This is a genomic window from Streptomyces sp. NPDC089919 (assembly GCF_040684615.1).
Lineage (GTDB): Bacteria > Actinomycetota > Actinomycetes > Streptomycetales > Streptomycetaceae > Streptomyces.
The window spans coordinates 1-57514 of the sequence record NZ_JBFBGK010000042.1 but is presented as its reverse complement, the minus strand read 5'-3'; the positions used below and the strand labels follow the sequence as shown (position 1 = coordinate 57514).

The following is a 57514-nucleotide window of genomic DNA, read 5'->3' as shown; positions in this document are numbered from 1 at the left end:
GGCCCTGGTGACCGCCGCCCGCACCCCGGTACAGGTGCCCTAGCTGCTCGCCTGAGACGCCCCCGGTTGCCTGTGGCGTGTGGGGCAGCCGCACACCACAGGCAACCGGCCTACCTGCTGCCGTCGTACCGCTCCGCGACAGCCCTCAGGACGCCCCCCGAGTCAACGACAACAGATCCCGAGCCGGCCCCGCCGGCCGGGCGCCGGCCGGCCAGACCGCGCGCAGCGAGCGCCGCAGCGCGGTGCCCGCCACCTCGACGGCCACCAGCCGGCGCCCCGCCAGCTCCTCCCCCAAGGACAGCTCCGAGAGGACGCACGGCCCGGCCCCGCTGACCGCCGCGGCCTTGACCGCGGTGGTGGATGCCAGTTCCAGCAGCGGGGCGGCCAGCCCGCCGTGCGCGACCAGGGCCGCGTCGAGCACCTGCCGGGTACCGGAGCCCTGCTCGCGCAGGATCAGCGGGGTGGCGGCCAGTTCGGCGGCCGGTACCGGGGCGCTGCGACGGGCCCACGGGTGCCCGGGCGCCACCGCCACCACCAGCCGGTCCTGGGCCACCACCGCGCAGTCCAGCCCCTCGGGCACGGTCAGCCCCTCCACGAACCCGAGGTCCGCCTCGTGGGCCAGCACCCGCTCGGCGACCGCGACGGAGTTCCCGGCCGAGAGCGAGACCGCGGTGTCCGGCCGCCCGGTGCGCAGGGCGATCAGCCAGCCGGGCATCAGGTACTCGGCGATGGTGAGGCTGGCGGCGACCCGCAGCCGGGAGTCCCGCCGGCCCCGCAGCGCCTGCGCCCCCGCGTCGAAGGCCTCGGCGGCGGCCAGCACGGGCCGGGCCCAGTCGGTGACCAGCGCGCCCTGTTCGGTGAGCCGGGAGCCGCGCGGCGAGCGCTCCACCAGGGGCACTCCGAGGCGGGTCTCCATGGCCCGGATCCGGCTGCTGGCGGCGGGCTGGGTGATGCCCAGCTCGCGGGCCGCCGCGCCGAGGCTGCCGAGCCGGGCCACGGCGAGCAGCAGTTCCAGGGAGCCGAGGTCGGGCACCCGGTGCGCGAGCGGACCGCCCGGGCCGGGGGCGGTCGCGGCGGCGGACGGTATCTCACTCATAAATGCAGTTTATGACCTCATAGGAAGGCCACGGCTACCGGGCGTCCGCCGGCGGGCGGACAGTGGAGCCATGGCCACCACCGCACATTCCACACCCCTCACCCGCATCGCCGAGGAGCAGCAGGTCCAGCTCGAGACGCAGCGCCGCCTCCCCGCCCTGCGCCACCTCGGCCCGAACTGGTACGCCTCCGTCATGGGCACGGCCATCATCGCCAACGCGGGCGCCTCCCTGCCGTACCAGTTCCCCGGGCTGCGGGTGGCCTGCCAGGTCATGTGGGCGCTGTCCTTCGCCGCCCTGGCCGTCCTGCTCGTGGCCCGCGCCGGGCACTGGATCCACCACCGGGACCAGGCCCGGGCCCACCTGCTCGACCCCGCCGTGGCCCCCTTCTACGGCTGCCTCTCGATGGCCCTGCTGGCCGTCGGCGGCGGCACCCTGATCGTCGGCAAGGACCTGATCGGCCAGAGCGCGGCGGTGGCCGTCGACACGGTGCTCTTCACCGCCGGGACCCTGATCGGCCTGGTCGCCGCGGTGGCGGTGCCGTACCTGATGGTCGCCCGGCACAAGGTCGAGGCGGGCTCGGCCAGTCCCGTCTGGCTGCTGCCGATCGTCGCCCCGATGGTCTCGGCCGCCCTGGGGCCCCTGCTGATCCCCCACCTGCCCGCCGGGCAGGCCCGCGAGGCCATGCTGCTGGGCTGCTACGCGATGTTCGGCATCAGCCTGCTGGCCACGCTGGTCATGCTGCCCCTGGTCTTCGGGCGGCTGATCGTCTCCGGTCCCCTGCCGCTGGCGCTGACCCCCACCCTGTTCCTGGCGCTCGGCCCCCTGGGCCAGTCGACCACCGCCGTCAACCAGCTCGCCGACCAGGCCGGCAGCTCGATCTCGGCGCCCTACGCGGACGGGCTGAGCGCCTTCGCGGTGATCTACGGGGTGCCGGTGATGGGCTTCGCGCTGATGTGGCTGGCGCTGGCCGCCGCGCTGGTGGTGCGGGCCGCACGGCGCGGCATGGGCTTCGCGATGACCTGGTGGGCCTTCACCTTCCCCGTCGGCACCTGTGTGACCGGATTCGAGGGCCTGGCCCGGCACACCGGCCTGGACGCCCTGTCCTGGCTGGCCACCGCCCTCTACGCCTTCCTCGTCCTGGCCTGGCTGGCCGCTGCCGCCCACACCCTGCGGGGCCTGGTCAGCGGAAAGCTGCTCGCAGGGCCCCGCTGAGCACCGCCGGGGCCGCCACGAGCGAGGGCCCGTACCAGGTGAGGTGCCGGCCGTCGACGAGGGCGGCCGGCATCCCCGGGAAGGCCTCCGGACCGTCGCCGGCACCGAAGGCGTACGGCTCGTCGGGGAGCACGACCAGATCGCTGCCGGAGCCCACCAGCTCCGGCAGCGGCGTCTTCGGGTACCGCTCCGGGTGGTCGGCGTAGACGTTGGTCACGCCGAGTCGGGCCAGCAGGTCCCCTGCGAAGGTGTCCCGCCCCAGCACCATCCACGGCCGCCGCCAGATCGGGATCACCGCCCGGTACCGGCCGACCGGTACGACCCCGGCCCAGGCCTCCTCGGCCGCGTCCAGCCAGGCGGGACGGGCCAGACCGCAGCCTGCGACGAGCACCCGGTCCAGCTCCCGGAAAGCGCCGGACAGCTCCCGCACCTCGGTGACCAGCACGTGCAGGCCGGCCGCGCGCAGCGCGTCGAGGTCCGGGGCGCGGTTCTCCTCCTCGTTGGCGATGACCAGGTCGGGCCGCAGCCCGATGACGGCGGCCACGTCCGGGTTCTTGGTGCCGCCGATCCGGCGGACGGCGAGCCCGGCGGGGTGGCTGCACCAGTCGGTGGCGCCCACCAGCAGCTCCGGTGCCGTGGCGGCCACGGCCTCGGTCAGCGAGGGCACCAGCGAGACCACCCGCGGCGCGGTCACCGGCCCGGAGGTTCCGAGACCGCGTCGATGTGGTCGCCGACGGCGACGACCAGGAGGCGGGTGGACTCGCCGGTGGCCCGCCACCGGTGCCGCACCCCGCCCGAGAGGAAGAGCGAGTCCCCGGCCTCCAGCCGGTACGCCCGCCCCTCCGCCTCGACCTGGCAGGAGCCCTCGACCACGTACATGAGCTCGTCGTTGCGGTGCTGGTACTCGCGCCCCGCGTCCTGGTCACCGGTGAACTCCAGCGCGTGCAGCTGGTGGTGCCCCCGGACCAGCGGCCGCACCCCGGGGACCGGCGCGGGCCCGGAGTCGTCCCCGGCCCGGACCAGGTCCACCGTGCGGGCGCTGTCCGAGGCGGCCAGCAGCTCCACGGCGGTGGTCTCCAGGGCGTCCGCCACCCGTTCCAGCGACCGCATGCTGGGCCGGGCGCGTTCGTTCTCTATCTGGCTGAGGAAGGGCACCGAGAGTCCGCTGCGCGCCGCGACCGCGGCCAGCGTGAGCTGGAGCTGCCGGCGCCGCTTGCGCACGGCGGCGCCCACCCGCCGCGGTTCCTTGGCGTCCTTCTCCTTGTCCTCCCGGTCCACGCCGTCCTGCCGTCGGGTGCCGACCTGCGGGCCGTCGTGCCGGTGCGCCTGCGGTGCCTTGTCCTTGTGGTCCATGGCCGGGGCTGCCCTCCCCTTGTCTGGTCGCACATGGATGTGCTGTAAGCACCTTACGCAGCTTCCGCCCCCGGTTTCGCGCGCACCGGGGAAGCCCGGTACGCCGCCGGTGAACTCCGCGCCCGCCCGGTCACCGTGGGTGGGGTGCGGCATGATCGGGGCGTGACCCGACGCCTGATGCTCCTCGACACCGCTTCCCTCTATTTCCGCGCCTACTTCGGGGTCCCGGACTCCGTGCGGGCCCCCGACGGCACGCCCGTCAACGCCGTGCGCGGACTGCTCGACTTCATCGGCCGGCTCGTCCAGGACCACCACCCGGACGATCTGGTGGCGTGCATGGACGCCGACTGGCGGCCGCACTGGCGGGTGGAGCTGATCCCCTCGTACAAGGCGCACCGGGTGGCCGCCGAGACGGCCACCGGACCGGACGAGGAGGAGATCCCGGACACCCTCTCCCCGCAGGTGCCGGTGATCGAGGCCATGCTGGACGCCTTCGGCATCGCCCGGGTGGGCGTGCCCGGCTACGAGGCCGACGACGTGATCGGCACGCTGACCGCGCAGGCGAAGGGCCCGGTGGACATCGTCACCGGCGACCGGGACCTCTACCAGCTGGTGAGCGACGCCCGGCAGACCCGCGTGCTGTACCCCCTCAAGGGCGTCGGCACGCTCCAGATCACCGACGAGGCGGTGCTGCGCGAGAAGTACGGGGTGGACGGCCCCGGCTACGCGGACCTGGCGCTGCTGCGCGGGGACCCGAGCGACGGCCTGCCGGGGGTGCCCGGAGTGGGCGAGAAGACCGCCGCCAAGCTGCTGGACGCGTACGGCGACCTGGCCGGGATCATGGCGGCGGTCGAGGACCCGCGCTCGAAGCTGACCCCGACCCAGCGCAGGCGGCTGGACGAGGCGCGGCCGTACCTCGCGGTGGCGCCGAAGGTGGTGCGGGTGGCCCTTGACGTGCCGATTCACCCGTTCGACCCCACTCTTCCCACCCGTCCCGCACACCCCGAAACCGTCGCTGAGCTGGCGAAACGCTGGGGTCTGGGCGGAGCCGTGTCGCGTCTGATCTCCACACTTGGCGCTTAAGGTGCTAGGTTAGGCAAACCTAAGTGGTACGTCAGGGGAAACAGGGGAAGCACCGTGGCAGAGGGACCCGCCCGTTCGCGCAAGCTCGGCACCGCACACGTCATCCGCTCCGAGCGGCTGACGCCGCACATGGTGCGGGTCGTGCTGGGTGGTGAAGGGCTCCAGGGCTTCGGCGCGGGGGCCTTCACCGACCACTACGTCAAGCTCATGTTCCCCGCGGAGGGCGTCAGCTACCCCGAGCCCTGGGACCTGGACCGGATCCGCGCGGTCTACCCCCGGGAGCTGTGGCCCCGGCAGCGCGCCTACACGGTCCGCGCCTGGGACCCGGCCCTCCTGGAGCTGACCATCGACTTCGTCGTCCACGGCGACGAGGGCCTGGCCGGCCCCTGGGCCGCCCGCGTACAGCCCGGCGAGCGGGTCTACTTCCTCGGCCCGGGCGGCGCGTACGCCCCGGACCCGGCCGCCGACTGGCACCTGCTGGTGGGCGACGAGAGCGCCCTGCCGGCCATCGCCGCCGCCCTGGAGCGGATGCCGGCCGGCGCCGTGGTGCGCGCCTTCATCGAGGTCGAGAGCGCGGCGGACGAGCAGGAGATCGCCGCCCCCGCCGGCGTCCGGCCGGTCTGGCTGCACCGCGGCGACCGCCCGGTGGGCGAGGCGCTGCTGGAGGCCGTCACCTCCCTGCGCTTCCCGGCCGGAAGCGTGCACGCCTTCGTCCACGGCGAGGCCGCCTTCGTCAAGGAGCTCCGCCGCCACCTGCGGCTGGAGCGCGGCATCCAGCGCGAGCGGCTGTCGATCTCCGGCTACTGGCGCCAGGGCCACACCGACGAGGCCTGGCGGGCCGCCAAGCGCGACTGGAACGCCGCCGTCGAGGCCGAGCAGGACCTGGCCGCGTAGGCCTCCCGCCCCGGCGCGCGCCCCGCCCGCCGTCGGCGTTCAATGGAGAGATGCGGTACGCACGCAGGCGCAGGGGGTTGGCCATGGCCGCCGGACTCGTCCTGGCGGCCGGAACGGCGGGCACCGTCACGGGAGTTCCCGTAGCCGCGGCCGCCCCGACGCCGAGCCCCTCGGCCTCCGACGGGATCGACGACCAGAGCGTCGAGAAGGCGCTCGGCCTGCTCGACGACCAGATCAAGGACGTCATGGACCGCACCGGCATCCCCGGTGCCGCCGTCGCCGTGGTGCACGGCGACGACGTGGTCTACCTCAAGGGCTTCGGCGTCCGCAGCACCGGGCAGACCGGGCAGGTCGACCCGGACACGGTCTTCCAGATCGCCTCCGTCTCCAAGCCCGTCTCCGCCACGGTCCTCGCCCAGGTGCTCGGCGCCGACGGGTGGGACAAGCCGCTGACCGGGATCACGCTCAAGGACCCCTGGGTCAGCGAGCACGTCACCGCCGCGGACCTGTTCTCCCACCGCTCGGGCCTGCCGGACCACGCCGGCGACATGCTGGAAGACCTCGGCTTCGACCAGTCGTACATCCTGTCCCACCTGAAGTACGAGCCGCTGGGACCGTTCCGGGCCAGCTACGCCTACACCAACTTCGGCCTCACCGCCGCGGCCGAGGCCGTAGCGCGGGACCAGAAGACGACCTGGGACAAGCTCGCCGCCGACACGCTCTACAAGCCGGCCGGCATGGAGCACACGAGCAACCTGTTCAGCGACTACGAGCACGCCACCGACCGCGCCCTGACCCACGTCAAACAGGCCGACGGCAGCTGGAAGCCCGAGTTCGTCCGGCAGCCGGACCTCCAGTCGCCGGCCGGCGGGGTGAGCTCCACCGCCCGCGACATGGCCCGCTTCCTGCGCCTGCAACTGGGCCTCGGCGAGCTGGACGGCAAGCGCATCATCAACGCCGAGGGCCTGGCGACCACGTACGTCCCGCACGCCATCTCCCAGCCGCCCGCCACCCCGGACTCCTCCCCCGGCTTCTACGGCCTGGGCTGGAACGTCAAGTACGACGACCAGGGCCGGTTGCGGCTGAGCCACTCCGGCGCCTTCGAACTGGGCACCAACAGCTCCCTGACGATGCTGCCGGCCGAGAAGCTGGGCATCGTGGTGCTCACCAACGCGGCGCCGATCGGCGCGGCCGACACCGTGGCCGTCAACTTCCTCGACTCCGTCGAACACGGCTCGCCCACCCGCGACTGGCTGCCGGTGATCGCGAAGGCGTACGACGAGGCCCTGAGCACCGCCAAGTCCAAGACGGACTACGCCAAGCCGCCGGCGAACCCCAAGCCCGCCAAGGCCGACGACACGTACACCGGCACCTACGACAACCCGTACTTCGGCCCGCTGACCGTCACCAAGACCACCGGCGGGGGCCTGACCCTCCAGCTCGGCCCCAAGAAGATGAGCTTCCCGCTCACCCACTACGACGGTGACGTCTTCAGCCTCCGCACCACCGGCGAGATGGCCGTCGGCCTGACCGGGGTGACCTTCAAGGACGACACGGTCCGCGTCGAGTCCCTGGACTACAGCGGGCTCGGCACCTTCACCCGCGCCTCCTGACCGGGCGGCACCCCCGCCGGCGCGCCCCGTAGCCTGGGGCCACGATGAGACGTTCCGCCACACCGCCCTCGCCCCTCCCCCAACGCGCCGGGATCGACCCGGTGCGGCTGCGACTGCCCCCGGGCGACTGGCCGGACCTGCGCGGCTACCTGCTGCACCGGTACGCGGGCGGGGCCGGGGCGGCGGCGATCGCGGGCCTGCTGGAGCGGCGCGAGGTGTACGGGGCGAACGGCGCGCCGGTGGACCCGGCGGGGCCCTACCTCCCCGGCACCTACCTGTGGTTCCACCGGGAGCTGCCGGCCGAGCCGGTGGTGCCCTTCCCCGTGGAGGTCGTCTACCGGGACGACCACCTGCTGGTGGCGGACAAGCCGCACTTCCTCGCCACCACCCCGCGCGGCAGCCACGTCACCCAGACCGCGCTGGCGCTGCTGCGCGAGCGGCTGGACCTGCCCGCCCTCAGCCCGGCGCACCGGCTGGACCGGCTGACCGCGGGGCTGGTGATGTTCAGCGTCCGGCCCCCGGACCGGGGCGCCTACCAGACGCTCTTCGCGGACCGCCGGGTGCACAAGGAGTACGAGGCGGTCGCCGGCCACGAGCCGGCCCTGGCCCTGCCCCGCACGGTCCGCAGCCGGATCGAGAAGACCCGCGGGGTGCTGGCGGCCGTGGAGCTGCCGGGCGAGCCCAATGCGGAGAGCCGGATCGAGCTGCTGGCGCACCGGGACGGGCGGGGCCGCTACCGGCTGACCCCGGCCACCGGCCGCACCCACCAGCTGCGGGTGCACATGAACGCGCTCGGCCTGCCGATCCTGGGCGACCCGGTCTATCCGCAGGTCACCGACCCGGCCCCGACGGACTACCGGCGTCCGCTGCAACTCCTGGCCCGGGTCCTGGAGTTCACCGACCCGGTGACGGGGCTGGCGCACCGCTTCGAGTCCGCCCGCACCCTCGAGGCCTGGCAGGACTACCCGGCCTGGGCCGGCGCCGGGCCCGCGCGGTAGGCACAGGCCCGGCGGGCCGAGGGGCCTCAGCCCAGCGAGCTGTAGGCCACCACGCCGCGCAGCAGGGCGTCCACGGCCTTGCGGGCGTTCTTGGCGACCGTGCTGTCCTCCTTCGGTGCGGCGGCCGCGATCTGCCCCAGCACGTCGATGACCTGCTTGCACCAGCGCACGAAGTCGCCCGCGGGCATCTCCGCCTCGCGCAGCACCTCGTCCAGGCTCTTGTCCGAGGCCCACTGGTAGGCGGCCCAGGCGAAGCCCAGATCGGGCTCCCGCTGGCCCACGCCGCCCTCGGCCTGGTTGATCCGGTGCTCCTCCTCCAGGGCGTCCAGCCGGCCCCAGATCCGCACCATCTCGCCCAGCGCGGCCTTGGCCGCGCCGCCCGGGACCTTCGGCGCCACCGCGTCGTCGGACTGCCGCGCCTCGAAGACCAGCGCCGAGACGCAGGCCGCCAGCTCGGCCGGGGTCAGGCCCTCCCAGACCTTGGCCCGCAGGCACTCGGAGGCCAGCAGGTCCAGTTCGCCGTAGAGCCGCGCCAGCCGCCGGCCGTGCTCGGTGACCTCGTCCTCGCGCAGGTAGTCCAGCTCCGTCAGCAGGGCGTGGATGCGGTCGAAGGTCCGCGCGATGGTGTTGGTGCGCCCCTCGATCCGCCGCTCCAGCTGCTTGGTGTCGCGCTGCAGCCGGTGGAAGCGCTCCGCCCAGCGGGCGTGGTCCTCCCGCTCGTCGCAGCCGTGGCAGGGGTGCGCCCGCAGCTCGGCGCGCAGCCGCGCGATCTCGCGGTCGTCGGCCGCCGCCGCCCGGCCGCGCTGGTGCCGGTCCGGGACCAGGTGCCCGGCCTTGGTGCGCAGCGCCGAGGCCAGGTCCCGGCGGGACTGCGGGGAGCGGGCGTTGAAGGTCTTGGGGATCCGCATCCGGTCCAGCGCCTCCACCGGCACCGGGAAGTCGATCGCCGCCAGCCGCTTGACCTGCCGCTCGGCCGTCAGCACCAGCGGGCGGGGGCCCTCCTGGTACTCGTACCCGCGGTGGCCGTTGGAACGGCCGCCGGGCACGCCCGGGTCCAGCACCAGCGCCAGCCCGGCGAACTTGCCGGTGGGGACGTGGATGACGTCGCCCGGCTTCAGCTTCTCCAGCGAGGCGGCGGCCTGCGCCCGGCGCTGCGCCGCGCCCTGCTTGGCCAGCTCCGTCTCGCGGTCCTTGAGGTCCCGGCGCAGCTGGGCGTACTGCGCGAAGTCGCCGAGGTGGCAGGTCATGCCCTCCCGGTAGCCCTCCAGGCCTTCCTCGTTGCGCTGGACCTGCCGGGAGATGCCGACCACCGAGCGGTCCGCCTGGAACTGCGCGAAGGAGGTCTCCAGCAGCTCGCGCGAGCGGTGCCGGCCGAACTGCTGGACCAGGTTGACGGCCATGTTGTACGAGGGCTTGAAGCTGGAGCGCAGCGGGTACGTGCGGGTGCCCGCCAGGCCCGCGAGGGCGCCCGGGTCCATACCGCGCTGCCACAGGACCACCGCGTGGCCCTCGACGTCGATGCCGCGGCGGCCGGCCCGGCCGGTGAGCTGGGTGTACTCGCCGGGGGTGATGTCGGCGTGCTGTTCGCCGTTCCACTTGACCAGCTTCTCGAGGATCACCGTGCGGGCGGGCATGTTGATGCCCAGCGCCAGGGTCTCGGTGGCGAACACGGCCTTGACCAGGCCGCGGACGAACAGCTCCTCCACGACCTCCTTGAAGGTCGGCAGCATGCCGGCGTGGTGCGCGGCGATGCCCCGCTCCAGGCCCTCCAGCCACTCGTAGTACCCGAGGACGTGCAGGTCCTCCGGCGGGATGGAGGCGGTCCGCTGCTCGACGATCTCGCGGACCTTGAGGCGGCCCTCTTCGTCGTTGAGCCGCAGGCCGGCGTACAGGCACTGCTGGACGGCGGCCTCGCAGCCGGCCCGGCTGAAGATGAAGGTGATGGCGGGCAGCAGGCCTTCATTGTCCAGGCGCTCGATCACCTCGGGGCGGCCCGGGGTCCAGATCCGGTTGCGGGAGCGGCGCTCGCGCTCGCGGTCGGCCTCCCGGACCATCTTGCCGCGCCGGCGGTCCTTCGGGTTGTACGTGCGGCTGTTCTCCATGCGGGCCATGCGCAGCAGGTCCGGGTTGACCTCGCGGCGGGCGGAGCCGCGGCCGCCGTGGTCGCTCTCCTCCTCGAAGAGGTCGTAGATCCGGCGCCCGGCCATGACGTGCTGCCACAGCGGGACCGGCCGCTCCTCGGAGACGATCACCTCGGTGTCGCCGCGGACGGTGTCCAGCCAGTCGCCGAACTCCTCCGCGTTGGAGACCGTGGCGGAGAGCGAGACCAGGGTCACCGACTCGGGCAGGTGGATGATCACCTCTTCCCAGACGGCGCCGCGGAACCGGTCGGAGAGGTAGTGCACCTCGTCCATCACGACGTAGCCCAGGCCCAGCAGCGACTGCGAGCCGGCGTAGAGCATGTTCCGCAGCACCTCGGTGGTCATGACCACGATGGGCGCGTCGGAGTTGACGCTGTTGTCGCCGGTGAGCAGGCCGACCTTGTCGGCGCCGTAGCGCTTGACCAGGTCGGCGTACTTCTGGTTCGAGAGCGCCTTGATGGGCGTGGTGTAGAAGCACTTGCGGCCCTGGCGGAGGGCGAGGTGCACGGCGAACTCGCCGACGATCGTCTTGCCGGAGCCGGTGGGCGCGGCCACCAGTACGCCCTTGCCGGCCTCCAGGGCCCGGCAGGCCTCGATCTGGAAGGGGTCCAGCCCGAACTCGTACAGCTCGCGGAAGGGGGCCAGCGCAGTGGCCTCCTCGGCGGCGCGGATCCGGGCAGCGGCGTACCGCTCGGCGGGTGAGAGGTCCTCTGTCATCTTGCCTCCGAGCCTACCCGGCAGGTCTGACACCAGTCGCGATCTTTATCGAAAGCGGAATGGAACGCCGAAGCGGCCGGTGCGCGTGCTGCGCTCCGGCCGCCGTGCTACCCGGTCAGGTGGCGTCGTCGTAGCCGTTCAGCCGGTGCCGGCCGCCGTCGGACTGCTCCGGCAGGGCCGCAACCGGAACCACCGGCTCGATCGCCTCCGGGGTCAGGTCCAGGTCGGAGGCCTCGTCGTCGCCGGGCCCCTCGGCCGCGCGCTTGGCCTTGCGCCGGTCGTTGAGGAGCGCGACGCCGGTGGCGACGAAGTAGAGCACCCAGATCGGCGCCGACAGCGCCAGCATGCTGATCGGCTCGGTGCTGGGGGTGGCCACCGCCGCGAAGACGGTGATGCCGAGGATCATGCCCCGCCACCAGCCGAGCATCCGCTTGCCGGTGAGCACGCCGCCGAAGTTCAGCAGCACCAGCAGCAGCGGCATCTCGAAGGAGAGGCCGAAGACCACGACCATGCGCGTGATCAGGTCCAGCAGGTCGTCCAGCGGCAGCTGGTTGTCCAGGTCCGCGGGCGACAGGCTGATCATGGCCTTCGCCATGGTCGGCAGCGTCTTGTACGCGAAGAAGCCGCCGGCCAGGAACAGCGGGAAGCCCGCCGCCACGAAGGACAGCGCGTACTTCTTCTCCGAGCGGTGCAGGCCCGGGGCGACGAAGGCCCACAGCTGGTACAGCCAGATCGGCGAGGCCAGGCTCACACCGGCCATCAGGGAGACCTTCAGCGCCAGGGTGAAGGGCGTGAGCAGGCCGTTGAGCACGATCCGGGCGCAGGTGCCGTCCCGCTGGTGGGCCAGCTCGGAGAAGGTCGACTCGCACCCGACGGCCTTGAGGATCGGGTTCGTGAAGAACTCGATGATCCCCCGGTAGTAGAAGGCCGCGACGACGGTGACGACGACGATCGCCAGCAGCGCCTTGGCCAGCCGGTTCCGGAGCTCACGCAGGTGCTCGACGAGGGGCATCCGCCCCTCGGGGTCCTTCTCCTGCTTGCGGGCAGACTTGAGCAACCCACGTCCTCATCTCGTGCGGCAGTACGTCTCCGGTGCGACGCCTGCGTATGGCCCGGTCCGGCGCTGCGGTGAGCGCCGGGAAAGTGTCAGCGCTGGGTGGAGTCGGTCGGCTCGGCGACCGGACGCGCGCTGCTGACGTCGCCGGGCGCGGCCTGGATGGTGCGCGGGGCGGCCGGCTGGTCCTGCGGCTCGGGGGCCGGGCCGGTGGGCGCGGTCGGCTGGCCCTCGGACTTCATCGCCTTGGCCTCGCTCTTGAGGATGCGGGCGGACTTGCCCAGGGACCGAGCCATGTCCGGAAGCTTCTTCGCGCCAAACAGCAGGATGATGACGACGAGGATGAGGACGATCTCGGGTGCGCCGAGCCTTCCAAACATAAGCGGTACCTTCTCACGGAGGCGGCGGGTCGGGCTGTCTCTACCGGTCGGACGGGTGTCCGACCTGCTGGCTGGCAGTGATCGTAACCGCCGAGTGCGAACGCGGTGCAACGCCCGCGCGTACTCCCGGTGGCGCCCCTGCCGGTGCTTGGGGGTCCCTCCGGACGGAGTCTGGAGGAGGGCCGCAGCCTCCGACAATACCCCGGTCTCCTCAAAGGGAGGAGACCGCGGTGCCGCTACGAAATCCGGCCGCCCGCGCGGGCGAGTCCGGTCGCCGCCTGCTCCAGCTCCCCCGCGGCCCCGGAGATGCGCCGGCTCGCGTCCTCGACCTGGACGGCGAGCCGCCTGACCTCCACGTACACGCGCAGGGCGAGGACGGCCAGCACCGTCAGTCCGAGGAATCCCAGGGCAATCGCGAGCATCGGCCACACCATGCCGTGAGCCTAGCCGCTGCCCGGCACACCCCGACCACGCCCCGACCGGGTGCCGAGGACACCGGGGCGGCCCTCAGACGCTGCGCAGGGTCCGCACCCCGCCGCCGGTCAGCAGCTCCACGATCCGCTCCCCGGCGGGCTTGCGCACCGCGACCCCGCACTCGGGGCAGGTGAACGAGTAGAAGGTGCTGCGCCGGCTGCCGCCGATGGCCAGCCGCAGCTCCCCCGGCGCCAGCTCGAAGCGGGCCCGGCAGTCCGGGCAGGCGGCCTTGAACTGGACCGGCGGGCCGTCCGTGAACGGCCCGGCCGCCATCGTCGTCCCCGTCATCCCCGGTGTCATGCGCGGCTCCCCCTCGCTCTGGTCCCTCGTCCGCTCAGTGCTGCGCCTCGTACGCCGCCAGCGCCTCGCGGGCCGCCTGCCGGGCGCTGTCGGCCAGCTCCCCGGGCGCCACGATCCGGCCGTCCCGGCCCAGCCGCAGCCCCAGTCGGCGCAGCGAGGCCGGGTCCGGGGTGCGCAGGGTGATCCGCAGCCCGCCCTCGGGCAGCTCCTGCGCGCTGTCGTGCGGGTAGTACTCCGCGACCCATCGCCCGCCGGGGCCCACCTCGACCACCACCTCCGGGTCCCCGGCCGAGGGCTGCACCAGCCCCTCGGACAGGTCCCGGGGCTCGATCGCCGGCGGCTCGGCCCGCTCGTCGAGCAGCCGGATCTCGGCCACCCGGTCCAGCCGGAAGGTCCGGCGGGCCTCCGACAGGTGGCACCAGCCCTCCAGGTAGGTGTGCCCCACCGCGAACAGCCGGATCGGGTCCACCTCGCGCTCGGTCAGCTCGTCCCGGGCCGGGGAGTAGTACCGCAGCCACAGCCGGCGCCGCTCCGAGATCGCCCGGTCGACGTCCGCGAAGACCCCGCCCTCGGACTCGAAGGTGACCGACAGCCGGGCGCTGGCGCCGGCCGCCTCACCGGCCGCGGCCTCCAGCTTCGCGGTGGCGCGCAGCAGCGCGTCGCGGTCGCTCTCCCGCAGCCCCGGCAGGGTCGCCACCGCGCGGGCGGCCACCAGCAGGGCGGTGGCCTCGTCGGCGGCCAGCCGCAGCGGCTCGGCGGTGGACTCCCCCGACGCGTCGGGGTTGCGCCACCAGATGCGCTCCCCGTCGGTGTCGATGTCCAGCAGGTCCCCGCCCCGGAAGCTGGTGCCGCACATGGGCAGCACGTCCAGGTCGGAGATCAGCTCGTCCTCGCTGATGCCGAAGGCCCGCGCGACGTCCGCGATCCGCGCCCCCGGGCGCTCGCGCAGGTACGTGACGAGCGACAGCATGCGGCGCGTCTGGTCGATGGCGTTGGCGGCCATGTCGTACGTATCCCCCTCAGCCCTTGGCCACGGCGCGCAGCCGGTCCACCACGTCGGCCCGCAGGTCCGCGGGCTCCAGCACGATCACGTCCGGCCCGAACTCCACCAGCCAGGCGTCCAGACCGTGTCCGTACGGGATCTCCAGCTCGTCCCAGCCGGCCTCGCCCTCGCGGACGGCGGTCGCCCGGGCCCGCAGCGGGTACCCAGCGCCCTGGCGCAGCCGGATCCGCGCCGAGCGGTCCGCGGTCTCCCCGGCCCAGCCGGCGACCGTCTCGCGCACCGTCACCACGTCCGGCACCTCGGCGGTGTAGGCGCCCGCCCGCGAGCGGACCTTGCCGGTGATCCGGGAGAGCCGGAAGACCCGCTCCGCGCCCCGCTCCCGGTCCCAGCCGGCCAGGTACCACTGGCCGCGCCAGCACTCCAGCGCCCAGGGCTCCACCTGGCGCGGCTCGGGGCGCACGGCGTTGGACTTGCGGTAGTCGAAGGTGACCGGCCGCCGGTCGCGGCAGGCCAGCATCAGCGGCTCGAAGGCCGCCTCGTGCACCGGGATGCGCGGTTCGATCGCGCTGTGCTGGCCCTCGTCGGGCTCGCCGGCCTCGGGCATCCCGCCGGCTCGCAGCTTCTGCAGGGCGCCGCTGGCCGCCCCGGCGAGCCGGGCCTGCTGCCAGACCTTCGCCGCGAGCCCGAGGGCCGCGGCCTCCTCGGCGTCCAGCGCGACCGGCGGCAGCCGGTTGCGGTCCCGGCGGGCCAGGTAGCCGGTCTCGCCGTCCAGGGCCTCGACCGTCTCGATCACCAGGCCGAGTTCGCGCAGGTCGTCCTTGTCGCGCTCGAACATCCGGTTGAAGGAGTCGTCGTTGCCCGCCTCCATGTAAGCCTCGATGGAGCCGCGCAGTTCCCGCTTGCTCAACGGCCGGCGGGTGCCGAGCAGACACAGTGCCAGATTCATCAGCCGCTCGGCCTTGGCAATCGCCACGACGCCCCTCGCCCCTCTCATCGTGCTTGTGACCGTGACCGTACCGCCCCGGCGGTCCCGGACAAAAGCGAGGGACCCCCGCCGTCCGGCAGGGGTCCCCGACTGATCGCGTTCGGACGGATCAGACGCCCATCAGGTCGCAGACGAAGATCAGCGTCTCGCCCGGGGCGATGGCGCTGCCCGCACCGCGGTCGCCGTACGCCAGGTGCGCCGGGATGGTCAGCTTGCGCCGGCCGCCGACCTTCATGCCCTGGACGCCCTGGTCCCAGCCGGAGATGACCTGGCCGACGCCGAGCTGGAAGCGCAGCGGGGCGCCCCGGCCGTAGGACGAGTCGAACTCCTCGCCGGTGGAGAAGGCCACGCCCACGTAGTGGACGGCGACCATGGCGCCCTTGGTGGCCTCCGCGCCGTCACCGACGACGATGTCCTCGATGACGAGGTCGGTCGGGGCCGGGCCCTCGGGGAAGTCGATCTCGGGCTTCTCGATGCTCACTGCAATTGCTCCTCAAACTTACGAACTGGGCAACCGGGACAGTCTTACATCCCCGGGCCGGTCTCACATGACGGTGAGGATGTCCAGGCTGAAGACGAGGGTGGAGTTCGCCGGAATGCCGTTCGACTCCTTGTCGCCCAGACCCTGGTCCGGCGGGATGACCAGCAGGATGCGGCTGCCGGCCTTCTTGCCCACGATGCCGTCCTTGAGGCCCTTGAGCGTCAGCTGGCCCAGCGGGAAGGTGGCGGTCTTGCCCGCGGTGTAGGTGCTGTCGAACGGCTTGCCGTCCTTCCACAGCTTGCCCACGTAGCTCACCACGACGGTGTCGGTCGCCTTCACCACCGGGCCGGTGCCCTCGATGACGTAGTTCGACACGAGCTTCTTCGGCGCGTCGCCCTTGGGCACGTCCAGCGTCGGGGCCTTGCCGTCGGTGTTGGTGCCGACCTGCGGGAGCGCCTTGTCGTCCTGCGCCACGGTCTTGCCGGTGGCCGAGGCCGGGATGGACTTGCCCTTGACCACGTCCACCACGAACACGAGCGTGGCGTTCGGCTTGATGTCGCCCTGGCCCTGCGCGCCGTAACCGAGGTCCGGCGGGATCACCAGCTCGACGCGGCTGCCGACCTTCTGGCCCTCCAGGCCCTGGTCCCAGCCCTTGATGACGCTGCCGGCGCCCAGGGTCAGCTGGAAGGTCTGGCCCCGGTCGAAGCTGTTGTCGAAGGGCTTGTCGCCGTCCCAGGCCTGACCGAGGTAGTTCACATCGGCCGCGTCGCCCTTCTTCAGCGCCGGACCCTTGCCCTCGCTGAGGACGACCACCTTGAGGGACTTGGGCGGCTCGCCCACACCCTTGGCGAGGGTCGGCTTCTCTCCGAACTTGGCACCGGCGGTGATGGCCGGCACCCCGTTCTTCGACTGGACGGAGTCGGAGCCCTTGTCGTCGTCCCCGCACGCCGCTGTGGACAGCAGCAGGAGCGGGACGACCAGCAGGCCGGCAAGTCGGCGCACGTGTTCCTCAGATCTCTAACGGCACATCGGTCGCCGCCACTCTAAGGCGTGGAAGGGGCCCCGTACGAGAACGTACGGGGCCCCGCCTCACGTCACACCGCTGCACCGCCCGGATCACATACCGGCGATGAGCTTCTCCACCCGGTCGTCCACCGACCGGAACGGGTCCTTGCACAGCACGGTCCGCTGCGCCTGGTCGTTGAGCTTGAGGTGCACCCAGTCGACGGTGAAGTCCCGCCGCTGCTCCTGCGCCCGGCGGATGAAGTCGCCGCGCAGCCGGGCCCGAGTGGTCTGCGGGGGCACCGACTTGCCCTCGAAGATCTTCAGGTCGTTGCAGATGCGCGCCGCCTGGCCCTTGCGCTCCAGCAGGTAGTACAGGCCCCTGCGCCGGTGGATGTCGTGGTAGGCGAGGTCTATCTGGGCGACCCGCGGGTTCGACATCGTCATGTTGTGCTTGGCGCGGTACCGCTCGATCAGCTGGTACTTCATGACCCAGTCGATCTCGGTGCCGATCCGGTCCAGGTCCTGCGCCTCGATGGCGTCCAGGGTCCGGCCCCACAGCTCCAGCACCTGCTCGACGGTGCCGGTGCGGATGCCCCGGCGCTCGACGAAGTCCACGGCCTTGTCGTAGTACTCGCGCTGGATCTCCAGCGCCGAGGCCTCCCGGCCGCTGGCGAGGCGGACCTTGCGCTGGCCGGTGATGTCGTGGCTGACCTCGCGGATGGCCCGGATCGGGTTCTCCAGGGTCAGGTCCCGCATCACCGTGCCGGCCTCGATCATCCGCAGCACCAGGTCGGTGGCCCCGACCTTCAGCAGCATCGTGGTCTCGGACATGTTCGAGTCGCCCACGATGACGTGCAGCCGGCGGTACCGCTCGGCGTCCGCGTGCGGCTCGTCGCGCGTGTTGATGATCGGACGCGAGCGGGTGGTCGCCGAGCTGACGCCCTCCCAGATGTGCTCCGCCCGCTGGCTGACGCAGTACACGGCGCCCCGCGGGGTCTGGAGGACCTTGCCCGCGCCGCAGATCAGCTGCCGCGTCACCAGGAACGGAATCAGAATGTCCGCCAGCCGGGAGAATTCGCCGTGCCGGGCCACCAGATAGTTCTCGTGGCAGCCGTACGAGTTCCCGGCGGAGTCGGTGTTGTTCTTGAAGAGATAGACGTCGCCCGCGATTCCCTCCTCGTGCAGGCGGCGCTCGGCGTCCACCAGCAGACCCTCGAGAATGCGCTCGCCGGCCTTGTCGTGGGTGACCAGTTCGGTCACGTTGTCGCATTCGGGAGTTGCGTATTCCGGATGCGAACCCACGTCGAGATACAGGCGGGCGCCGTTCCGCAGGAAGACATTGCTACTGCGGCCCCATGACACGACACGGCGGAAGAGGTAGCGCGCCACTTCGTCAGGAGACAGTCGGCGCTGTCCCCTGAACGTGCACGTGACGCCGTACTCGTTCTCCAGCCCGAAAATGCGGCGGTCCATGACTGAACATTACGCCTTCTGCCCTGCTCGCAAACCGGGTTCGACGTCGCCGTTTCGATCATTTTCGGATGAGCCCGCCACCGGGACGCTGCGACCGGCCCCTTCCAGCACCCTCTGAGTGCCCGTCAGCACCGCCAGGGCAAGCGCCCCGCCGGCCGCCGCCACCGCGAAACTCGCCGCCGTGCCCCACTGCTCCACCACCGGCCCGGCCGCCGCCGTGCCGATCGCGGCGCCCACGCCGAAGAAGGTCACCAGCCACGAGAACGCCTCGGTCACCGTGCCCACCGGGGCGTGCCGGTCCACCACCACGAAGGCACAGGCCAGACACGGCGCCAGGAACACGCCCGCCAGCGCCGCCAGCGCGTACATGACCACCGGACCGGGGGTCAGCAGCAGCGGCAGGTAGCACAGCGCCAGCAGCGCCACCAGCGCGCGCAGCCGCCGCTCGGGGGTGCCCGCCCACTGCCGGGCCCCGTAGAACACGCCGCCTATCAGGGCGCCCAGCCCCAGGGCCGCCATCAGCCAGCCGTACACCGACTGGTCGCCGTGGTCGTCCGCGTACGCCACCCCGGCCACGCTGATCGAACCGAGCGCCGAGCCCACGAAGAAGAACGCCGCCAGCAGGGCCAGCAGCCCCTTCGAGCGCAGCGCGCCCAGCCAGTGCGCCTCCCGCGGTTCGGACCGCCAGCGCCGGGCCGGCTCCGAGGTCACCACGGCCAGCGCGCCCAGCACGCCCAGCAGGTTGATCACCATCAGGGCGGCGGCCGGCGACCAGAGCGCCACCAGCACCGTCACCAGCAGCGGACCGACCGTGTACATGATCTCCTGGGCCACCGCGTCCATCGCGTAGGCCGCGTGCACCTGCTCCTGGCGGCCGCCCAGCACGCTCGGCCACAGGGCCCGCAGCCCGCCCTCCAGCGGGGGCGTGAACAGACCCGCCACCACCGCCGCGGCGTACGACAGCACCAGCGAACCGGTCCCGCTCAGCGCGAGCACGCACATCGCCAGCGCCGAGACCAGCGCCGCCGGCAGCTGGATCCGCGGCTGGCCGTACAGGTCCACCGCCCGGCCCAGCAGCGGCTGGCCCGCCGCGGTGGCCAGGCCGTACACCGCCGCCAGGGCACCCGCCAGCGTGTAGCTGCCGCCCTCGGCCCGGATGAACAGGACGATCGCGATGTTCGCGGTGGCGGTGGGCAGCCGGCCCACCAGCGTGCCCGTCAGCAGCCGCGCCGCGTGCCGGGTCCTGAGCAACTGCGCGTACCCCGCGCCTGCCGCCGCCATGATCCGTCCCTTCCGCCCGGCGCCCCCGGGGTTTTACGTATAACTTCGACAGTCATACGTACCATGGCCACAGCCGCGGGTCCACTCCGCACACCACCCGACCAGGCATTTCGGAGGCTGAACGTGACGAGGCCCACCAGCCGGGACGTGGCGCGCGCCGCCGGCGTCTCCCAGGCCACCGTCTCCCTCGTACTCGGCGACAAATGGACCGGCCGCGTCTCCGAGCGCACCGCCGACCTCGTCCGCGCCGCCGCCCAGGACCTCGGCTACCGCCCCAACCTCGCCGCCCGCAGCCTGCGCACCGGTTCCACCCGCACGGCCCTCCTGGTCGTCCCCGCCCTCACCAACGAGTTCTTCGCCCGCGTCTACACCGGCGCCGCCCGCGTCTCCGCCGCCCACGACTTCGGCGTCGTCCTCTACCCCTCCCCCGACGGCACCGGCCCCGCCCGGGACCCCTTCCCCTCCGCCCGCGCAGCCCTGGACGGGGTCATCGCCTCCTCCATGGCCGCCGACGCACTCGAAGGCATCAAGGGCGCCGACCTCCCCCTCGTCATGATCGACAGCGACCCCGCCGCCGAGGGCGCCGCCGCCCACGTCAACCTCGCCATCGCCGACGGCACCCGCACCGCCGCCCACCACCTGCTCGGCCTCGGCCACCGGCGCTTCCTGCACCTCGCCTCGGCCATCGACTCCTGGACCTTCGAGGTCCGCGCCCGCACCCTCGCCGCCACCCTCGCCGCGCACGGGGGCACCACCCTGCGCAGGACCACCGCACCCCTCACCGTCGCCGCCGGGCTGACCGCCGCCGAAGCCGCCCTCGCCGACCCCGCCGACCGGCCCACCGCCATCGTCTGCGACGACGACATCCTCGCCGCCGGCGCCTGCAAGGCCGCCCGCCGCCTGGGGCTGCGCGTCCCCGACGACCTCTCCGTCACCGGCTTCGACGACCTCTCGCTGGCCACCGCCGTGGAACCGGAGCTCACCACCGTCCGGCTGCCCGCCGAGCAGGTCGGCGAAGACGGCATGAACGCCCTCCTCGCCGTCCTCGACGGCCGCACCTGGACCGGCCCCGAACTCCCCGTGGAACTCGTGGTCCGCGGCTCCACCGCCCCCGCACCCTGACACGACGGTGCCCCCGGCCGTGGACCACGGCCGGGGGCACCACCTCACGCTCCGGGGACTACGCGCCGTCCTCCGGGTCCTCGTCCTTCGACACCGCGTCCGCCTGCGCCTCGGCGGGCACCACCGGCTCCAGCAGCCGCTCCAGCTGCCGGCCCCGGATCCGCTTGAACTTCCGCTGCTGGGTCCGCGTCCGGTCCAGCACCGCGACCTCCAGCCGGTCCGCGGGGATCTCCCGGTCCGCGCCGTTGGCCTGGTTCGACAGCGCCTGCACCGCCAGCTTCAGCGCCTCCGGGAGGGTCATCCCGTCCTGGTGCCGCTGGTCCAGGTAGGTGCTGATCTGCTCGGCGTTGCCGCCGACCGCGACCGAGCCGTGCTCGTCCACGATCGAACCGTCGTGCGGCAGCCGGTAGATCTGGTCGCCCGCGGCCGTCGCACCGACCTCGGCGACCACCAGCTCGACCTCGTAGGGCTTCTCCGCGGCACTCGAGAAGATCGTGCCGAGGGTCTGCGCGTAGACGTTCGCCAGCCCACGGGCCGTCACGTCGTCGCGGTCGTACGTGTACCCGCGGAGGTCGGCGTACCGGACGCCGCCGATCCGGAGGTTCTCGTACTCGTTGTACTTGCCGGCGGCCGCGAAGCCGATCCGGTCGTAGATCTCGCTGAACTTGTGCAGCGCACGGGACGGGTTCTCACCGACGAACACAATGCCGTCGGCGTACTGCAGCACGACAAGGCTGCGGCCGCGGGCGATGCCCTTGCGGGCGTACTCCGCCCGGTCGGCCATGGCCTGCTGGGGTGACACATAGAACGGCGTCGACACCGGCTATCCGTCCCTTCCTTCTCTGTGACGCATAACAGTGACGAGTGATCAGAGCAGCGCGGCGCGCGGCCCGTCGGGCTGTTCCAGCCGCTTGTCGGTGATCTTGCGGGCGAGCGCCGAGGACTCGTCGTCGGTGAGCCGGCGGAAGCCCTCGTCCGTGATGACGGTCACGATCGGGTAGATGTGGCGGTACAGGTCCGGGCCGCCGGTGGCGGAGTCGTCGTCGGCCGCGTCGTACAGCGCCTGCACGACGAGGGTGGTGGCCTGTTCCTCCGTCAGGTCGTTGCGGTAGAGCTTCTTCATCGAGCCGCGGGCGAAGATCGAGCCGGAGCCGGTGGCGGCGTAGCCGTGCTCCTCGGAGCGGCCGCCGGTGACGTCGTACGAGAAGATCCGGCCCTTCTCCTTGCCCTCGTCCCAGCCGGCGAAGAGCGGCACCACGGCCAGGCCCTGCATGGCCATGCCGAGGTTGGAGCGGATCATCGTGGACAGGCGGTTGGCCTTGCCCTCGAGGGAGAGGGTGGCGCCCTCCACCTTCTCGAAGTGCTCCAGCTCCAGCTGGAAGAGCTTGACCATCTCGACGGCCAGGCCGGCCGTACCCGCGATGCCCACCGCGGAGTACTCGTCGGCCGGGAAGACCTTCTCGATGTCGCGCTGGGCGATCATGTTGCCCATGGTGGCGCGCCGGTCACCGGCGAGCACCACCCCGTCGGGGAAGGTCGCGGCCACGATGGTCGTGCCGTGCGGCGCCTCGACGACCCCCTCCGGCAGCTTCCGGTTCCCCGGCAGCAGCTCGGGCGAATGGCTCCCCAGGAAGTCGTAGAACGACGACGACCCCGGCGTCAGGAAGGCCGCCGGTAGACGCCCTGTGCTTCGAGTGTTGGCTTCCACAGGTTTCCTTCCAGTAAGCGGCTGCACGCCTTGTGACGTCCGGCCGTTCCGTGAACCGATCCCGGCCGGTGCGGCAGGCGGAGCCCGGTACGTCTCGGACCCTACCCCTGCCGCGCCCGTGATCCACATGCTCCGGGGGAACCGTCCGCGGGCGGTTCCTGAGCCCGGTGGGCGGGTGCGGCCGGACGGCACGGATCGCCTCGCCCGTGCCGCCCGAAACCCGCCCTGGACCTTCGATCCGAAGGTCGAACCGGTCTACTGACCGCCCTTTTGCACGAAGCTCCGCACGAAGTCCTCGGCGTTCTCCTCGAGCACGTCGTCGATCTCGTCGAGGACGGAGTCGACGTCGTCGGAGAGCTTCTCCTGGCGCTCCTTGAGGTCGGAGCTGGTCTCGGCCGCGGTCTCCTCGACCTCCTCGGTCGAATGCGTGGCCTTCTGCTGTCCGCCGCCGGTGTCCTTGGTCGCCATGTCTACCTCACCCCGCTACTCGGTTCGAGATCTCAAGATCAGACCTTATGCCGGACCCTACAAGGAGGGTCGGCATTCGTCCTCGCACTTTCTCAACGTCCGGGTACTGATTCCATGATTCCCGGACGAGGGGTACTTCAGCCGCCCGAGAGGACCCGGACCAGATCCTCCGCCGTACGGCAGCGGTCCAGGAGTTCCTTGACGTGGTTGCGGGTACCCCGGAGGGGTTCCAGGGTGGGGACCCGCTGGAGGGAGTCCCGGCCGGGCAGGTCGAAGATCACCGAGTCCCAGGAGGCGGCCGCGACGTCGTCCGCGTACTGCTCCAGGCAGCGGCCCCGGAAATAGGCCCTGGTGTCCTCCGGAGGCTTCGCCTCGGCGCGTTCCACCGCCTCCTCGGTCAGGAGCCGCTGCATCTTCCCGCGGGCCACCAGACGGTTGTACAGGCCCTTGTCGGGCCGTACGTCGGAGTACTGGAGGTCGACCAGGTGCAGCCGGGCCGCGTCCCACTCGAGCCCGTCCCGCCGCCGGTAGCCCTCCAGGATCTCCCGCTTGGCGATCCAGTCCAGCTCTCCCGAGAGGCTCATCGGGTCGCTCTCCAGCCGCCCCAGCACGTCCTCCCAGCGGGACAGGACGTCCTTGGTCTGCTCGTCCGCATCGGAACCGAAGCGTTCCTCGACGTACTTGCGGGCGAGTTCGTAGTACTCCATCTGCAGTTGGACCGCGGTGAGCGTGCGCCCGCTGCGGAGCGTGATGAGGTGCTGCAGGTCGGGGTCGTGGGAGACCTGGTGCAGGGTGCGCACCGGCTGGTCCACGGCCAGGTCCACGGAGATGTAGTTGTCCTCGATCATGGACAGCACCAGCGCGGTGGTGCCCAGCTTGAGGTAGGTGGAGATCTCGGAGAGGTTGGCGTCCCCGATGATCACGTGCAGCCGGCGGTACTTCTCGGCGTCGGCGTGCGGTTCGTCGCGGGTGTTGATGATGGGGCGCTTGAGGGTGGTCTCGAGGCCCACCTCGACCTCGAAGTAGTCCGCGCGCTGGCTGATCTGGAAGCCGTGCTCGCGGCCGTCCTGGCCGATGCCGACCCGGCCGGCGCCGGTGACCACCTGGCGGCTGACGAAGAAGGGCGTCAGGTGGCGCACGATGTCCGAGAAGGCGGTCTCCCGCTTCATCAGGTAGTTCTCGTGCGTGCCGTAGGAGGCGCCCTTGTTGTCGGTGTTGTTCTTGTAGAGGTGGATCGGCTGGGCGCCGGGGAGCTGTGCGGCCCGCTCGGCGGCCTCGGCCATGATCCGCTCGCCGGCCTTGTCCCAGAGGACGGCGTCGCGCGGGTTGGTGATCTCCGGCGAGCTGTACTCGGGGTGGGCGTGGTCGACGTAGAGCCGGGCGCCGTTGGTGAGGATGACATTGGCCAGGCCGATGTCCTCGTCGGTGAGCTGGCTGCTGTCGGCGGCCTCGCGGGCGAGGTCGAAGCCTCGTGCGTCCCGCAGCGGGTTCTCCTCCTCGAAGTCCCAGCGGGCGCGTCGCGCCCGGTGCATCGCCGCCGCGTACGCGTTGACGATCTGGGACGAGGTGAGCATGGCATTGGCGTTCGGGTGGCCGGGGACGGAGATCCCGTACTCCGTCTCGATCCCCATTACTCGCCGTACGGTCATGCGGCCCTCCTTGCCCGGCGGCGCTCCCCTTCCGGGAGCGGCGCTCAAGTACCGCTGGTGCTCCGGTGCGTGTGCGGTGCCCGTCCCCGCACTGCGCGACCGGCGGTACCGATGAGCCTAGAACGGCTCCGCGCTGGTGGGGAGATCATTTCAGTCATTGCCGGTGGCCGGGTTCTCGGCGGGCGAGCGAACGGCCGGAAAGCAGTCGGCTGCGGGTGCCCCCGGAAGGGCTCCCGCAGCCGCCCTGTTTTTCAGAGGTACTGACCGGTGTTGGCCACCGTGTCGATGGAGCGTCCGGTGTCCGCGCCCTGCTTTCCGGTGACGAGCGTGCGGATGAACACGATCCGCTCGCCCTTCTTTCCGGAGATCCGGGCCCAGTCGTCCGGGTTGGTGGTGTTGGGCAGGTCTTCGTTCTCCTTGAACTCGTCCACGCAAGCCTGGAGGAGGTGGGAGACCCGGAGGCCCTTTTGGTTGTGGTCGAGGAAGTTCTTGATCGCCATCTTCTTGGCCCGGTCCACGATGTTCTGGATCATGGCGCCGGAGTTGAAGTCCTTGAAGTACAGGACTTCCTTGTCGCCGTTGGCGTACGTGACTTCGAGGAAGCGGTTCTCCTCGGACTCGGCGTACATCTGCTCGACGACGGTCTGGATCATGCTGGCGACCGCGACCTGGGGCGAGCCCTGGTGTTCGGCGAGGTCGTCGGTGTGCAGCGGCAGCGAGGCCTTGAGGTACTTGGCGAAGATGTCCTTCGCCGCCTCGGCGTCGGGGCGCTCGATCTTGATCTTCACGTCGAGCCGGCCGGGGCGCAGGATGGCCGGGTCGATCATGTCCTCGCGGTTGGAGGCGCCGATGACGATGACGTTCTCCAGGCCCTCCACACCGTCGATCTCGGCGAGCAGCTGGGGGACGATGGTGTTCTCCACGTCCGAGCTGACGCCGGATCCGCGGGTGCGGAAGAGGGATTCCATCTCGTCGAAGAAGACGATGACGGGGGTGCCCTCGCTGGCCTTCTCCCTCGCACGCTGGAAGACGAGGCGGATGTGCCGCTCGGTCTCGCCGACGTACTTGTTGAGGAGTTCGGGGCCCTTGATGTTCAGGAAGTACGACTTCCCGGCGGCCTTTCCGGTCGCCTCGGCGACCTTCTTGGCAAGGGAGTTGGCGACGGCCTTGGCGATGAGCGTCTTGCCGCAGCCGGGCGGGCCGTAGAGCAGGATGCCCTTCGGCGGCCGCAGTTCGTGCTCCTTGAAGAGGTCGGGGTAGAGGTACGGGAGCTCGACCGCGTCGCGGATCAGCTCGATCTGGTCGCCCAGACCGCCGATCTTGTCGTAGTCGATGTCGGGGACCTCTTCGAGGACGAGCTCTTCGACCTCGCTCTTGGGGACCACTTCGTAGACGTAGCCGGAGCGCGGTTCGAGCAGCAGGGCGTCGCCGGGGCGGATGGTGATGTCCAGGAGCGGCTCGGCGAGCCTCACCACCCTCTCCTCGTCGGTGTGCCCGACCACCAGGGCGCGCTCGCCGTCCTCGAGGATCTCCTTGAGGGTGACGATGTCCCCGGCCCGCTCGAATTCCATGGCCTCGACCACGTTGAGCGCTTCGTTGAGCATGACCTCCTGGCCGCGCCTGAGGTCTTCAGGGTCGACGCTGGGGCTGACGTTCACCCGGAGCTTGCGGCCCCCGGTGAAGATGTCGACGGTGCCGTCCTCGTTGGCCTGCAGGAAGACACCGAAGCCGGCCGGCGGCTGCGCGAGCCGGTCGACTTCCTCCTTGAGGGCGACGATCTGGTCGCGGGCCTCACGGAGCGTATTCGCCAGTCGTTCGTTCTGAGCGGAAACGCCGGCCAGGTTCGTCTGCAGCTCGACGATCCGCTCTTCGAGAATCCTCGTGTGTCGCGGAGAGTCGGCGAGCTTTCGTCGCAGGACGGCGATTTCCTGCTCGAGATAGGCAACCTGACCGGCGGGGTCATCGGACCCCCGCCCCGGCCGGATGCCGCGGTTGATGTCGTCGTCGTGGGCTGCCACGGTCCTCACCTCCTCCAAGGGGAGCTGGACGCTTCCTGACCCTACCTGGGCTGGTGGTGATTGAAACCCCTAGATCACAAAGACGGTAGGGGTGTGTCCGATCTTCACCCTTGCGTAGTCCCTCACGCCAAGGAAATACCCACCCATCAACATCGGAAAGCAGCCGGTTGTAAGGTCGAACTGTTCAACACCCATCAAGGCTGGCGCGACTTGCGCCAGGTTGGAACACAGCGCGCAGGGAAGTGCAGGAGATATGACCGTGCAGCACGAGCTCGCCACCGGGAGCACCGGGGAGAATCCCGAGGCTCTGGAGGTCTGGATCGACCAGGACCTCTGCACCGGGGACGGGATCTGCGTCCAGTACGCCCCCGAGGTGTTCGAGCTGGACATCGACGGTCTGGCGTACGTGAAGAGCCTGGAGGACGAGCTGCTGCAGGACGCGGGGGCGACGGCTCCGGTTCCGCTGCCGCTGCTGCAGGACGTGGTGGACTCGGCCAAGGAGTGCCCGGGCGACTGCATCCACGTAAGGCGCGTTTCGGACGGCGTCGAGGTCTACGGCCCCGACGCGGCGTGACGGATCACACACGCTCCGGCGTGGCCGGATCCGGCCGGTCGGTCTCGAGGAAGTTCCGTCCGGTCCAGCGCCACTTGGTGTCGCTGTGGGTGTCCGGGCAGCAGGACGGGACGTCCGGGCCGGAGTAGCCGCGCAGCTCGGCGGCGACGGCGCCGCCGGTGACGGCGAGGGTGATGACGCTCTCGCGGCGGGCCGGGCTCAGCAGGGTGGCGACCACCCGCGCGCGGCCGGTTCCGCCGCCGGTCAGGACGTAGAGGCCGTGCGGCGGGGTGCCGGAGCCGGCCTGGCAGCGGACGGCGGCCACGGTCTCGGGGCGGCCGTCGCCGTCGAGGTCGCCCTGGGCGCGGGCGGTGATCTGTTCGGGGTCGCCGTGGCAGTCGAGGGGGAAGTCCACGCCGGTGGGGTCCGGGGCGGTGGCGGCGGGCAGTTCCCGGCCGGCCGGCCCGGCCGCGGCGTGCGGGGTGCCGGCGGCCCGGTCGGGCTGGAGGAGGCCCGCGCCGGCGACGACCGCCGCCATGGCGGCGGCGGTGGCGACCCAGTGCAGGGGCCGGGTGCGGGTGTGCGCCAGTTCCAGGACGGCGGGGGTCTGCACGCGGGGTGTCTCCTGTGCGAGGGCTCTGCTGCGGGCGGGTGGCCGGTCCGGGGCCGGATCTGAGGGGGAGCCAGCATCGTGCCACACCTCACACGGGGGCGGAACGCCCGGGTCCAGCGCGGCGGCCGGAAGCCGTGCGCGCGGGCGGCGGCGGGCGGGGCGCCCGGGCCGGGACCCGAGCGGCGGCCGAGTCGGTCCCGAGGGGTCCGCGGGCCGCTCCCCGGTGGCGGTCGGGCCGTTTCCGGGCGGGGCTCAGGTGGTGCTCGGCCGGTGCTCGGACCGGGTGCGGTCGCGGGCAACGAAACGGCGCCGTGGCGCAGTTCCCCCGGTCGTGCGGGGAACTGCGCCACGGCGCCTGTGCGTTGGGGGCGACCCGGGCGGGGTCAGCCGCGGCCGGAGCCGCCGCTCTGGCTGCCGGGGCCCTCGTAGTCCTCGCCGTACGCGCCCTTGGCGGGGCGGCGGCGGCGCAGCGGGGGCTCGACTCCGTCGGCGAGCCGCCGGGCGGTGACGAGGAAGCCGGTGTGGCCGATCATCCGGTGGTCCGGGCGGACGGCGAGGCCTTCGACGTGCCAGTTGCGGATCATCGATTCCCACGGCTGGGGCTCGGCGAAGCAGCCGGCCTCGCGGATGGACTCGACGGTCTTCGACAGCTGGGTGGTGGTGGCCACGTAGCAGCAGAGGATGCCGCCGGGCACCAGCGCCTTGGAGACGGCCTCCAGGCACTCCCAGGGCGCGAGCATGTCGAGGATGACCCGGTCGACGTCGGTGTCCGAGAGGTTGTCCTGGAGGTCGCCGACGGTGAGCTGCCAGGCGGGGTGGGGTCCCCCGAAGTAGCGCTCGACGTTCTGGGTGGCGATCTCGGCGAAGTCCGCGCGGCGCTCGTAGCTGTGCAGCATGCCCTGGTCGCCGATGGCGCGCAGGAGGAAGCTGCTGAGCGATCCGGAGCCCACTCCCGCCTCCACGACGCGGGCGCCGGGGAAGATGTCGGCGAAGGCCAGGATCTGGCCCGCGTCCTTGGGGTAGACCACGGCGGCGCCGCGGGGCATGGACAGGACGTAGTCGGGGAGCAGCGGGCGCAGCGCGAGGTACGCGACGTTCCCGGTGGTACGGACAACACTGCCCTCGGGAGCGCCGATCAGCTCGTCGTGCGGGAAGGAACCCTTGTGGGTGTGGAAATTCTTCCCGGCTTCGAGCGTGAACGTGTAGTGGCGTCCCTTGGGGTCGGTGAGCTGGACCTGGTCCCCGACCTTGAAGGGCCCGCGACGGCGGGCGGCACCGGTCGGTTCGGACATGTGACCAGAGTACCGGGGTTATGCGGACGGCCGCGCCATGGCCTGGACGAACGCCTTCTCGACGTCCGTGGTGGAGAGCACGCCGTAGATCTCGCCGGTGTCCTCGAGGACGAGGTATTCGGTGGCGGGGGTGGCGCGCAGGACGTCGAGGAGCGCTTCGCCGGTCAGTTCCGCTGAAACCTTCATGCCGTCGGTGAGGTCCTGGGCGACCGTGGAGACGGCGACCCAGGGGCGGCGGTGTTCGGGGACGGCGGCGACGGCGGTCTCGCGGACCAGGGCGGTGGGGGTGCCGTGCGGGTCGACGACGACCAGGGCGCGGGCGCCGGCTTCGTTGGCCCGGCGCAGGGCTTCGGAGAGGGGGGTGGCGGCTTCGACGGGGGCGGCCCGGCGGGTGAGGGTGCGGGCGCGCAGGCTGGGCAGCTTCTCGCGCAGGCGGGCCATCCGGAGGCTGTTGCCGGCGCCGGTCCAGATGATGCCCGCCAGGATCGCGGCGAGCAGGGCGTCCATGACGGTGTCCATGCCGACGGTGTCTTCGGCGTCGGTGCCCAGGACGCCGGTGTGGGTGAGCAGCGGCAGGCCGATGAGGACGCCGACGGCCAGGCCCCGGCCGACCCAGGCGGCGGCGATGGTGCCGGTCATGGGCTTGCCGGTGAGGGCCCAGACGACGGCGCGCAGCATCCGGCCGCCGTCGAGGGGCAGGCCGGGCAGGAGGTTGAAGGCGGCGACCAGGAGATTGGAGATCATCAGCCCGGCGAGCAGCACGCCGGGGACGGTGTCGGGCTCGACGGCCTGCATGCCGGCGTAGAAGAGGCCGGCCAGGACGAGCGAGAGGAGGGGGCCGACGAAGGCGAGGACGAACTCGCGGCCGGCGGACTCGGACTCCTTCTCGATCTCGGAGACGCCGCCGAAGAACTGCAGCTGGATGCGGCGGACCGGGAGTTTGAAGCGCAGGGCGGCGACGGTGTGGGCGAGCTCGTGGATGAGCACGGAGCCGTAGAAGGCGATGGCGAAGAAGAGCGCGACGAGGTACCGGAGCAGGCCGAGGTCGGGCAGGATCCGGTCGAGCTGGCCGCCGAAGACCCAGGTGATGAGGGCTGCGACCAGGAACCAGCTGGGGGCGACGTAGACGGGCACGCCGAAGGGGCGGCCCATCTGGAGGCCGCCGCCCGGGCCGGGGTGGCGGCGGGTGCCCTGCTCCTTGTCCCCGGTGGTGTCGGTGTCGGCCACGGTTGCCCTTCTGTCGGAACGTGATGCCTCGATCATGCAGTGTGAGGGGGGTCGGCGTCGATGGTATGCCCCGCTGTCGGTCGGTGCCCGTAGGGTTTGTTGTCATGACGAGTCCGCAGACCCCCGCCACCGATGCCGCGCGGCCCTCGTCGCTCTCTCCTTCGCGGGCGAGCGACTTCATGCAGTGCCCGCTGCTGTACCGGTTCCGGGTGATCGACCGGCTGCCGGAGAAGCCCAGTGAGGCGGCTACCCGCGGGACGCTGGTGCATGCCGTGCTGGAGCGGCTTTTCGATCATCCGGCGGAGGAGCGGACGGCGCCGCGGGCGAAGTCGTTGGTGCCGGGCCAGTGGGACCGGCTGCTGGAGTCGAAGCCGGAGCTGGGCGAGCTGTTCGCGCAGGACGCGGACGGGGAGCGGCTGGGGCGCTGGCTGCTGGAGGCCGAGGCGCTGGTGGAGCGCTGGTTCACGCTGGAGGACCCGACGCGGCTGGAGCCGGTGGAGCGGGAGTTCTTCGTGGAGACGGAGCTGGAGTCGGGGCTGCGGCTGCGCGGGATCATCGACCGGGTGGACGTGGCGCCGACGGGCGAGGTGCGGATCGTCGACTACAAGACGGGCAAGGCCCCGCGGGCGGAGTACGCCGACGGCCCGCTGTTCCAGATGAAGTTCTACGCGCTGGTGGTGTGGCGGCTCAAGCAGGTGGTGCCGCGGCGGCTGCAGCTGGTGTACCTGGGCAGCGGGGACGTGCTGACGTACGACCCGGTGATCGGGGACCTGGAGCGGGTGGAGCGCAAGCTGCTGGCCCTGTGGGAGTCGATCAAGGAGGCGACGGACTCCGGTGAGTGGCGGCCGCGGCCGACGAAGCTGTGCGGCTGGTGCGACCACCAGGCGGTGTGTCCGGAGTTCGGCGGGACCCCGCCGCCGTACCCGCTGCAGATCGTGCCGCGTCAGGGCGGGGAGCCGGCGGCCGGATCCTGACCGGCCGAAAGGCGGCGGGTGCGGCAGGGCAGAATGATCCGGGCCCAGCGAATGCACCGAGACGAAGAGGTACTCCGTGGCGATCCGTGTCCTGTTGGTGGACGACCAGCCGCTGCTGCGCACCGGCTTCCGGATGATCCTGGAGGCGGAGGGCGACCTGGCGGTGGTGGGTGAGGCCGGCGACGGCCTGCAGGCCCTGGACCAGGTGCGGGCGCTGCAGCCCGACGTGGTGTTGATGGACATCCGGATGCCCCGCATGGACGGGGTGGAGGCGACCCGGCAGATCACCGGTCCGGACCGGTCGGGTCCGGCGAAGGTGCTGGTGCTGACCACCTTCGACCTGGACGAGTACGTGGTCGAGGCGCTGCGGGCGGGGGCCAGCGGCTTCCTGCTGAAGGACGCGCCGGCCACGGAGCTGGTGCAGGCGATCCGGGTGGTGGCGGCCGGCGAGGCGATGCTGGCGCCGAGCATCACCCGGCGGCTGCTGGACAAGTACGCGGGGCACCTGCCGTCGGGCGAGGAGCCGGTGCCGCACTCCCTCGGCACGCTCACGGAGCGGGAGGTCGAGGTGCTGAAGCTGGTGGCGCGGGGCCTGTCGAACGCCGAGATCGCGGCGGACCTGTTCGTGAGCGAGACCACCGTCAAGACCCATGTGGGGCACGTCCTGACGAAGCTGGGGCTGCGGGACCGGGTGCAGGCCGCGGTGTACGCCTACGAGAGCGGGCTGGTGCGGCCGGGCGCCCAGTAGCCGCAGGTCGTGCGGGCTCCCCGGCGGGGTCCGGTACGGAAAAGGGCCGGGCCCGGCGCGTGCGCGCCGGGCCCGGCCTTCTTCCCTGCCCTGGCGGGGGCGGGTCGGCGGGTCAGCCCTTGCTGATCTCCCAGAAGCGGAAGACCGTGGAGGCGTCGAGCGACCACTGGAGCCCGGTGACGTTCTCGCGGGCGACGGCGTACTGCTTGCCCTGCCACAGCGGGAGCATCGGGACGTCCTCGGCCACCATCTCCTGGAGGCGGCCGAAGTCGGCCTCGGTGGCGGTGCGGTCGGCGGTGGCGGAGGTCTTGGGGATGATGGTCCCGGTGATGGTGTCGTTCTTGTAGTGGTTGCCGAGGACGTTGCCCTCGCCGAAGAACGGCTGGGTGAAGTTGTCGGGGTCCGGGTAGTCGGGCACCCAGCCCTTGACGTAGACCCCGTACTTGCCGGCCTTGATGTCCTTCTCGTACTGCTCGAACCCGACGGACTTCATCTCGGCGTCGAACAGCCCGCTGGCGTTGAGCTGCTCGGCGATGGCGCTCATCTCCTGGTCGGTGGCCGGGCCGTAGCGCGACGGGGTGGACCAGAGGGTGAGCTTGACCTTGTCGGTGATGCCGGCCTTGCGCAGGACCTGCTTGGCCTTGGCGGGCTGCGGGCTGCCGCCGTAGAGGTCGAAGAAGGGCGTGCTGTGGGCGCCGATGCCGGAGGGCACGATCGAGTAGAGCGGGGTGGCGGTGCCGGCGAAGACGTCGCGGACCAGCGCCTCGCGGTCGACGAGGTAGGCGATGGCCTTGCGGACGGCCTTCTGGCCGGCGACCTTGTCGTCCAGGTTGAAGACGAGGTGTTCGACCTCGGCCCCGGCGCCCTGGATGACGTCGACGCTCTGGTCGGTGCCGCTGTTCGACTCGAGGCCGGCGATGTCCTTGGCGGCCAGGCCGCGGAAGGCGAAGTCCACGTCGCCGGACTGGAGGGCCGTCTTGAGGGCGGTCTGGTCGTTGTGGAAGAACTTCATCGACATGCCGTCGTTCTTCGCCTTGGCCTCGCCCGAGTAGGCCTTGTTGACGGCGAACTTGGCACCCTTGTCGTCGAAGGACTCCAGGGTGTAGACGCCGGAGCCGACGGCCTTGCCGTCCTTGCGGAGCTTGTCGGCGGGGTACTCGCGGTGGTCGACGATCGACCCCGCGCCCGACGCGATCTTGCTGGGGAAGGTCGCGTCGGGCGTCTTGAGCCGGAAGACGACGGTCTTGTCGTCGGGGGTGTCGATGCCGTCGATGGAGGCGAGCATGACGGCCGGACCGTTGGGGTCGTTGATCTTCAGGGTGCGCTCGAAGGAGAACTTGACGTCCTTCGAGGTGAGGTCGTCCCCGTTGCTGAACTTCAGCCCGGACCGCAGGGTGCAGCGGTAGACCTTGCTGCCGGCCTCGAAGGCGCACTCCCGGGCGGCGTCCGGCTCGGGGGTGGTGCTGCCCTTGGGGAAGCTGAGCAGGGACTGGAAGACGTTGTTGAACAGCAGCCAGGAGCCCGGGTCGTAGCCCGACGCCGGGTCCGTGGCCTGCACGTCGTCCGATATGCCCATGACCACCGACTGGCCGGTGCCCGCGGCGGAGCCTTCGTTCGAACCGCAACCGCTGAGCAGGGCGGCCGCGGTCGCCGCTCCGAGCGGGGCCGCCAACCACTGGTTACGAATCTTCACGCGAACGTGCCTCACTGTCTTGACTGTGCCTCCGGCCTGCGACACCCGCTGCCGGTTTACTGCCGTATCAGCTGCTGACCCCGCGACCGAGCTCCCACAGCTGAAGGTCCGAGATGGAGTTGACGGACCACTCCACGCCGGTGATGCCGTCGCGGGCCGCGACGTACTGCTTGGCCTGCCACAGGGGCAGGACCGGGACGTCCTCGGCGACGATGTCCTGGATCTTGCCGAACGCGTCCGCGGCGTCCGCGCGGTTGCCGGCCCGACGGGACTCGGGGATGAGCTTGCCGCGCACCGTGGAGTTGGCGTACGACGTGCCGAGGAAGTTGTCCTTCTCCAGGAAGGGGCCGATGAAGTTGTCGGCGTCCTGGAAGTCGGGGAACCAGCCGAGGCCGTAGGCCGCGTACTCGCCGCGCTTCTGCGCGGGGCGGTACTTCGCCCACTCCGTGCCCTTGACGGTCACGTCGAACAGCTTGGTGTCGTTGAGCTGGGACTTGAGGGTCTCGAACTCGACCGCGGTGCCGTCGCCGTAGTGGTCGGTGGTGTAGTTCAGCGTCAGCTTGACGGGCGTCTTGATGCCGGCCTCGCGCAGCAGGGCCGCGGCGGTGTCGTGCTTGCCCTCGCCGTACTTGTTGTAGAACGAGTTGACGTGGTTGGCGACGCTGGAGGGGACCAGGGAGTACAGCGGCAGGGCCGCCTTGCCGTAGGCCTTGTTGATCAGCTCGCCGCGGTCGACGACGGCGGCGATGGCCTGGCGCACGGCCTTGTCCTTGACCGGCGCGGCCTCGGTGTTGAAGGCCAGGTAGCGGATCTCCAGGCCGGGCATCGGGACGAGCTTGACGCCCTTCTTCGGGTTGTCCGACAGCTGCTGGATCTGGCCGGGCGAGAGGGTGCGGGACATCATCTGGATGTCGCCGTCCTCGAGGGCCTTGCCCATCGCGGCGGAGTCGTCGAAGGAGCGCAGCTCGACCTTGTCGTTCTGGACCTTCAGGTCGCCGCGGTAGTTCTCGTTCTTCGTGAAGACCGCGCGGACCAGCTTGTTGTCCTTGACCTCGGGCTTCATCGTGTACGGGCCGGAACCGTCGACCTCGAAGCCCGCGCGGAGCTTCTCGGCGTCGTAGTCCTTGCTGTTGACGATGGCCGTGGCCGGGGTGGACAGCTTGTACGGGAAGGTGGCGTCGGGTCCCTTGAGGTGGAACACGATCTGGTCCTCGCCCTTGGTCTCGACGGTGTCGAGGGTGGAGAGCAGGCCGACCGGGCCGTTCTCGTCCTTGATCGCGAGGACGCGGTCGATGGAGAACTTGACGTCCTTGGCGGTGAGCGGGTCGCCGCTGGCGAACTTCAGGCCCGGGCGCAGGGTGCAGCGGTAGCTCTCGCTGCCCTGGTCGGTGAAGCGGCAGTCGGAGGCCGCCTCGGGGACCGGCTGGCCGCCGCCGCGCGGGACGTGCATCAGCGTCTGGAGGGTCTGGCGCAGGATGTTCCAGGCGCCGGCGTCGTACGCGTACGCGGGGTCGAGCGGGGCGGGGGCGTAGTCGGCGGCCTCGAACCGGTCGGTGGTTCCGACGACGATCGCTCCGCCGCCCGCTCCCCCGCCGGTGGCGCTGCCGCAGGCGGCCAGCGCGGGGGTGAGCGAGACGGCTGCGGCCGTCAGCACCAGGGTCTTGCGGTTCATGCTCGAAAATCTCCCTCAACCCGGCACTTAGGTCACTGCGATGGTGAGGGCACTTCGCACAGCCGCCCGTTCGGGGCGGAACGATCGGGCCGGAGTGATGACGATCGGTCCGCGCGGCCCGGCACAGGGGTGTGTGCCAGTCGGCCACGCAAGGGTGCGGCGAAGTGCCCGCGTTGACGATAGTGGCCCCGGGTGGGATGGCTGGAACTGGCCGGACTTGGGATGTAATCGCACCGTGATGAGGGCGTACCGCCTGCGTAGGCCCCGGTCTCCGATGATTCGGTCAGGAGCTGATCAATCGGACACAAAGGAAGGCCCCCGGGGCCCGGAAGGGCCTTTATCGGGGGCATATCAGGTGACAAAGGTCACCTGGGCAACTCGTCGGACAATGATGGAATTTCGGCCTCCGCATCCCCTTGGCGGGGGATGCGGGCGCGATGCCTGCTTCGGGCGGCCGGCCGGGCCGGCCACGGAGTGTCGCCGGTCAGTTGAGCGGGGTGACCAGGGAGCGCAGGAAGGACAGGTCGACGTCCTCCAGGGAGCGCACCACCACCCGGCCGGGGGCGGCTTCGATGACGCCCACGGAGGGCACCGCGACCACCCGGCAGCCGGCCGCCTCGGCGGCGGCCACGCCGGTGGCGGTGTCCTCGATGACGGCGCAGCGGGATGGGTGGGCGCCCAGGGCTCCGGCGGCGTGCAGGTAGGGGTCCGGGTGCGGCTTGGTGCGGGGCACCTCGTCACCGGCGACGCTGAGGGCGAACCGCTCGGGCCCGAGGGAGGCCATGATCTTGTCGATGACCCGGCGGTGCGAGGCGGAGACCAGGGCGGTGGGGATGTTGTTGCGGGCCAGCTCGGCCAGCAGCCGCTCGGCGCCGGGCATCAGCGGCACCGTGTCGGCGATCCGGGCCTCGAAGCGTTCGTTGAGCAGCACGCTGAGCTCGGCGAGGCCGATGTCGGCGCCCGTCTCGCGGATCAGGTAGCCGGCGCTGCGGCTCATCGGGCCGCCGACCACGATCTCGCGCCAGGAGTCGTCGAGGCGGTGGCCGAGCTCGCCGAAGACGTCGACCTCGGCGTCCCACCAGAAGCCCTCGGTGTCGACCAGGGTGCCGTCCATGTCGAGCAGCACCGCCTGCAGCGCCGAACCGTCGGTGGTCCTGGCGAGTGACTGGGGAACCGTACTGGTCATGGGCACGCTCCGGGAGGGACGAGCAGGCCGGTCACCTCTTCCCCGCGGGGCACACACGTGCCCTGGGGAACAGGCGACCGGCCTGTGTGGGACCGACCAGTGTACGTCGGCGGCGACTATCGCGCGTTGAAGTACTTGGCCTCGGGGTGGTGGATCACGATCGCGTCGGTGGACTGCTCCGGGTGGAGCTGGAACTCCTCCGACAGGTGTACCCCGATCCGCTCGGGCTCCAGCAGAGCCGCGATCTTGGCGCGGTCCTCCAGGTCGGGGCAGGCCCCGTAGCCCAGGGAGAACCGGGCGCCGCGGTACTTGAGGTCGAACATGTCCTCGATGCCGGCCGGGTCCTCGGCGCCGAAGCCGAGCTCGGCGCGGACCCGGGCGTGCCAGTACTCGGCCATCGCCTCGGCGAGCTGGACGGACAGTCCGTGCAGCTCCATGTACTCGCGGTAGGCGTCGGCCGCGAAGAGGCGGGCGGTCTCCTCGCCGATCTTCGAGCCGACGGTGACGACCTGCAGGCCGACCACGTCCACCTCGCCGGAGTCCTCCGGGCGGAAGAAGTCCGCCAGGCACAGCCGCCGGCCGCGGCGCTGGCGGGGGAAGGTGAAGCGGGTGCGCTCGGAGCCGTCCTCGTGGAGCAGGATCAGGTCGTCGCCCTTGGACACGCAGGGGAAGTAGCCGTAGACCACGGCCGCTTCGAGGAGGTTGTCGGTGTGCAGCCGGTCCAGCAGGCCGCGCAGCCGGGGCCGGCCCTCGGTCTCGACCAGCTCCTCGTAGGTGGGGCCGCCGGCGCGGGCCTGCTTGAGGCCCCACTGGCCCTTGAACAGGGCGCCCTCGTCGAGCCAGGAGGCGTAGTCCTTGAGGCCGATGCCCTTGATGACCCGGGTGCCCCAGAACGGCGGGGTGGGGATCGGGTTGTCGGTGGAGACGTCGGAGCGGACGGCGCCCTCCGCCGGCTCCTCGACCTGGAGGACGGGAGTGTCCCGCTTGGCGACCCGGCGCTGCTTGAGCTCGGGCAGCGTGGCGCCCGGCACCCCGCGCTTGACGGCGATCAGGGCGTCCATCAGGCGCAGGCCCTCGAAGGCGTCGCGGGCGTAGCGGACTTCGCCCTCGTAGATCTCGTGGAGGTCCTGTTCGACGTACGCCCGGGTGAGGGCGGCGCCGCCGAGGATGACCGGGTAGTCGGCGGCCATCTTGCGCTGGTTGAGCTCTTCCAGGTTCTCCTTCATGATCACGGTCGACTTGACCAGCAGGCCGGACATGCCGATGACGTCGGCCCGGTGCTCCTCGGCGGCTTCGAGGATGGCGGAGACGGGCTGCTTGATGCCCAGGTTGACGACGTTGTAGCCGTTGTTGGAGAGGATGATGTCCACGAGGTTCTTGCCGATGTCGTGGACGTCGCCGCGGACGGTGGCGAGCACGATGGTGCCCTTGCCCTCGGCGTCGGACTTCTCCATGTGCGGCTCGAGGTGGGCCACCGCGGTCTTCATGACCTCGGCGGACTGCAGGACGAACGGCAGCTGCATCTGGCCGGAGCCGAACAGCTCGCCGACCACCTTCATGCCCTCGAGCAGGGTGTCGTTGACGATGTCCAGGGCGGGCCGCTCGGTCAGGGCCTCGTCGAGGTCGGCCTCCAGGCCGTTCTTCTCACCGTCGATGATGCGCCGCTGAAGGCGCTCGTCCAGGGGCAGCGCGAGCAGTTCCTCGGCCCGGCCGGCCTTGAGGGACTTGGTGTTGACGCCCTCGAAGAGCTCCATGAGCTTCTGCAGCGGGTCGTAGCCCTCGGCGCGCCGGTCGTAGACCAGGTCGAGGGCGACCTGGACCTGCTCGTCGTCGAAGCGGGCGATCGGCAGGATCTTGGAGGCGTGCACGATGGCGGAGTCCAGGCCCGCCTTGACGCACTCGTCGAGGAAGACGGAGTTCAGCAGGATCCGGGCGGCCGGGTTGAGGCCGAAGGAGATGTTGGACAGGCCCAGGGTGGTCTGCACGTCGGGGTGGCGGCGCTTGAGCTCGCGGATCGCCTCGATGGTGGCGATGCCGTCGCCGCGGGACTCCTCCTGGCCGGTGCAGATGGTGAAGGTCAGGGTGTCGATGAGGATGTCCGACTCGCGGATGCCCCAGTTGCCGGTCAGGTCGTCGATCAGCCGCTCGGCGACGGCGACCTTGTGCTCGACGGTGCGGGCCTGGCCCTCCTCGTCGATGGTGAGGGCGATCAGGGCCGCGCCGTGCTCCTGGGCCAGCCGGGTGACCTGGGCGAAGCGGGACTCGGGGCCGTCGCCGTCCTCGTAGTTCACCGAGTTGATGACGGCCCGGCCGCCGAGCTTCTCCAGGCCGGCGCGGATGACGCCGACCTCGGTGGAGTCCAGGACGATGGGCAGGGTGGAGGCGGTGGCGAAGCGGCCGGCCAGCTCCTCCATGTCGGCGACGCCGTCGCGGCCGACGTAGTCCACGCACAGGTCGAGCATGTGCGCGCCCTCGCGGATCTGGTCGCGGGCCATCTCCACGCAGTCGTCCCAGCGGGCTTCGAGCATGGCCTCGCGGAACTTCTTGGAGCCGTTGGCGTTCGTGCGCTCGCCGATCGCCATGTACGAGGTGTCCTGGCGGAAGGGCACGGTCTGGTAGAGGGAGGAGGCGCCGGGCTCGGGGCGGATGTCCCGGGCGCCGGGGGCCAGGCCCCGGACCCGCTCGACGACCTGGCGCAGGTGCTCGGGGGTGGAGCCGCAGCAGCCGCCGATCAGCGACAGGCCGTACTCGCGGACGAAGGTCTCCTGGGCGTCGGCGAGCTCGGCCGGGGTCAGCGGGTAGTGGGCGCCGTCCTTGCCGAGGACGGGCAGGCCGGCGTTGGGCATGCAGGAGAGGGGGATGCGCGAGTTGCGGGCGAGGTAGCGCAGGTGCTCGCTCATCTCGGCCGGGCCGGTGGCGCAGTTCAGGCCGATCATGTCGATGCCGAGCGGTTCGAGCGAGGTCAGCGCGGCGCCGATCTCGGAGCCGAGGAGCATGGTGCCGGTGGTCTCGACCGTGACCGAGCAGATGACCGGGACGTTCACGCCGAGCGCGTCGAGGGCGCGCCGGGCGGCGATGACCGAGGACTTGGTCTGCAGGAGGTCCTGGGTGGTCTCGATGAGCAGCGCGTCGGCGCCGCCGGCGATCAGGCCCTCGGCGTTGGCCTGGTAGGCGTCGCGGATGGTGGCGTAGTCGATGTGGCCCAGGGTGGGCAGCTTGGTGCCGGGGCCGATGGAGCCGAGGACCCAGCGCTGGGCGCCGGTGGCGGCGGTGTACTCGTCGGCGACCTCGCGGGCGATCCGCGCGCCGGCCTCGGACAGCTCGTGGACGCGCTCGGGGATGTCGTACTCCCCCAGGGCGCTGTGGTTGGCACCGAAGGTGTTGGTCTCGACGCAGTCCACGCCCACCGAGAAGTACGCCTCGTGGACGGAGCGCACGATGTCGGGGCGGGTGACGTTCAGGATCTCGTTGCAGCCTTCGAGGTTCTGGAAGTCCTCGAGCGTGGGGTCCTGCGCCTGCAGCATGGTGCCCATGGCACCGTCGGCCACGACCACGCGGGCGGCCAGCGCCTCACGGAGGGCGTCGGCCCGGGTCTGGGTGTCTGCGGGCGGGTTCGGCAACGAGGCCATGGTTGTGCTCCCTGTGTGCGACGGCTGTCGGCTTTACACCCTTCTGACAAGGGTGTACGCGGTCAGGGTAACCGCGCATCCCACTCCCCGGTGCGGCCGTCCCACAGGGCGGACGGCATCCTGTGCGCGGGGGGTGGCCTGTTCGACTCGCTCTTGACAGACTTCCCCACAGCACACCAGGTCGGCATCGACCGATAGTGTTCGTCATTGTCGAACCGCATGAGTAGCTGCTTTCAGGAGGCCGTCGATGGCACGGAACATCCAGTCGCTCGAAAGAGCCGCTGCGATGCTGCGACTGCTGGCGGGTGGTGAGAGACGGCTGGGCCTGTCGGACGTCGCCGGGGCCCTGGGACTCGCCAAGGGCACCGCCCACGGCATCCTGCGCACCCTCCAGGCGGAGGGCTTCGTGGAGCAGGACCCGGCCTCGGGCCGCTACCAGCTGGGCGCGGAGCTGCTGCGCCTGGGCAACAGCTACCTCGACGTGCACGAGCTGCGGGCCCGCGCCCTGGTGTGGACCGACGACCTGGCCCGGGCCAGCGGCGAGAGCGTGTACGTCGGCGTCCTGCACAAGCAGGGGGTGCTGATCATGCACCACGTGTTCCGCCCGGACGACAGCCGTCAGGTGCTGGAGGTGGGGGCCATGCAGCCGCTGCACTGCACCGCGCTGGGCAAGGTCCTCTCGGCGTACGACCCGGTGGCGCACAGCGAGGCCGTGGAGGCGGAGCGGGAGGCCTTCACGGCCCGGACCGTGACCGACCTGGCCGGTTTCGAGGCCGTGCTGGACCTGACCCGGGCCCGCGGCTGGGCCTCGGACGTCGAGGAGACCTGGGAGGGCATCGCCTCGGTGGCGGCGCCCATCCACGACCGGCGCCGGATGCCGGTGGGCGCGGTGGCGATCGCGGGCGCCGTGGAGCGGGTCTGCACGGAGGCCGGGGAGCTGCGCCCGGACCTGGTGGCGGCGGTGCGCGACACCGCGCGCTCGGTCTCCCGGGACCTGGGCGCCGGCCGCTTCTGATCCCGTACGGGTGAAACGGGCGTGACGCCGGGGGCGTCACGCCCCGTCGGCGTGTCCGGATTTCGTACGTTTGGCCGATCGTACCGAGTGGTAACGATCCGGCATTCGGCATCGCCGAACTCTTGACGCAGTCTTCACACCGGCGGAAAACTGCCGTTCATCGGTCGGCATTGTCGAACACCTACCGGCAAACGCGTTAGGGTGTGACAGAGCCAAGGGCCGAAAACGCACTCACCGAGTGCGCGGAGGGACCGGACGGGACCGGCCTTCCGCTCACCCCCTGGACGTAGGACAAAGGAGTCGCGGGTGTCCAGCTCCGACATCTTCATCGGCGAGACCATCGGTACCGCCCTGCTCACCCTGCTCGGCGGCGGCGTCTGCGCCGCGCTGACGCTCAAGAGCTCCAAGGCGCGCGGCGCGGGCTGGCTCGCCATCACCTTCGGCTGGGGCTTCGCGGTGCTGATCGCCGCGTACGTCTCCGCCCCGCTCTCCGGCGCGCACCTCAACCCCGCCGTGACCGTCGGCATCGCCATCAAGGACGGCGACTGGAGCAACGTCGGCACGTACCTGGCCGGCCAGCTCCTCGGCGCCATGATCGGCTCCGTCCTGATGTGGATCACGTACTACGGCCAGTTCCGGGCCCACCTGACCGACCCGGAGCTCGGGGCGGACCTGAGCCAGCCGGCCGGCCCGGTGCTCGGGATCTTCTCGACCGGCCCCGAGATCCGCAACGTGGTGCAGAACCTCGCCACCGAGATCATCGGCACCGCCGTCCTGGTCCTCGCGATCCTCACCCAGGGCCTGCAGGACGGCGGCAAGGGCCTCGGCGTGATCGGCGTCCTCATCACCTCCTTCGTGGTGGTCGGCATCGGCCTCTCCCTGGGCGGCCCGACCGGTTACGCCATCAACCCGGTGCGCGACCTCGGCCCCCGCATCGTCCACGCGATCCTGCCGCTCCCCAACAAGGGCGGCTCGGACTGGGGATACTCCTGGATCCCGGTGGTCGGCCCGCTCGTCGGTGCCGCCGTCGCCGGTGGTCTGTACAAGATCGCGTTCGTCTGATTCGTCTGACCAGCAACCGCAACCGCACCTGCTGCACGAACCACTTTCGCCTCCCTCTTACGACCTGCCAGGAGCAGACACCATGACCAGCAGCTCGCACGGCGCCGGCCCCTTCATCGCGGCGATCGACCAGGGCACCACCTCCTCCCGCTGCATCGTCTTCGACCGCGACGGCCGCATCGTCTCCGTGGACCAGAAGGAGCACGAGCAGATCTTCCCGAAGCCGGGCTGGGTCGAGCACGACGCGACCGAGATCTGGGCGAACGTCCAGGAGGTCGTCGCCGGGGCCATCGACAAGGCCGGCATCACCTCCGCCGACGTCAAGGCCGTCGGCATCACCAACCAGCGCGAGACCACCGTGATGTGGGACAAGAACACCGGCGAGCCGGTGCACAACGCGCTGGTCTGGCAGGACACCCGCACCGACGGCCTGTGCAAGGAGCTCGGCCGCAACGTCGGCCAGGACCGCTTCCGCCGTGAGACCGGCCTGCCGCTGGCCTCGTACTTCTCGGGCCCCAAGGTCCGCTGGCTGCTCGACAACGTCGAGGGCCTGCGCGAGCGCGCCGAGGCCGGCGACATCCTCTTCGGCACCATGGACAGCTGGGTCATCTGGAACCTCACCGGTGGTGTCGACGGCGGCCGGCACGTCACCGACGTCACCAACGCCTCCCGCACCCTCCTGATGAACCTGCACGAGCTGGCGTGGGACGAGCGCATCCTGCAGTCCATCGAGATCCCGGCGGCCGTGCTGCCCGAGATCCGCTCCTCCGCCGAGGTCTACGGCGAGGTCAAGGACGGCGTGCTGGCCGGTGTCCCGGTCGCCTCCGCGCTCGGCGACCAGCAGGCCGCGCTCTTCGGCCAGACCTGCTTCGCCGAGGGCGAGGCCAAGTCCACGTACGGCACCGGCACGTTCATGCTGATGAACACCGGCGACAAGATCATCAACTCCTACAGCGGCCTGCTGACCACGGTCGGCTACCAGATCGGCGACGCCAAGCCGGTCTACGCCCTGGAGGGCTCCATCGCCGTCACCGGCTCGCTCGTCCAGTGGATGCGCGACCAGATGGGCATGATCAAGACCGCGGCCGAGATCGAGACCCTGGCCTCCTCGGTCGAGGACAACGGCGGCGCCTACTTCGTGCCGGCCTTCTCCGGCCTGTTCGCCCCGTACTGGCGCTCCGACGCCCGCGGTGTGATCGCCGGCCTCACCCGCTACGTCACCAAGGCGCACATCGCCCGTGCCGTGCTCGAGGCCACCGCCTGGCAGACCCGCGAGATCACCGACGCCATGACCAAGGACTCCGGCGTCGAGCTGGCGGCCCTCAAGGTCGATGGCGGTATGACCTCCAACAACCTGCTGATGCAGACGCTCTCGGACTTCCTGGACGCCCCCGTGGTGCGCCCGATGGTCGCCGAGACCACCTGCCTCGGCGCCGCCTACGCCGCCGGCCTGGCCGTCGGCTTCTGGCCCGACACGGACGCGCTGCGCGCGAACTGGCGCCGGGCCGCCGAGTGGACCCCGCGGATGCCCGCCGACCAGCGGGACCGCGAGTACAAGAGCTGGCTCAAGGCCGTCGAGCGGACCATGGGCTGGATCGACGAGGACGACGACAACAGCTGAGACCGCCCTCAGCCGTTGACGCACCGCTGAGAGCTGACGAGGAGTACGAGATGAGCAGCCTGCAGAGCGCCCCCGCACTGGGGACGCACCCGACCGCCGGTTCGAACGCGAGCCGCGCCGAGACCCGTGACCAGCTGGCCAAGGCCACCTACGACCTGCTGGTCGTGGGCGGCGGCATCCTGGGCACCTCGGTGGCCTGGCACGCCGCGCAGTCGGGTCTGCGGGTCGCCATGGTGGACGCCGGCGACTTCGCCGGCGCCACCTCCTCCGCCTCCTCCAAGCTGGTCCACGGCGGTCTGCGCTACCTGCAGACCGGCGCGGTCAAGCTGGTCGCGGAGAACCACCACGAGCGCCGGGTGCTGGCCAAGGACGTGGCCCCGCACCTGGTCAACCCGCTCACCTTCTACCTGCCGGTCTACAAGGGCGGCCCGGTGGGAGCGGCCAAGCTGGGCGCGGGCGTCTTCGCCTACTCCGCCCTCTCGGCCTTCGGCGACGGCATGGGCAAGGTCATATCCCCGGCCCGTGCCGCCGCCGACAACCCCGGCCTCAAGACGGACAACCTCAAGGCCGTCGCGGTCTACTACGACCACCAGATGAACGACTCCCGGGTCGCCGTCATGACGGTCCGCGCCGCCGTCGAGTCGGGCGCGGTCGTCCTCAACCACGCCGAGGTCACCGGCCTGCGGATGACCCAGGGCCGGGTCTCCGGCGCCGAGCTCAAGGACCGCCTGGACGGCACCGAGTTCGGCATCGACGCCCGCGTCGTGCTCAACGCCACCGGCCCGTGGGTGGACCACCTGCGGCGTCTGGAAGACAAGCACGCGCTGCCGTCGATCCGCCTGTCCAAGGGCGCGCACATCGTCATGAAGCGCAAGTCGCCGTGGAAGGCCGCCATGGCCACCCCGATCGACAAGTACCGCATCACCTTCGCCCTCCCGTGGGAGGACCAGCTGCTGCTCGGCACCACCGACACGCAGTACGAGGGCGACCCGGCGGACGTGCGGGCCACCGAGGCGGACATCCAGCAGATCCTCGACGAGGCCGCCTTCTCCATCAAGGACGCCGACCTCGACCGCTCCCTGATGACCTACGCCTTCGCCGGCCTGCGGGTGCTGCCCGGCGGCCCCGGCGACGTCTCCCAGGCCAAGCGCGAGACGGTCGTCACCGAGGGCAAGGCCGGCATGCTGTCCGTGGCCGGCGGCAAGTGGACCACCTACCGGCACATCGGCCGGGTGGTCATGGACAAGCTGGCGAAGCTGCCCGGCAGCCCGCTGACCGAGGACATGGAGCCGGTCAAGTCCCTGGTGCGCCGGGTGCCGCTGCCCGGAGTCGCCAACCCGAACGCGGTCGCGCACCGGCTGCTGGTGGACCGCGAGCCGGGCATGCGGATGGACCCGCTCACCGCCCGCCACCTGGCCTCCCACTACGGCTCGCTGGCCTTCGACATCGCCCGCCTGGTCAACGAGGACCCGGCGCTCGGCGAGCGGATCCACGAGGACGGCCCGGAGATCTGGGCGCAGGTCGCCTACGCCCGTGACTTCGAGTGGGCGCAGACCGTGGACGACGTGCTGCGCCGCCGCACCACCGTGACCGTCCGCGGCCTGGACGACGAGGCCGTCCGCGGCCGGGTCGAGGAGATGCTGCGCGACAAGGCGTGAGTGTGACGGAAGGGGCGGTCTCCGGCCGGGCGGTGCCCGGAGCGGGGCCGCCCCTTCCGCATGCCGCGGCACCCGCCGGCCGATCTTCCGGCCGCGGACACGCATGGAAATCCCCTGTGGCGAGCAGGCCTTGAAGGGTCTGCTGGAGCGGGGACCCACCCCGTAGGCTGACCCCCGTACACAAGGGAACTTCGGAAGGAGACCTGGGTGATCGAGCTTGAGGGCGTGCCCGAGCTGATCGACCCGGTCATGGTGGCCGCGTTCGAGGGCTGGAACGACGCGGGTGACGCCGCCTCCGGTGCGGTGGCGCACCTGGACCGGGAGTGGAAGGGCGAGGTCTTCGCGGCCCTCGACGCCGAGGACTACTACGACTTCCAGGTCAACCGCCCCACCGTCTGGCTGGACGGCGGCGTACGCAAGATCACCTGGCCGACGACCCGGCTGTCGGTGGTCCGGATCGGCGGGACCAAACCGCGCGACCTGGTGCTGGTGCGCGGGATCGAGCCGTCCATGCGGTGGCGGTCCTTCTGCAACGAACTCCTCGGCTTCGCCCACGAGCTGGGCGTCGAGATGGTGGTCATCCTGGGCGCCCTGCTGGGCGACACCCCGCACACCCGGCCGGTGCCGGTCAGCGGCGTGACCTCCGACCCGGACCTGGCGCGCACCATGGACCTGGAGGAGACCCGGTACGAGGGTCCCACCGGGATCGTCGGGGTGCTCCAGGAGGCCTGCACGCACGCCGGGGTGCCGGCGGTGTCCCTGTGGGCCGCGGTGCCGCACTACGTCTCCCAGCCGCCGAACCCGAAGGCGACGCTGGCGCTGCTGAACCGCCTCGAGGACCTGATCGACCTGCGGATCCCGCTGGGCGAGCTGCCGGAGGACGCGCGGGCCTGGCAGCTGGGCGTGGACCAACTGGCCGCCGAGGACAGCGAGGTGGCGGAGTACGTCCAGACGCTGGAGGAGGCCCGGGACACGGCCGATCTGCCGGAGGCCTCGGGCGAGGCGATCGCGCGCGAGTTCGAACGCTACCTCCGTCGGCGGGACGGGGGCCCTGCGGGGCACGCCACGGAGTCGGGCGACGCGGCGTACCTCCGTGACCTGACGGCGGGCCGGACCTGGCCCCGGCCGACCCCGACCGACCCACCGGCCGACCCGGCCGAGGGCTCCGCCGAGGCCCCCTCGGCGCCCGAGGACTCCCCGTCGGACGCGACGCCCGACGGCCCGCCGGATCCGCCCGCGGGCGACGACCCGGAGCCGGGCCCCGAGGCCTGAGCGTGCCGCGGTGGGGGCACGGGGGCGCCGCCCCCGGACCCCCGCGCCTCAATCGCCGGCGGGGCTGGAATGTGCTGCGCACATCCAGCCCGCCCGGCGATTGAGGGCACCGGCGCGCAGCGGCGGTACGGGGTCCGGGGCGGAGCCCCGGTTTCGGGATGGGGGTCCCCCCGGACGGAGTCTGGGGGAGGGCGGGGAGGGGACGGCTCCGCGCAGCGGCAACCCGGACCGCGCCCCCGCCACCCGTCGGCTCCGGCCCGGGAACGGGGACACCCCCCGCGGAGGACCGCGGGGGGTGTCAGGGAGACGGAGGGGTCAGAGGGCTACACCCAGGAGGGCGTCGGCGGTCCGGGAGACCAGCCCGGGGGCAGAGGCGTCGGCGCCGCCGTCGGAGGCCTGGAGGGCGACCCAGCGGTCGATCGCGGCGAGGGCCGCCGGCGCGTCGAGGTCGTCGGACAGGGCCGCCCGCACCTCCTCGACCAGCGCGTCGGCCGAGGGCCCGTCCGGCCAGGACACGGCGGCGCGCCAGCGCCCGAGCCGGGCCACGGCCTCTTCCAGGACGGAGTCGGTCCACTCCCAGTCGGAGCGGTAGTGGTGCGCCAGCAGGGCCAGGCGGATCGCCGCCGGGTCCACCCCCGCACGCCGCAGCGCCGAGACGAAGACCAGGTTGCCCTTGGACTTCGACATCTTCTCGCCGTGCAGCGCCACCATGCCGGCGTGCACGTACGCCTTGGCCATGGGGAACTCGCCGGTCAGCACCTGCGCGTGCGAGGCGCCCATCTCGTGGTGCGGGAAGGCCAGGTCGGAGCCGCCGCCCTGGATGTCGAAGCCCATGCCCAGGTGGTCCAGGGCGATGGCCACGCACTCAATGTGCCAGCCGGGCCGGCCGCGGCCCAGCGAGCCGCCGTCCCAGCTCGGCTCGCCCTCGCGGGCGGCCATCCACAGCATCGGGTCGAGCGGGTTCTTCTTGCCCGGGCGGTCCGGGTCGCCGCCGCGCTCCGCGGACAGCAGCCGCATCGCCTCGGCGTCCAGGTTGGAGACCCCGCCGAAGTGCGGGTCGGCCTCGACGGAGAAGTAGACGTCGCCCTCGAGCTCGTACGCGGCACCCGCGTCCCGGAGCCGTTCGACCAGCGGGACGATCCCGGGTATGGCCTCGACGGCGCCGATGTAGTGCTGCGGCGGGAGCATCCGCAGGGCGGTCATGTCCTCGCGGAAGAGCGCGGTCTCGCGCTCGGCGAGTTCGGTCCAGTCGTGTCCGTCGCGCTCCGCCCGCTCCAGCAGGGGATCGTCGACGTCGGTGACGTTCTGGACGTAGTGGACCTGCCGCTTGGTGTCGAGCCACACGCGCTGCACGAGGTCGAACGCGTTGTAGGTCGCCGCGTGACCCATGTGGGTCGCGTCGTACGGGGTGATGCCGCAGACGTAGATACGGGCGACGGGACCGGGGTCGAGGGTGATCTTCCCCTGGGTCGCGGTGTCGTGGATCTGGAGGTCGCGGCCCTTGCCGGGCAGGGCGGGAACCTCAGAAGCGGGCCAGGCATGCATGTCTTGAGCCTAACCGGACGGATGTTCCGTCACCGAACCGGACCGGCAGGGTTGGCTTGATCCACACCCTTGTATCTTGGCCGGTTCTATGCGTGCCGGGCCGCGGCCGCACTCACACCGGCGGCCACGGGATCGCAGGCCAGCTGCCGCTCGGCGCCGGGTGCCGGCCGTCGGCGAGCAACTGCGCCACCCGCTGCCGTACCGCCGCCAGCTCGGCGGTGGTGATCAGTTCGGCCAGCCGGGTGGCGAGCGGGCTCCCGTCGGCCAGTTCTCCGCCGAGCCTGTGCAGGACGTCCAGCGCCTCGTCGGTGAGCGGTTCCCCGGCCCACCCCCACAGGAGCGTCCGCAGCTTGTCCTCGGTGTTGAAGGTCACGCCGTGGTCGATGCCGTACAGGCCGCCGCCGGGGCCCGGGAGCAGGTGGCCGCCCTTGCGGTCGCCGTTGTTGATCACCGCGTCGAGGACGGCCAGCCGGCGCAGCCGGGGGTCGTCGGCGTGCACGAGCAGGGCGGTGCGGCCCTCGCCCACCTCGGCGAAGCCCACCGCCTTCCAGCCCTCGCCGGCCTCCTCGCCCTCGACCAGGGCCAGCAGCGAGGCCTCGGGGGCCGCCTCGTCCGCCTCGATCCACTGCTGGACCATGCCCTCGCCGTAGGGGCCCTCGCGCAGCACGGTGGGCGGCACCAGCCCCCAGCCGGTGGCCTCGGAGAGCAGGTACGCGGCGACCTCGCGGCGGGCCAGGTTGCCGTCGGGGAAGTCCCACAGGGGCCGCTCCCCCGCCACCGGCTTGTAGACGCAGGCGGCCGTGACGCCCTCGTGGGCGACGTCGCACAGCAGCACCGCGTTGGACGCCTCGCGGATCCGGCCCCGGACGGTCAGCTCGCCTCGGGCGAGCAGTTCCTCCATGGCCGTGCGCTGCCCCGGATCCTGGGTCTCCATGCCGGACATCCCCGCTCCCCCGCTCACGCGCCGCGCCGGTAGCCGTTCTGGCGGGGGCAGACGTGGCCCTCCGGGTCCAGCGGCAGGCTGCACAGCGGGCACGGTGGCCGGCCCGCGTTGACCACGTCCAGGGCGCGCTTGGCGAAGGCCCGGGCCTGGGCGCCGGTGAGCCGCACCCGCAGCATCGGCGGGCCGTTCTCCTCGTCCTGGAGCAGCCGCTCCTCGGCCTCGGCCAGGTCCTCGTCGGAGTCGGCGTCGAGCTCCACCAGGGCCTGCGCCTCGACGATCATGCGCTGTTCCTCGCCGTCCCAGGCCAGGGCCATGGTGCCGACGCGGAACTCCTCGTCGACCGGGACGTCCAGCGGCGCCGTGTCGGCCGCCTCGGCGGGGGCGACGGCCGGGACCGGGGCGTTGCCCCCGGTGCGGCGCACGACCTCGTCGAGGAGTTCGTCCATCCGCTCGGCCAGCGCGGCGACCTGGGTCTTCTCCAGGGAGACGCTGGTGACCCGGGGGCCGGAGGAGGCCTGGAGGAAGAACGTCCGGCGTCCGGGCAGCCCGACCGTGCCGGCCACGAAGCGGTCCGGCGGGTCGTAGAGGAACACCTGACGGGGCACGTCCAGTCTCCGTAAGTCTCGGTCGGCCCGGCCGGGTGCGCCCCGGAGCGGGGACGGCGCGGGTGCAGGGCGGTTGCGGCTCCATCCACCCTACTGCGCCAAAGGATCAGCCCGCGCCCGCGGCACCGCCCACGACGGCGTTCCCGTCGTCGCCGGTGGCCTCGGGGGCCTTCTCCCGCGGGGCGAAGCCGGCGAGGTCGCCGGTGTCGCCCAGGCGCAGGAGGTACGGCCGGGTCGCGGTGTAGCGGATCACGGTGACCGAGCAGGGTTCGACGGAGATCCGCTGGAAGAGGTCCAGGTGCAGGCCGAGGGCGTCCGCGACAAGGGACTTGATGATGTCCCCGTGCGAGCACATGACGTACGACGCGTCCGGTCCGTGGTCGGCGTCGATCCGGGCGTTCCAGTCCCGGACCGCGGCCACCGCGCGGTCCTGCATCTGGCGCATGGACTCGCCGCCGGGGAAGGCGGCGCCGGAGGGGTACTGCTGCACGACCTTCATCAAGGGTTCATCGGCCAGTTCGGAGAGCTTGCGGCCGGACCAGTCGCCGTAGTCGCACTCCCCGATCCGGTCCTCGGCGTGCAGTTCCAGTCCGGGGCGGGCGGCCAGCAGCGGCGCCAGGGTCTCCCGGCAGCGCTGCAGGGGGCTGGAGACGGCGGCGGCCAGCGGCAGGCCGGCCAGCCGGCCGGGCAGCGCCCCGGCCTGTGCGGCGCCGCGCTCGTCGAGGGCGATGCCGGGGGTCAACCCGGCGAGCACGCCCGCGGTGTTCGCCGTGGAGCGTCCGTGCCGGACCAGGAAGAGGGTTGCCATGGCCCCCAGCGTAGGCGCTGACGTGCGGCCCGGGCGGGGTCGGGGGAGAATGCCCCCCGTGATTGTGGACAGTGCGATTTACCGTGACGGCCGCCGGACGGCGGGGCCCGAGGACCTCTCGGACGCCCTCGACGAGGCCCGGGCCACCGGCGACGCCTTCCTGTGGGTGGGGATGTACGAGCCCACGGAGAAGGAGTTCGAGCACGTCCGCAGCGAGTTCGGCCTGCACCCGCTGGCCGTGGAGGACGCGCTGACCGCGCACCAGCGGCCCAAGTTGGAGGTCTACGACGACTCGCTCTTCGTGGTGCTCAAGCCGGTGGTCTACGACGACGACCTGGACACGGTCACCACGGGCGAGCTGATGGTGTTCATCGGCGACTCGTTCGTCGTGACCGTGCGGCACGGCACCGGCGGCGCGCTGGCCGAGGTGCGGACCCGGCTGGAGCAGGACCCGAAGGTGCTCAAGCACGGTCCGACGGCCGTGCTGTACGCGGTGAGCGACGCGGTGGTGGACCACTACATCGACGTGGCCGCCGAACTCCAGGCGGACCTGGAGGAGCTGGAGGCCGAGGTCTTCGCCCCGGACGGCGGGGACATGAAGAACACCGCCTCCCGGATCTACAACTTCAAGCGCCAGGTGCTGGAGTTCCGCCGGGCCACCGCCCCGCTGATGCTGCCGATGAGCCGGCTGGCCGCGCCCGGGGTGCCCTTCGTCCACGACCAGGCGCAGCCGTTCTTCCGGGACGTGGCCGACCACCTGACCAAGGCCAACGAGTACGTCGAGGGGCTGGACCGGCTGCTGTCGGACGCCCTGTCGGCACACCTGGCGCAGATGGGCGTGCGGCAGAACGACGACATGCGGAAGATCTCCGCGTGGGCGGCCATGGCGGCGGTCCCGACCATGGTGGCCGGCATCTACGGGATGAACTTCGAGCACATGCCGGAGCTGGGGACCCGCTACGGCTACGAAGTGGTGCTGGTCCTGATGGCGCTGATCGTGTGGGGGCTGCACCGGCTGTTCAAGCGGCGCGGCTGGCTCTGAGCCGGTACCGGCCGGGCCCGGGTCAGGCGTACTCGGCCGCGGCGGCCAGCGGGCCGCCCAGCGCGTTGCGCCGCTCGGGCATGCGCAGGCCGACCGCCCGGTGCCAGCCGGCCAGCCGCTCGTACCCGTACACGCCCCTGATGCCGGCGGCCAGCACGGCGGACTTGGCGGCGGGCCACTGGAGGATGCGGCCCATGTGCTCCATGACGGCGAGGCTGACGTCCCGGTAGACCGCGATCTCGGCGAGGGCGCTCTCGCGCAGGATCCGGGCGATGGTGCGGCCGTGCCCCTCGCGGTTGAGGCGCAGCAGCTCCTCGTGGCAGTAGGCGAGGTGGTTGTCCTCGTCGTTGCTGATCATGCGGATGGCCCGGCCGACCTCGGGGTGGTCGCCGAAGTGGGTGCGGAGCATGACCATCTGGTCGGCGGCCCGCTGCTCGGTGACCCGGCTGTGGGCGAGGTAGACGACGATGTCCTGCTCGGTGAGGCGTTCCTCGGCGCGCAGCTTGCTGTGGGCCAGGCCGATGCCGGCCCGTTCGAGGAGCATCGTGTAGTCGGTCTCGGGCGGCACCGGTACGGGGTCCAGGCCGCGCTTGCGCATCAGCTGGTGGAAGATCCGGCCGTGCTTGTCCTCGTCCGCGCCGTGCCGGGTGATCTTGGGCGCCAGGTCTGCCATCGCGGGCGGCACCAGGGCCGCGATCCGGCCGTTCTCCCAGCCGCCCTGGGACTCGCCGCTGGCCGCGATGGAGCAGAACAGCCGGTAGGAGTCGTCGTTGTCGAGGATCTCCTGGAACAGGCTTCGGGCCGAGAGCATCACTGCCACCTCTTCTCCGCGGACCCCCGGACACAAAGTCAAAGCCCGATGGGATACCCGGGCAACAGGGGCGGCGGCCGGACTCGGCCGAACGAAGGACGGGGGGCACACAGGAGCGGACCGCCCGGCCGTAACCGGCCGGGCGGCGCGGGCGTTGTTGCGGTGACGGCCGTGGCGGGGAAGACCCCCGAGCCCCCACCACGGCCGGGGGCTCGCGAACCGCCCGGCCCGGGTCACCCCGGGCCGGGCGCGTGGGTGTCCGGGGTCAGGCCAGACCGGCCAGCTCCAGCGCCTCGGTGCCGGCCCGCAGGGCGGCGATCCGCTCGTCCAGGCCGAAGCCGGCGGGCGCCAGCGTCAGCGTGGTCACCCCGGCCGCCGCGTAGGCCTTCATGCCGTCCGCGATCCGCTCGACGGTGCCGAGCAGCGTGGTGGAGTCGATCAGCTGGTGCGGGACGGCCGCGGCGGCGCCCTGCTTGTCGCCGGCCAGGTACTTGTCCTGGATCTCGGCGGCCTCCTTCTCGTACCCCATGCGCTGGGCGAGCTGGTTGTAGAAGTTCTGCTTGCGGCTGCCCATGCCGCCGACGTACAGGGCGGTGTACGGGCGGAAGGTGTCGGCCAGCGCGGCGACGTCCTCGCCGAGGGCCAGCGGCACGGTCGGGCAGACGTCGAAGCCGTCCATGGTGAGCCCGGCCTTCTCGCGGCCCGCGCGGATGTGCCGCAGGGCGGTCTCCTCGAGATGGGCGGCGGAGGGGAAGATCAGCAGGGCGCCGTCGGCGATCTCGCCGGTCTGCTCGAGGTTCTTGGGGCCGATGGCGGCGATGTAGAGCGGGATGCGGTCGCGCTCGGGGTGCACGGTCAGCTTGATGGCCTTGCCGGGGCCGCCGGGCAGCGGCAGCGTCCAGTGCTCGCCCTCGTAGGACAGGCGCTCGCGGGTCATGGCCTTGCGGACGATCTCGACGTACTCGCGGGTGCGGGCGAGCGGCTTGTCGAACTTGACGCCGTACCAGCCCTCGGAGACCTGGGGGCCCGAGACGCCGAGGCCGAGCCGGAAGCGGCCCTTGGTGAGGGAGTCGAGGGTGGCGGCCGTCATGGCGGTCATCGCCGGCTGGCGGGCCGGGATCTGGAGGATGGCGGAGCCGACGTCGATCCGCTCGGTCTGGGCGGCGACCCAGGACAGGACGGTCGGGGCGTCCGAGCCGTAGGCCTCCGCGGCCCAGCACACGTCGTAGCCGAGGCGGTCGGCCTCCTGGGCGACGGCGAGGTTGTCGGCGTCCATGCCAGCGCCCCAGTAGCCGAGATTGATGCCGAGCCGCATACCCGTACCCCTTACCGATCAGTAACGTCTGGTGCGGGGACTGTAGCGCGGGTCTGACCGATCCGTCAGGGCCCTTAGTAGTCTCAGCGCTCATGGAGCAGAGGCAACTCGGCCGTACGGGCCTTCGGGTGTCCCGGATCGGCCTCGGCACCCTCATGTGGGGGACGCCCGGGGGCACGTCCGAGCACGAGGCCGCCGAGCAGTTGAAGACGTTCTGGGAGGCGGGCGGCACGCTCGTCGACACGGCGGACGTCTACGGCGGCGGCGAGGCGGAGTACCTGCTCGGGCAGTTGACCGGCGGGCTGGTGCCGCGCCGGGACCTGGTGATCGCCACGAAGGCCGGGGGCGTGCCCGATCCGGAGCGCCGCTGCGACGGCTCGCGCGGGCACCTGCTGGCGGCCCTGGACGCCTCGCTGGCCCGGCTGGGCACCGACTACGTGGACCTGTGGCAGCTGCACGCCTTCGACCCGTGGACGCCCCTGGAGGAGACACTGGGCGCGCTGGACTTGGCGGTGACCAGCGGCCGGGCGCGGTACGTCGGCGTCTCCGACCTGTCCGGCTGGCAGTTGGCGAAGGCGGCCACCTGGCAGCTGGCGGCGCCGGGCACGCGGATGCGGCTGGCGAGCACGCAGATGGAGTACTCGCTGCTGCAGCGCGGGGTGGAGCGGGAGGTGCTGCCGGCCGCGCTGGACCTGGGCGTGGGGCTGCTGCCGTCCTCGCCGCTGGGGCGGGGCGTCCTGACGGGCAAGTACCGCGGGGCCGTCCCGCCCGACTCGCGGGGTGCCTCGGAGCAGTTCGCCCCCTTTGTCGCACCGTACCTGGACGAGCCGGCCGGGCGCATCGTGGGCGCCGTGGCGACCGCGGCGCACGGGCTGGCCGTGACCCCGCTCCAGGTGGCGCTCGCCTGGGTCCGGGACCGCCCCGGGGTCGCCGCGCCGGTGGTCGGCGCGCGCACCGCGCAGCAGCTCGCGGAGGCCCTGTCAGTGGAGGCCCTTAGTCTTCCCGAGGAGATCTGCCAGGCCCTGGACGACGTCTCGGCGCCTGTGCACCGCTATCCCGACCAGGACTGGAGCACGCTGTGAGCACGGACCCGGCCCCCCCGCCGGCAGACACGGAAGCCGCGCCGCCCGCCGCCGCCCCGGGCGCGGAGCCGCCCGCCCTGTCCGGCGAAGCCGCGGCGGAAGCGGAGCCGTCCGACCCGGGCGCGGAACCGGCCGACCCGTCCGGCGAAGCCGGGGCGGACGGCGAGGCCGGTGAGGCCGGGAAGCGGACCGAGGCTGAGGCGGAGCTCGCGGCACAGAAGGTGGAGCGCGAGCGCATCGCCCGCCGCAAGGCGGAGCGCGCCGCCCCCATCGACGCCGGCGCCAAACTCAGCGGCACCGCCGCCGACCTGATGGCCGCGGTCCGCGCCGTGGAGAGCGGCAAGGCACCCGCCTCCGCCTTCGCCGGACCACCGCCGGCCCCCCGCCGCACCGCCCCCGCCCCGGCTCCGGAGCCCCGCCGGCCGGCCCCGGCCGCCGCCCCCGCGGCCGTCCCGGCCGAGGTGGTGGCCGCCGTACGCGCCGTACTCGCGCAGGGCGGAGCCCCCGAGGCCCTGGCCCCGGCCGCCGCCGAAGCCCTCGGCGAGGGCGCCGCGGAGGCCCTGCGCCAGGACCCCTGGCAGCTGCTCGCCGTGCCCGGCGTACGCCCGACGCAGGCGGACGGCTTCGCCCGCGCCCTGCTCGGCGCCGACTGCGGCCCGGACGACGCCCGCCGGGCGCCGGCCCTCGTCGGCTGGCTGCTGGCGCAGGCCGCCCTCAAGGGCCACACCGCCCTGGACCAGCCGGTCCTCGTACAGGCGCTGGCCCAGCAGTCCGTACCCGATCCGGAGCGGGCCCTGGAGCAGGCCGTGGCCGAGGGCGTGGTCCTCGTCTTCCAGGAGCCGCTCGGCGACCCGGTCCCCCAGCCGGAGGACGCCGAGGAGGAAGCGGAGCAGCCGGTCCGGGTGCTCTTCGGGCTGGAGGAGCACGCCCTGGCCGAGGAGAGCCTGGCCGACGGCCTGGGCCGGCTGATCAGCACCTTCGGCAAGGACGGCGCCCCGCTCGACGAGGCCGGCTGGGAGCGGGCGGCCGGGGCGGCCCCGGGCCCCTCCGCCGCCGAGCTGATCCGGGCCGTCGCCGGGCACGGCCTGGTGACCCACACCGGCGGCGAGGCCGCCCGCGCCGAACCGGCCGCCCTGCTGGCCGCCGCCCGCGCCCTGGGGCTGCGGGCCGTCGCCGCCGCGCACACCGCCGGCGGCCGGGACCGCTTCGCCGCGGCCCTGGCCGGCACCGGCACGGAGCCGGCCGCCGGAGCCGCCGTCACCGTCGCCGGCCTGCTGGCCGGCACCGAGGGCCCCGGCCGGGACGCCGAGGGCGCCTGGGCCCTGGACCTGCTGGTGGTCCTGGACGCCCCGCAGCTCGACGTGGAGGCCGCCGCGGCCCTGGTCGAGTCCGTCCCCGACGGCGCCCGGCTGGTCCTCAGCGGCGACCCCGGCGTCCTCGGCTCCGCGGGGCCGGGCCGGGTCTTCGCCGACCTGCTGGCCGCCCGGGTCTGCCCCCAGGTCGCCTCCCGCACGCCCGACCCCGGGCCGCTGGGCGAGCTGGTCTCCGGCATCGGGATCGGCGAGCTGACGCAGGTGGACGCCCCGGGCAAGGAGGTCGTGATCGTCCCGGTCCGGGACGCCGGCGAGGCCGTGCACCGCACGGTCCAGCTGGTCGCGGAGTCCGTGCCGCGCGCCTTCGGCGTGCCGGCCGAGGAGGTACGGGTGATCACCCCGGGCCACGGCGGCTCGGCGGGCACCCGCGCCCTCAACGCCGCCCTCAAGGAACGCCTCAACCCGGGCCCGGGCCGCTTCGGCGGCTTCGACCCCGGCGACCGGGTCGTGTACGTCCCGGCCCCGGGCCGCGCCGTGCCCGGCCGGGTCCGCTCCGCCGACGCGGCCGGGCTGCACCTGGAGTGCGGGCCGGAGCGGGTGGTCGTACCGAAGGAGCAGGTCGAGTCCGCGGTGCGGCACGGCTGGGCGGTCACCGCGCACCAGGCGGTGGGCGACCGGTGGCCGGCCGTGGTCGCGGTCCTGCCGGGTGACGCGGCCGGGGCGCTGTCCCGGGACTGGGTCTACACGGCCTTCGGCCGGGCCGAGCGGCACCTGTCCGTGGTGCACGGGATGGACCAGGGGCTGGCTCGGGCCGTGGCGGAGGTGCTGCCGCGGGGGCGTACCACGCGTCTTGGGGCCCTGCTGAAGTCCCTCGTGGCCGCGGCCGCCGAATAGGCCCTGCGCGGGCTGTCTCCGCCCGTGCCGTGCCCGTGCCGGTGGCCGGGGCCCTGCCTCGGCGCTGTGGCGCCCCGCCCTGGGCCCGGGCGGCCCGGGGTGTGCGCCTGGGCCTCGCGCGGGGCCCGGGAGGCCCGGGTACCTGGGCCTCCCGGGGGGGGCGAGGCGGGTGGGGGCGGCTCGGTGCCGCGGCTGGGCGGGTGGGGGTGGGGGTGGCCGCTGCGCGGAGCGGTTCCCCTACCCGCCCTCCCCCAGACTCCGTCCGGGGGGACCCCCATCCCGAAACCGTGGGCTCCGCCCCCGGACCCCCGTTGCCCGGGCGCTGCGCGCCGGGCCTTTCGGGGCTCCGCCCCGGACCCCGCGCCTCAAACGCCGGCGAGGCTGGGGGGATGTACGCGTGCCCAGGCCGTCCGTGGTGTGTGGGGTAGCCCC

50 protein-coding genes (1 of these 50 cut by a window edge) are annotated in these 57514 nt (G+C 72.1%); 18 read left to right on the top strand and 32 right to left on the bottom strand.

Annotated elements, in window-relative coordinates; genetic code table 11:
* Positions 1–43, top strand: partial view of a gamma-glutamyl-gamma-aminobutyrate hydrolase family protein gene (locus AB0O40_RS18800; protein WP_365042424.1) — the 3' end only. It extends 659 nt beyond the left edge of the window; 43 of the gene's 702 nt are visible here — the last part of the coding sequence; its start codon lies off the left edge, out of view; its stop codon occupies positions 41–43.
* 102 nt (positions 44–145) lie between these two features.
* On the opposite strand, the gene AB0O40_RS18795 is transcribed toward AB0O40_RS18800, so the two are convergent.
* Positions 146–1096: a LysR family transcriptional regulator gene (locus AB0O40_RS18795; protein ID WP_365042421.1), complete on the bottom strand. Its 951-nt coding sequence runs from the start codon at positions 1094–1096 to the stop codon at positions 146–148.
* Between the two features lie 70 nt (positions 1097–1166).
* Here AB0O40_RS18795 and AB0O40_RS18790 point away from each other — a divergent pair, with 70 nt between their 5' ends.
* On the top strand, positions 1167–2309 hold the full coding sequence (locus AB0O40_RS18790; RefSeq protein ID WP_365042419.1) for a TDT family transporter: 1143 nt from the start codon (positions 1167–1169) through the stop codon (positions 2307–2309).
* On the opposite strand, the gene AB0O40_RS18785 is transcribed toward AB0O40_RS18790, so the two are convergent.
* Entirely contained in the window at positions 2278–3003 is a 726-nt protein-coding gene (locus AB0O40_RS18785; RefSeq protein ID WP_365042417.1) for a helical backbone metal receptor, read from the bottom strand. The genes AB0O40_RS18790 and AB0O40_RS18785 overlap by 32 nt on opposite strands.
* The gene (locus tag AB0O40_RS18780; RefSeq protein WP_365042414.1) at positions 3000–3662 is read right to left on the bottom strand and encodes an XRE family transcriptional regulator; all 663 of its coding nucleotides are present in this window, start codon (positions 3660–3662) and stop codon (positions 3000–3002) included. The genes AB0O40_RS18785 and AB0O40_RS18780 overlap by 4 nt, the downstream gene beginning before the upstream one ends.
* Before the next feature lie 177 nt (positions 3663–3839).
* On the opposite strand from AB0O40_RS18780, the gene AB0O40_RS18775 reads away from it, so the two are divergent.
* The 4 genes from AB0O40_RS18775 to AB0O40_RS18760 all read left to right on the top strand — a co-directional run bounded on the left by AB0O40_RS18775 (position 3840) and on the right by AB0O40_RS18760 (position 8250).
* A complete protein-coding gene (locus tag AB0O40_RS18775) occupies positions 3840–4745 on the top strand; it encodes a 5'-3' exonuclease (protein ID WP_365042442.1) in 906 nt (301 codons plus the stop codon).
* Positions 4746–4799: 54 nt separating this feature from the next.
* Positions 4800–5639, top strand: a complete 840-nt coding sequence (locus tag AB0O40_RS18770) for a siderophore-interacting protein (RefSeq protein WP_365042411.1) — start codon at positions 4800–4802, stop codon at positions 5637–5639.
* An 83-nt stretch (positions 5640–5722) separates the two neighbouring features.
* Positions 5723–7252: a serine hydrolase gene (locus tag AB0O40_RS18765; protein ID WP_365042408.1), complete on the top strand. Its 1530-nt coding sequence runs from the start codon at positions 5723–5725 to the stop codon at positions 7250–7252.
* A gap of 44 nt (positions 7253–7296) precedes the next feature.
* Entirely contained in the window at positions 7297–8250 is a 954-nt protein-coding gene (locus tag AB0O40_RS18760) for a pseudouridine synthase (RefSeq protein ID WP_365042405.1), read from the top strand.
* A 26-nt stretch (positions 8251–8276) separates the two neighbouring features.
* Here the strand turns inward: AB0O40_RS18760 and AB0O40_RS18755 are convergent, their stop codons facing one another.
* The 11 genes from AB0O40_RS18755 to AB0O40_RS18705 form a co-directional block, all read right to left on the bottom strand.
* The gene (locus AB0O40_RS18755) at positions 8277–11108 is read right to left on the bottom strand and encodes a DEAD/DEAH box helicase (protein ID WP_365042402.1); all 2832 of its coding nucleotides are present in this window, start codon (positions 11106–11108) and stop codon (positions 8277–8279) included.
* Positions 11109–11223: 115 nt separating this feature from the next.
* Complete coding sequence (gene tatC, locus AB0O40_RS18750) at positions 11224–12165, bottom strand: twin-arginine translocase subunit TatC (protein WP_365042399.1); 942 nt, start codon at positions 12163–12165, stop codon at positions 11224–11226.
* 89 nt (positions 12166–12254) lie between these two features.
* Positions 12255–12542 carry a Sec-independent protein translocase subunit TatA gene (gene tatA, locus AB0O40_RS18745; RefSeq protein WP_365042396.1) on the bottom strand — a complete coding sequence of 96 codons (288 nt, stop codon included), beginning with the start codon at positions 12540–12542 and terminating at the stop codon, positions 12255–12257.
* A gap of 236 nt (positions 12543–12778) precedes the next feature.
* Positions 12779–12976 carry a hypothetical protein gene (locus AB0O40_RS18740; protein ID WP_365042393.1) on the bottom strand — a complete coding sequence of 66 codons (198 nt, stop codon included), beginning with the start codon at positions 12974–12976 and terminating at the stop codon, positions 12779–12781.
* A gap of 73 nt (positions 12977–13049) precedes the next feature.
* A complete protein-coding gene (locus tag AB0O40_RS18735) occupies positions 13050–13304 on the bottom strand; it encodes a hypothetical protein (protein ID WP_365042390.1) in 255 nt (84 codons plus the stop codon).
* A 46-nt stretch (positions 13305–13350) separates the two neighbouring features.
* A complete protein-coding gene (locus AB0O40_RS18730; RefSeq protein WP_365042387.1) occupies positions 13351–14319 on the bottom strand; it encodes a WYL domain-containing protein in 969 nt (322 codons plus the stop codon).
* Between the two features lie 16 nt (positions 14320–14335).
* Positions 14336–15292 (bottom strand): WYL domain-containing protein, encoded by a 957-nt coding sequence (locus AB0O40_RS18725; RefSeq protein ID WP_365042384.1) that lies wholly within the window; start codon positions 15290–15292, stop codon positions 14336–14338.
* Positions 15293–15413: 121 nt separating this feature from the next.
* Positions 15414–15785: an FKBP-type peptidyl-prolyl cis-trans isomerase gene (locus AB0O40_RS18720; protein WP_365042381.1), complete on the bottom strand. Its 372-nt coding sequence runs from the start codon at positions 15783–15785 to the stop codon at positions 15414–15416.
* 63 nt (positions 15786–15848) lie between these two features.
* Positions 15849–16787: an FKBP-type peptidyl-prolyl cis-trans isomerase gene (locus AB0O40_RS18715; RefSeq protein ID WP_365042378.1), complete on the bottom strand. Its 939-nt coding sequence runs from the start codon at positions 16785–16787 to the stop codon at positions 15849–15851.
* A 114-nt stretch (positions 16788–16901) separates the two neighbouring features.
* Positions 16902–18263 carry a Pup--protein ligase gene (gene pafA, locus AB0O40_RS18710; protein ID WP_365042375.1) on the bottom strand — a complete coding sequence of 454 codons (1362 nt, stop codon included), beginning with the start codon at positions 18261–18263 and terminating at the stop codon, positions 16902–16904.
* Positions 18264–18272: 9 nt separating this feature from the next.
* On the bottom strand, positions 18273–19544 hold the full coding sequence (locus AB0O40_RS18705) for an MFS transporter (protein WP_365042372.1): 1272 nt from the start codon (positions 19542–19544) through the stop codon (positions 18273–18275).
* A gap of 123 nt (positions 19545–19667) precedes the next feature.
* Between AB0O40_RS18705 and AB0O40_RS18700 the strand changes: the two genes are divergently transcribed.
* On the top strand, positions 19668–20666 hold the full coding sequence (locus tag AB0O40_RS18700) for a LacI family DNA-binding transcriptional regulator (RefSeq protein WP_365042369.1): 999 nt from the start codon (positions 19668–19670) through the stop codon (positions 20664–20666).
* A gap of 58 nt (positions 20667–20724) precedes the next feature.
* Here the strand turns inward: AB0O40_RS18700 and prcA are convergent, their stop codons facing one another.
* From prcA to arc, 5 genes are all read right to left on the bottom strand, one after another.
* A complete protein-coding gene (gene prcA, locus AB0O40_RS18695) occupies positions 20725–21486 on the bottom strand; it encodes a proteasome subunit alpha (protein ID WP_365042366.1) in 762 nt (253 codons plus the stop codon).
* A gap of 48 nt (positions 21487–21534) precedes the next feature.
* Positions 21535–22374, bottom strand: a complete 840-nt coding sequence (gene prcB / locus AB0O40_RS18690) for a proteasome subunit beta (RefSeq protein ID WP_365042363.1) — start codon at positions 22372–22374, stop codon at positions 21535–21537.
* Positions 22375–22629: 255 nt separating this feature from the next.
* Positions 22630–22842, bottom strand: coding sequence for a ubiquitin-like protein Pup (locus AB0O40_RS18685; protein ID WP_365042360.1), 213 nt, complete (start codon positions 22840–22842; stop codon positions 22630–22632).
* Positions 22843–22979: 137 nt separating this feature from the next.
* Positions 22980–24491: a depupylase/deamidase Dop gene (gene dop, locus AB0O40_RS18680; protein WP_365042356.1), complete on the bottom strand. Its 1512-nt coding sequence runs from the start codon at positions 24489–24491 to the stop codon at positions 22980–22982.
* Positions 24492–24742: 251 nt separating this feature from the next.
* Positions 24743–26509, bottom strand: a complete 1767-nt coding sequence (gene arc / locus AB0O40_RS18675) for a proteasome ATPase (RefSeq protein ID WP_365042353.1) — start codon at positions 26507–26509, stop codon at positions 24743–24745.
* A gap of 253 nt (positions 26510–26762) precedes the next feature.
* On the opposite strand from arc, the gene AB0O40_RS18670 reads away from it, so the two are divergent.
* Positions 26763–27083, top strand: a complete 321-nt coding sequence (locus AB0O40_RS18670) for a ferredoxin (protein WP_365042350.1) — start codon at positions 26763–26765, stop codon at positions 27081–27083.
* 4 nt (positions 27084–27087) lie between these two features.
* Here the strand turns inward: AB0O40_RS18670 and AB0O40_RS18665 are convergent, their stop codons facing one another.
* The 3 genes from AB0O40_RS18665 to AB0O40_RS18655 form a co-directional block, all read right to left on the bottom strand.
* Complete coding sequence (locus tag AB0O40_RS18665) at positions 27088–27675, bottom strand: hypothetical protein (protein WP_365042347.1); 588 nt, start codon at positions 27673–27675, stop codon at positions 27088–27090.
* Positions 27676–28058: 383 nt separating this feature from the next.
* Positions 28059–28967 (bottom strand): tRNA (adenine-N1)-methyltransferase, encoded by a 909-nt coding sequence (locus tag AB0O40_RS18660; protein WP_030193007.1) that lies wholly within the window; start codon positions 28965–28967, stop codon positions 28059–28061.
* 18 nt (positions 28968–28985) lie between these two features.
* Entirely contained in the window at positions 28986–30194 is a 1209-nt protein-coding gene (locus tag AB0O40_RS18655) for a site-2 protease family protein (RefSeq protein WP_365042344.1), read from the bottom strand.
* Between the two features lie 104 nt (positions 30195–30298).
* On the opposite strand from AB0O40_RS18655, the gene AB0O40_RS18650 reads away from it, so the two are divergent.
* Positions 30299–31168: a RecB family exonuclease gene (locus AB0O40_RS18650; protein WP_365042341.1), complete on the top strand. Its 870-nt coding sequence runs from the start codon at positions 30299–30301 to the stop codon at positions 31166–31168.
* A gap of 76 nt (positions 31169–31244) precedes the next feature.
* Entirely contained in the window at positions 31245–31916 is a 672-nt protein-coding gene (locus AB0O40_RS18645; RefSeq protein WP_365042338.1) for a response regulator transcription factor, read from the top strand.
* A 112-nt stretch (positions 31917–32028) separates the two neighbouring features.
* Here the strand turns inward: AB0O40_RS18645 and AB0O40_RS18640 are convergent, their stop codons facing one another.
* The 4 genes from AB0O40_RS18640 to metH all read right to left on the bottom strand — a co-directional run bounded on the left by AB0O40_RS18640 (position 32029) and on the right by metH (position 40096).
* Positions 32029–33609, bottom strand: coding sequence for an ABC transporter substrate-binding protein (locus AB0O40_RS18640; RefSeq protein ID WP_365042335.1), 1581 nt, complete (start codon positions 33607–33609; stop codon positions 32029–32031).
* A 67-nt stretch (positions 33610–33676) separates the two neighbouring features.
* Positions 33677–35281 carry an ABC transporter substrate-binding protein gene (locus AB0O40_RS18635; protein ID WP_365042332.1) on the bottom strand — a complete coding sequence of 535 codons (1605 nt, stop codon included), beginning with the start codon at positions 35279–35281 and terminating at the stop codon, positions 33677–33679.
* 484 nt (positions 35282–35765) lie between these two features.
* Positions 35766–36467: an HAD family phosphatase gene (locus AB0O40_RS18630; RefSeq protein ID WP_365042329.1), complete on the bottom strand. Its 702-nt coding sequence runs from the start codon at positions 36465–36467 to the stop codon at positions 35766–35768.
* Between the two features lie 116 nt (positions 36468–36583).
* Positions 36584–40096, bottom strand: a complete 3513-nt coding sequence (metH, locus tag AB0O40_RS18625; RefSeq protein ID WP_365042326.1) for a methionine synthase — start codon at positions 40094–40096, stop codon at positions 36584–36586.
* A gap of 247 nt (positions 40097–40343) precedes the next feature.
* Here metH and AB0O40_RS18620 point away from each other — a divergent pair, with 247 nt between their 5' ends.
* The 5 genes from AB0O40_RS18620 (at position 40344) to AB0O40_RS18600 (ending at position 46724) form a co-directional block, all read left to right on the top strand.
* Positions 40344–41111, top strand: coding sequence for an IclR family transcriptional regulator (locus AB0O40_RS18620; protein ID WP_365042323.1), 768 nt, complete (start codon positions 40344–40346; stop codon positions 41109–41111).
* 306 nt (positions 41112–41417) lie between these two features.
* Positions 41418–42173, top strand: a complete 756-nt coding sequence (locus tag AB0O40_RS18615) for an MIP/aquaporin family protein (protein WP_365042320.1) — start codon at positions 41418–41420, stop codon at positions 42171–42173.
* A gap of 82 nt (positions 42174–42255) precedes the next feature.
* Entirely contained in the window at positions 42256–43794 is a 1539-nt protein-coding gene (gene glpK, locus AB0O40_RS18610) for a glycerol kinase GlpK (RefSeq protein ID WP_365042317.1), read from the top strand.
* Positions 43795–43844: 50 nt separating this feature from the next.
* Positions 43845–45452, top strand: coding sequence for a glycerol-3-phosphate dehydrogenase/oxidase (locus tag AB0O40_RS18605; protein ID WP_365042314.1), 1608 nt, complete (start codon positions 43845–43847; stop codon positions 45450–45452).
* A 207-nt stretch (positions 45453–45659) separates the two neighbouring features.
* Positions 45660–46724, top strand: a complete 1065-nt coding sequence (locus AB0O40_RS18600) for a PAC2 family protein (protein ID WP_365042311.1) — start codon at positions 45660–45662, stop codon at positions 46722–46724.
* 315 nt (positions 46725–47039) lie between these two features.
* On the opposite strand, the gene mshC is transcribed toward AB0O40_RS18600, so the two are convergent.
* From mshC to AB0O40_RS18580, 4 genes are all read right to left on the bottom strand, one after another.
* On the bottom strand, positions 47040–48269 hold the full coding sequence (mshC, locus tag AB0O40_RS18595) for a cysteine--1-D-myo-inosityl 2-amino-2-deoxy-alpha-D-glucopyranoside ligase (RefSeq protein WP_365042308.1): 1230 nt from the start codon (positions 48267–48269) through the stop codon (positions 47040–47042).
* Positions 48270–48381: 112 nt separating this feature from the next.
* Positions 48382–49203, bottom strand: coding sequence for an SCO1664 family protein (locus tag AB0O40_RS18590; protein WP_365042305.1), 822 nt, complete (start codon positions 49201–49203; stop codon positions 48382–48384).
* 23 nt (positions 49204–49226) lie between these two features.
* Positions 49227–49817: a DUF3090 domain-containing protein gene (locus AB0O40_RS18585; protein WP_365042302.1), complete on the bottom strand. Its 591-nt coding sequence runs from the start codon at positions 49815–49817 to the stop codon at positions 49227–49229.
* Positions 49818–49923: 106 nt separating this feature from the next.
* Positions 49924–50625 (bottom strand): histidine phosphatase family protein, encoded by a 702-nt coding sequence (locus AB0O40_RS18580; RefSeq protein WP_365042299.1) that lies wholly within the window; start codon positions 50623–50625, stop codon positions 49924–49926.
* A 49-nt stretch (positions 50626–50674) separates the two neighbouring features.
* Here AB0O40_RS18580 and corA point away from each other — a divergent pair, with 49 nt between their 5' ends.
* Positions 50675–51667, top strand: coding sequence for a magnesium/cobalt transporter CorA (corA, locus tag AB0O40_RS18575; protein WP_365042296.1), 993 nt, complete (start codon positions 50675–50677; stop codon positions 51665–51667).
* A 22-nt stretch (positions 51668–51689) separates the two neighbouring features.
* Here the strand turns inward: corA and AB0O40_RS18570 are convergent, their stop codons facing one another.
* Together AB0O40_RS18570 and AB0O40_RS18565 are read right to left on the bottom strand one after the other, a co-directional pair.
* Positions 51690–52478, bottom strand: coding sequence for a ferritin-like domain-containing protein (locus AB0O40_RS18570; protein ID WP_365042293.1), 789 nt, complete (start codon positions 52476–52478; stop codon positions 51690–51692).
* A 265-nt stretch (positions 52479–52743) separates the two neighbouring features.
* Positions 52744–53793, bottom strand: coding sequence for an LLM class F420-dependent oxidoreductase (locus tag AB0O40_RS18565; protein ID WP_365042290.1), 1050 nt, complete (start codon positions 53791–53793; stop codon positions 52744–52746).
* Positions 53794–53885: 92 nt separating this feature from the next.
* Here AB0O40_RS18565 and AB0O40_RS18560 point away from each other — a divergent pair, with 92 nt between their 5' ends.
* Together AB0O40_RS18560 and AB0O40_RS18555 are read left to right on the top strand one after the other, a co-directional pair.
* Entirely contained in the window at positions 53886–54875 is a 990-nt protein-coding gene (locus tag AB0O40_RS18560; RefSeq protein WP_365042287.1) for an aldo/keto reductase, read from the top strand.
* A complete protein-coding gene (locus AB0O40_RS18555; protein WP_365042284.1) occupies positions 54872–57082 on the top strand; it encodes a helix-hairpin-helix domain-containing protein in 2211 nt (736 codons plus the stop codon). Before AB0O40_RS18560 ends, AB0O40_RS18555 begins: the two co-directional genes overlap by 4 nt.
* The last annotated feature ends 432 nt before the right edge of the window (positions 57083–57514 follow it).

Bases quoted from the DNA above. Each gene is read 5' to 3' on its own strand.
- mshC (WP_365042308.1), bottom strand. From the start codon at position 48,269: ATGCATGCCTGGCCCGCTTCTGAGGTTCCCGCCCTGCCCGGCAAGGGC.
- metH (WP_365042326.1), bottom strand. From the start codon at position 40,096: ATGGCCTCGTTGCCGAACCCGCCCGCAGACACCCAGACCCGGGCCGAC.
- AB0O40_RS18760 (WP_365042405.1), top strand. From the start codon at position 7,297: ATGAGACGTTCCGCCACACCGCCCTCGCCCCTCCCCCAACGCGCCGGG.
- AB0O40_RS18775 (WP_365042442.1), top strand. From the start codon at position 3,840: ATGCTCCTCGACACCGCTTCCCTCTATTTCCGCGCCTACTTCGGGGTC.
- AB0O40_RS18650 (WP_365042341.1), top strand. From the start codon at position 30,299: ATGACGAGTCCGCAGACCCCCGCCACCGATGCCGCGCGGCCCTCGTCG.
- pafA (WP_365042375.1), bottom strand. From the start codon at position 18,263: ATGGACCGCCGCATTTTCGGGCTGGAGAACGAGTACGGCGTCACGTGC.
- AB0O40_RS18605 (WP_365042314.1), top strand. From the start codon at position 43,845: ATGAGCAGCCTGCAGAGCGCCCCCGCACTGGGGACGCACCCGACCGCC.
- AB0O40_RS18590 (WP_365042305.1), bottom strand. From the start codon at position 49,203: ATGGAGACCCAGGATCCGGGGCAGCGCACGGCCATGGAGGAACTGCTC.
- AB0O40_RS18560 (WP_365042287.1), top strand. From the start codon at position 53,886: ATGGAGCAGAGGCAACTCGGCCGTACGGGCCTTCGGGTGTCCCGGATC.
- AB0O40_RS18740 (WP_365042393.1), bottom strand. From the start codon at position 12,976: ATGGTGTGGCCGATGCTCGCGATTGCCCTGGGATTCCTCGGACTGACG.
- AB0O40_RS18790 (WP_365042419.1), top strand. From the start codon at position 1,167: ATGGCCACCACCGCACATTCCACACCCCTCACCCGCATCGCCGAGGAG.
- AB0O40_RS18660 (WP_030193007.1), bottom strand. From the start codon at position 28,967: ATGTCCGAACCGACCGGTGCCGCCCGCCGTCGCGGGCCCTTCAAGGTC.
- AB0O40_RS18630 (WP_365042329.1), bottom strand. From the start codon at position 36,467: ATGACCAGTACGGTTCCCCAGTCACTCGCCAGGACCACCGACGGTTCG.
- AB0O40_RS18795 (WP_365042421.1), bottom strand. From the start codon at position 1,096: ATGAGTGAGATACCGTCCGCCGCCGCGACCGCCCCCGGCCCGGGCGGT.
- AB0O40_RS18730 (WP_365042387.1), bottom strand. From the start codon at position 14,319: ATGGCCGCCAACGCCATCGACCAGACGCGCCGCATGCTGTCGCTCGTC.
- AB0O40_RS18635 (WP_365042332.1), bottom strand. From the start codon at position 35,281: ATGAACCGCAAGACCCTGGTGCTGACGGCCGCAGCCGTCTCGCTCACC.
- AB0O40_RS18735 (WP_365042390.1), bottom strand. From the start codon at position 13,304: ATGACGGGGACGACGATGGCGGCCGGGCCGTTCACGGACGGCCCGCCG.
- AB0O40_RS18755 (WP_365042402.1), bottom strand. From the start codon at position 11,108: ATGACAGAGGACCTCTCACCCGCCGAGCGGTACGCCGCTGCCCGGATC.
- AB0O40_RS18705 (WP_365042372.1), bottom strand. From the start codon at position 19,544: ATGGCGGCGGCAGGCGCGGGGTACGCGCAGTTGCTCAGGACCCGGCAC.
- AB0O40_RS18570 (WP_365042293.1), bottom strand. From the start codon at position 52,478: ATGCTCTCGGCCCGAAGCCTGTTCCAGGAGATCCTCGACAACGACGAC.
- AB0O40_RS18670 (WP_365042350.1), top strand. From the start codon at position 26,763: ATGACCGTGCAGCACGAGCTCGCCACCGGGAGCACCGGGGAGAATCCC.
- AB0O40_RS18780 (WP_365042414.1), bottom strand. From the start codon at position 3,662: ATGGACCACAAGGACAAGGCACCGCAGGCGCACCGGCACGACGGCCCG.
- glpK (WP_365042317.1), top strand. From the start codon at position 42,256: ATGACCAGCAGCTCGCACGGCGCCGGCCCCTTCATCGCGGCGATCGAC.
- AB0O40_RS18620 (WP_365042323.1), top strand. From the start codon at position 40,344: ATGGCACGGAACATCCAGTCGCTCGAAAGAGCCGCTGCGATGCTGCGA.
- dop (WP_365042356.1), bottom strand. From the start codon at position 24,491: ATGACCGTACGGCGAGTAATGGGGATCGAGACGGAGTACGGGATCTCC.
- AB0O40_RS18685 (WP_365042360.1), bottom strand. From the start codon at position 22,842: ATGGCGACCAAGGACACCGGCGGCGGACAGCAGAAGGCCACGCATTCG.
- corA (WP_365042296.1), top strand. From the start codon at position 50,675: ATGCCCCCCGTGATTGTGGACAGTGCGATTTACCGTGACGGCCGCCGG.
- AB0O40_RS18580 (WP_365042299.1), bottom strand. From the start codon at position 50,625: ATGGCAACCCTCTTCCTGGTCCGGCACGGACGCTCCACGGCGAACACC.
- AB0O40_RS18565 (WP_365042290.1), bottom strand. From the start codon at position 53,793: ATGCGGCTCGGCATCAATCTCGGCTACTGGGGCGCTGGCATGGACGCC.
- tatA (WP_365042396.1), bottom strand. From the start codon at position 12,542: ATGTTTGGAAGGCTCGGCGCACCCGAGATCGTCCTCATCCTCGTCGTC.
- AB0O40_RS18765 (WP_365042408.1), top strand. From the start codon at position 5,723: ATGGCCGCCGGACTCGTCCTGGCGGCCGGAACGGCGGGCACCGTCACG.